Below are 57,671 nucleotides of genomic sequence, written 5' to 3' on the forward strand. Positions count from 1 at the left end.
CTCGATCCTGCCGCTCCTCGCGGACGACGCGGTACGGGCGTTCGCGGACGGCATGCTGCGCGCGCTGCGCGAACACGACGCGAAGGGCCGCGGCGACCTGGTCGCCTCCCTGCGCGCCTGGCTCTCGCGCCACGGCCAGTGGGACGCGGCGGCGGCGGACCTGGGCGTCCACCGCCACACGCTGCGCTACCGGATGCGCCGGGTGGAGGAGATCCTGGGCCGCTCGCTGGACGATCCGGACGTGCGGATGGAGCTGTGGCTGGCGCTGAAGACGACCGCGCCGGTGCGGCTGCCGCCGACGGGCTGAGGCGGGGCCCCTCGCTGGGCCCCCGGCGGCGCCCCGCCACCGCGCCGACGCGGCACCGGGGAACAAGCAGCCGCGCGGTGCCGGACGCCCGCGCGGGGCGGCGGGGCGGCGGGGCCGCCGAAGTCCCGTGACGCTACGAAATGGCGCACGACGCCACCTCACCGCTCCACCATGCACAAGCCGTTCCCCGCGGCTCCGCCCCTACCGTGGGAGCAGGCACCCAGCCATCACCACCCGCCTACTGGGAAGGGCCCGGACTCGCCATGACTTCCACCCACGCTTTCTGGCTCGCCGGCCGCCAGGCCACCGGCGAGGAGACGCTCGACGTGACGTCCCCCTGGGACGGCCGGGTCGTCGGTACGGTCTCCGTGCCGACCGAGCGGCAGGTCGAGGAGGCCGTCGCCGCCGCGCACTCCGTGCTCGACGAGTTCGCCGCGACCCCCGCGCACGTCCGCGCCGCCGCCCTCGACCACGTCTCGCGCCGGCTCGTCGAGCGCACCGAGGAGATCGCCCGGCTGATCTCCGCCGAGAACGGCAAGCCCCTCAAGTGGGCCCGGGGCGAGGTCGGCCGTGCCGTGTCCGTGTTCCGGTTCGCGGCCGAGGAGGCCCGCCGGTTCAACAGTGGGGACTCCCAGCGCCTCGACACCGACGCGGGCGGCACCGGCCGGCTCGCGTTCACCCGGCGCTTCCCCCGGGGCGTCGTCCTCGGGATCGCGCCGTTCAACTTCCCCCTCAACCTCTGCGCGCACAAGATCGCCCCGGCCATCGCCGTCGGCGCCCCGATCATCCTCAAGCCCGCCCCGGCCACCCCGCTCTCCGGGCTCCTCCTCGGCGAGCTGCTGGCCGAGACCGAGCTGCCCGAGGGCGCCTGGTCCGTACTGCCGGTGCCGAACGACCGGATGCCCGCCCTCGTCCAGGACGAGCGGCTGCCCGTGATCTCCTTCACCGGTTCGGACAAGGTCGGCTTCGCGATCATGGACTCGGTGCCGCGCAAGCACTGCACGCTCGAACTCGGCGGGAACGGCGCCGCCGTCGTCCTCGCCGACTACGCGAGCGAGGAGGACCTGGACTGGGCGGCGAGCCGGATCGCCACCTTCTCGAACTACCAGGGCGGCCAGTCCTGCATCTCCGTCCAGCGCGTGATCGCCGACGCCTCACTGTACGAACGGCTCGTGCCCAAGATTGTCGCCGCCGTCGAGGCCCAGGTCACCGGGGACCCCGCCGACGACGCCACCGACGTGGGGCCGCTCGTCAGCGAGGACGCCGCCAAGCGCGTCGAGTCCTGGGTCGACGAGGCCGTACGGGAGGGCGCCCAGCTGCTCACCGGAGGGAAGCGCGACGGCGCGAGCTACGCGCCCACCGTGCTCGCCGACGTGCCCGACCACACCACGCTCGCCCGCGAGGAGGTCTTCGGGCCGGTCCTCACCCTGCGCCGGGTGGAGGGCGAGAGCGAGGCGTACCAGCGGGTCAACGACTCCAAGTACGGCCTGCAGGCCGGGGTCTTCACCCATGACCTCCAGACCGCCTTCCGGGCCCACCGCGCCCTGGAGGTCGGCGGGGTGATCGTCGGCGACGTCCCCTCGTACCGCGCCGACCAGATGCCGTACGGCGGTGCCAAGCAGTCCGGCGTCGGCCGCGAGGGCGTGCGCTTCGCGATGGACGACTACACCTACGAGCGGGTCATGGTGTTCACCGGCCTGGAGCTGTAGGACCACCGGCGCGCGGGCGGCCCCGGCCCCCGCGCGCCCGGGTGGACGACTGGTGGGGTGCGCCGGAATCGGGTAGATACGGACGAGTGGTACCAGTTGGCGCGTCCACCGTCCGGACCCCACTCCCCGGCGAGGTGAGTTCCCCATGTCCGCACCCTCCGTCCCCTCAGAAGCGTCCGTACCGCAGGAGCCGCACGGCACGCCCAAGGTCACCGAGCGGGAGGCGCGCCAGGTCGCCGAGGCCGCCCGGGAACAGCGCTGGAGCAGGCCGAGCTTCGCCAAGGAGCTGTTCCTCGGCCGGTTCCGGCTCGACCTGATCCACCCCCACCCGCTGCCCGCGCCCGACGACGTCAGGCGGGGCGAGGAGTTCCTGGCGAAGCTGCGCGCCTTCTGCGAGACGGAGATCGACGGGGCGTTGATCGAGCGCGAGGCGCGGATCCCCGACGAGGTGGTGCGCGGCCTGAAGGAGTTGGGCGCGCTCGGCATGAAGATCGACCCCGGCCACGGCGGTCTCGGTCTCACCCAGGTGTACTACAACCGGGCGCTGGCCCTGGTCGGCTCCGCCAGCCCGGCGGTCGGGGCGCTGCTCTCCGCGCATCAGTCCATCGGCGTACCGCAGCCGCTCAAGCTCTTCGGCACCCGGGAGCAGAAGGACGCGTTCCTGCCGCGCCTGGCCCGTACCGACATCTCGGCGTTCCTGCTCACCGAGCCGGACGTGGGCTCCGACCCGGCCCGGCTGGCGACCACGGCCGTGCGGGACGGGGACGCGTACGTGCTCGACGGCGTGAAGCTCTGGACGACCAACGGGGTCGTCGCCGATCTGCTGGTGGTCATGGCGCGGGTGCCCGCCTACCAGGCCGACACGCAGGGGGAAGGCCGGGGCGGGATCACCGCGTTCGTCGTCGAGGCCGACTCCCCGGGCATCACGGTCGAGAACCGCAACGCGTTCATGGGCCTGCGCGGCCTGGAGAACGGTGTGACCCGGTTCCACCGGGTGCGGGTCCCGGTGGCGAACCGCATCGGCCCCGAGGGCGCCGGTCTCAAGATCGCCCTCACCACCCTCAACACGGGCCGGCTCTCGCTGCCCGCCATGTGCGTGGGCGCGGGCAAGTGGTGCCTGAAGACCGCACGCGAGTGGTCCGCGGCCCGTGAGCAGTGGGGCAAACCGGTCGCCCGGCACGAGGCGGTCGGCGCGAAGATCTCCTTCATCGCGGCGACGACGTTCGCGCTGGAGGCGGTCGTGGAACTGGCGTCCCAGATGGCGGACGAGGATCGCACCGACATCCGGATCGAGGCGGCCCTGGCCAAGCTGTACGGCTCGGAGATGGGCTGGCTGATGGCCGACGAACTGGTCCAGATCCGGGGCGGACGCGGTTTCGAGACGGCGGATTCGCTGGCGGCCCGCGGCGAACGCGCCGTGCCGGCCGAGCAGATGCTCCGCGACATGCGCATCAACCGCATCTTCGAGGGCTCCACGGAGATCATGCACCTGCTGATCGCCCGCGAGGCCGTCGACGCCCACCTCGCCGTGGCGGGGGACATCATCGACCCTGAGGCGTCCCCGCGGGACAAGGCGAAGGCCGGCGCGCGGGCCGGCGCGTTCTACGCCCGCTGGCTGCCGAAACTGGTCGCGGGCCCGGGCCAACTGCCGGGCGCGTACGGCGCCTTCCACCACCCGGGCCACCCGGACCTGTCGGCGCGGCTGCGCTACGTCGAGCGGACGTCGCGCAGGCTGGCCCGGTCCACCTTCTACGCCATGTCGCGCTGGCAGGGGCGGATGGAGACCAAACAGGGCTTCCTGGGGCGCGTGGTGGACATCGGCGCGGAGCTGTTCGCCATGAGCGCCGCCTGTGTGCGCGCCGAACTGCTGCGCTCGCGCGGGGAACACGGCCGTGAGGCGTACCAGCTGGCCGACGCCTTCTGCCGGCAGGCGCGGATCCGGGTGGAGGAGCTGTTCGACCGGCTGTGGTCCAACACGGACGAGCTGGACCGCAGGGTCGTCGGCGGGGTCCTGACGGGCCGGTACGCCTGGCTGGAGGAGGGCATCGCCGACCCGAGCGGCGAGGGCCCCTGGATCGCGGACGCCACCCCGGGCCCGTCGCGGCGGGAGAACGTGCACCGCCCGATCCGGTGACGACGGAGGCCTGGCGGAGCGCGGCGGGCGGTCACCCGCCGCGCTCCGCACGGCTCAGCTGAACGGGCGGCTCAGCTGAACGGGTCGAGCGTGATGAACGCCGCCTGCGGGTTGCCGTCGGTCACCAGCGACTCGTGGTTGCCGACGTCGTCGAAGGCGAAGGCGTACGCCTTGCCGTCGGCCATCTGGGCGTGGATGGCACGCGCGTAGTGGTTGGTGACCGCGTCCTTGTAGAAGTTCGCGTTGTCGGCGTCCGGCTGGTTGGGGTTGGACAGGAGCGTGGAACGGTTGTAGCCGGCGCACAGGGTGCGGGAGATCGGCCCGCGCACGGCGTCGTTGGGCGCGTCCAGCAGCTTGTGGCAGCCGAAGACCGAGTCGGCGTCGGGCTTCTGGAACGAGGTGACGACCGCGCCCGCGCCGTTGGTGAAGTTCATGACGTTGCCGGAGACGCGGCCGAAGTACTTGGTGTTCGGCTGGTCCTTGAACGGCGTCACCGTCAGCGTCGAGGACGCGTACTTGGTCCAGACCCGGTTGATGTAGTCGTTCATCACGGACGCGGGCAGCACCCCGGTCCCCACGGCGTGACCGGGCGAGAGCGCGCGCAGGATCGTGCCGTCGGAGCGGGTCTGGATCAGGTTGGCCCAGCCGCCGGACTGCGACTTGAGCGCGTTGTAGAACGCGTTGTAGCCGCCGGGCTTGAGGTGGCCGGTGTTCTTCGTGGTGCCGTTCGCGAGCTTGACGCCGACCGCGTACGGCGCGGAGACCATGTCCACCTGCGTGCTGTTGATCCACAGCCCGCCGTCGTTGAGCGTGTACTCGGTCCAGTTGAACAGGATGTTCCGGTTCGGGTCGCTCGGGTTCTGCACGGCGGGCTGCACCAGGCCGCCGGTGGTGAGCCGGAAGTCGAGCTTCTGTCCGTACGAGAAGTACACCCGGCCCGAGAACTTCGGCAGGCGGATGGTGAGGGACTGCCCGTTGGCGGGCCCGGCGATCGACGCGTCGGGCGCGGGCGTGGGCGGATTGCCGCCGGCGGGCCAGGGGTGGAACGTGCCGTTCGCGTCGGCCCAGCCCTGTCTTCCCGTCGCGAGATCGGTGCCGAGGTTGTAGAGGTAGACGCGATCGTTGCGGCCGGACTTGTTGGTGATCGTGATCGGGATGGTCGCGGGCACGGCGGCGGTGTTCCCGGCCTCCGGCGCGGCCTTGCCGGGCGCCGCGGTGGCGGGTCCGGCGGCCACGAGGCCGGTGGTGAGGAGCGCGGCGGCGGTCAGTGAGACCAGCGGTTTGCGTATGGGGGGCACGGCTCTGCCTCCTGGGTGTGGGGGTTCTGAGAGCGCTCTCAGAATCAGGCCGCGAGAAGGATGTGTCAACGAACTGTGCGGTTGTGCACACCTTGTGACGGCGCGTCGGGCAGGTGCCGCCGAGCACGGGTGGAGGGACGCCACCCCGGTGCTCGACAACCCGCCGCTGTCTCGACGGGGCGCCTCCGCCCGTGCCGCGTGACGTGCCTCGCCGTCCGGGGCGCGGCTCCACGGCGCGGACGGCCCGTTGGGCGCCGGCCCCGCTCCGGGTGGATGACCTGGGACTCTCGAGGCCGTCGTGACGGCGGTCAGCGGCCCCGCACGCCGCGGCGCGCAGCGCACAGGCGTACGCCCGGGGCCACGCATTCCGCCGCGGTGCGACGCGCACCACACCGTGCGGCGACGCGCACCACGATCCGCGAGACGACGCGCACCACGCCGAGCACCGCCCCACACCCCCACACACCGCCCCGCGCACCACACCCCGCGCACTCCGCGGCGCGCACCGCGCCCGGACACCGGCCGCGCTCTCCGCCCGGGCCGCGTGTCCGGGGCCCTCGCGGATGAGGCGAGAATGGGGGCATGAGCGACAGCCCATCCCCTCTCGCCGATCCGCACACCACCTTCGACCCGGTCGAAGGCCACCGGGACGTCGTCGTCCTCGGCTCCACCGGCTCCATCGGCACGCAGGCCATCGACCTGGTCCTGCGCAACCCCGACCGCTTCCGCGTCACCGCGCTGTCCGCCGCCGGCGGCCGGGTCGACCTGCTCGCCGAGCAGGCCCGGCGGCTGCGGGTGCGCACCGTCGCGGTCGCGCGCGAGGACGCCGTCCCCGCGCTCCGGGAGGCGCTCGGGGAGCGGTACGGGACGGGCGAACCGCTCCCCGAGATCCTCGCCGGACCCGACGCGGCCACGGACCTCGCGGCCTCCGACTGCCACACCGTGCTCAACGGCATCACCGGTTCCATCGGCCTCGCCCCGACCCTCGCCGCGCTCACGGCCGGCCGCACGCTGGCGCTCGCCAACAAGGAGTCGCTGATCGTCGGCGGCCCGCTGGTCACGGCGGTGGCCCGGCCCGGCCAGATCATCCCCGTCGACTCCGAGCACGCCGCCCTCTTCCAGGCGCTGGCCTCCGGGACCCGGGCCGATGTCCGCAAGCTGGTGGTGACGGCCTCGGGCGGTCCCTTCCGCGGCCGTACGAGGGCCGAACTGGCGCACGTCACCCCCCAGGACGCCCTCGCCCACCCCACCTGGGCCATGGGCCCGGTGATCACGGTCAATTCCGCGACCCTGGTCAACAAGGGCCTCGAGGTGATCGAGGCACATCTTCTTTACGACATTCCCTTCGACCGGATTGAGGTGGTCGTCCACCCCCAGTCGTATGTTCACTCGATGGTGGAATTCAGCGACGGCTCGACCCTGGCCCAGGCGACCCCGCCCGACATGCGCGGGCCGATCGCCATCGGTCTGGGCTGGCCCCAGCGGGTACCCGACGCCGCTCCGGCGTTCGACTGGAGCAAGGCGTCGAGCTGGGAGTTCTTCCCGCTCGACACCGAGGCGTTCCCCGCCGTGGGTCTCGCCCGCAGGGTGGGCGAACTCGGCGGTACGGCCCCCGCGGTGTTCAACGCCGCGAACGAGGAGTGCGTCGACGCGTTCCTGGCGGGCCGGCTGCCGTTCAACGGCATCATGGATACGGTCACCGAGGTCGTGGAGGAACACGGCGGGGCGCACGGCCACCCCCGCGAAGGGACCTCGCTCACGGTGGCGGACGTCCTCGAGGCAGAGACCTGGGCCCGGGCCCGGGCCCGGGAGAAGGCGGCGACATTGGCAGCGACATCGGGCGAACAGCAGCCGGCGGAGGCTCGCGCATGACGATTCTGTTGACGGTCCTCGGCATCCTGGTGTTCATGGCCGGACTGCTCTTCTCCATCGGCCTGCACGAACTCGGCCATCTCTCCACGGCCAAGATGTTCGGGATCCGGGTGCCGCAGTACATGGTGGGCTTCGGACCCACCATCTTCTCCCGGCGCAAGGGGGAGACGGAGTACGGGATCAAGGCCATTCCGTTCGGCGGCTACATCCGCATGATCGGCATGTTCCCGCCGGGCCCCGACGGCCGGATCGAGGCGCGTTCCACCTCGCCGTGGCGCGGGATGATAGAGGACGCGCGTGCCGCGTCCTTCGAGGAGCTGCAACCGGGCGACGAGAAGCGCCTGTTCTACACGCGCAAGCCCTGGAAGCGCGTGATCGTGATGTTCGCGGGTCCGTTCATGAACCTCGTCCTCGCCGCCGTGATCTTCATCGGCGTGGCGATGAGCTTCGGCTTCCAGACCCAGACCACCGAAGTGGCCGGTGTGCAGAAGTGCGTGATCGCGCAGAGCGAGAAGCGCGACACCTGCGCCAAGGGCGACCCGGTCTCGCCCGCCCAGGCGGCCGGGCTCAAGGAGGGCGACAAGATCGTCGCCTTCAACGGCGAGCACGTCGAGGACTGGGCCACGCTCTCCGACCTGATCCGCCGGACGATCGGCCCCGCCAGCATCACCGTCGAGCGCGACGGTACGGAGCGGGTGCTGCACGCCACGCTCGCCAAGAACATGGTGGCGAAGAAGGACTCCGACGGAGAGGTGGTCCCGGACCAGTACGTGCCGGCCGGCTACCTCGGCTTCGCCGCCTCCACGGAGATCATCCCGCTGTCCTTCGGCCAGTCCGTCGAGCGGATGGGCACGATGATGGAGGACGGCGTCCACTCGATCATCGCCCTGCCGTCCAAGATCCCCGACCTGTGGAGCGCCGCCTTCGGGGACGGCCCGCGCAAGGACGACTCGCCGGTCGGCGTGGTCGGCGCGGCACGGATCGGCGGCGAGGTGATGACGCTGGACATCCCGGCCCAGAACCAGATCGCGATGATGCTGTTCCTGCTGGCCGGATTCAACCTCTCCCTCTTCCTCTTCAACATGCTGCCGCTGCTGCCGCTGGACGGCGGCCACATGGCGGGCGCGCTCTGGGAGTCCCTGCGGCGTTCGCTGGCACGCCTGTTCAGGCGGCCCGACCCCGGCCCGTTCGACGTCGCCAAGCTGATGCCGGTCGCGTATGTCGTCGCCGGCATCTTCATCTGCTTCACGCTGCTCGTCCTGGTCGCCGACGTCTTCAATCCCGTCAAGATCAGCTGACCGGGGAGCACGGCGCGGGCCCGGCGTCCGGGTCGGTTTCCCACCCCTCCGCGCGGCCGGACACGAGGTGTGTCCGGCCGCGTGTTTTCGCGGTGGACCGGGGCCGGGATGTGCTCCGCGGACGGGCGGTGGCGTAATCTCGGGTGACGGAGCCCGCCGATCTCGGGACCTTGATCCACAGCTTGGGGTTGCACAGCAGATGACTGCTATTTCTCTCGGAATGCCGTCCGTTCCGACGAAGCTCGCCGACCGAAGGGTCAGCCGTCAGATCCAGGTCGGGAACGTGGCCGTCGGCGGGGACGCGCCCATCTCGGTGCAGTCGATGACGACGACCCGGACCTCCGACATCGGCGCGACGCTCCAGCAGATCGCCGAGCTGACCGCCTCCGGCTGCCAGATCGTCCGGGTGGCGTGCCCCACCCAGGACGACGCCGACGCACTCGCGACCATCGCCCGCAAGTCGCAGATCCCCGTCATCGCGGACATCCATTTCCAGCCGAAGTACGTGTTCGCGGCGATCGACGCGGGCTGCGCGGCGGTCCGGGTCAACCCGGGGAACATCAAGCAGTTCGACGACAAGGTCAAGGAGATCGCGAAGGCCGCCGGCGAGACGCGCACCCCGATCCGTATCGGTGTGAACGCCGGCTCGCTCGACGCCCGGCTGCTGGCGAAGTACGGCAAGGCCACGCCCGAGGCGCTCGTGGAGTCGGCGCTGTGGGAGGCGTCGCTCTTCGAGGAGCACGGCTTCCGGGACATCAAGATCTCCGTGAAGCACAACGACCCGGTCGTCATGGTCAACGCCTACCGGCAGCTGGCCGCGCAGTGCGACTACCCGCTGCACCTCGGCGTCACGGAGGCCGGCCCCGCCTTCCAGGGCACGATCAAGTCCGCGGTCGCCTTCGGCGCGCTGCTCAGCGAGGGCATCGGGGACACCATCCGCGTCTCGCTGTCGGCGCCGCCCGCCGAGGAGGTCAAGGTCGGCATCCAGATCCTGGAGTCGCTGAACCTGAAGCCGCGCCGCCTGGAGATCGTCTCCTGCCCCTCCTGCGGGCGCGCCCAGGTCGACGTCTACAAGCTGGCCGACGAGGTCACGGCGGGCCTCGAGGGCATGGAGGTCCCGCTGCGCGTGGCCGTCATGGGCTGCGTCGTGAACGGGCCGGGCGAGGCCCGGGAGGCCGACCTCGGCGTCGCGTCCGGCAACGGCAAGGGGCAGATCTTCGTCAAGGGCGAAGTGATCAAGACCGTACCCGAGTCGAAGATCGTGGAGACGCTCATCGACGAGGCCATGAAGATCGCCGAGCAGATGGAGAAGGACGGCGTCGCCTCGGGCGAGCCGCAGATCTCGGTCAGCTGAACCGGACAGGACCCGGGGGCCGGCCGGACCGGCTCCCGCACCGCGGCGTCCCGCGGCCGTGAACCGGGTACACGGGTCATCGGCAGCGGGACTCCGCCGGGTGCGGCGGGGGCCCAACACGCCAGGTACAGTGCGGAGAATCAGCAGACCGTATGGTGAGGCCCCTCGTGTTGACGCAGACCACCACTCGGGTCCTCGAACCCGGCGATCTCGGCGCCGCGCTCGCCGTACTGGAGAGCGAGCCCGTCGCCAACGCCTTCGTGACCTCCCGTGTCCAGGTCGCCGGGCTCGACCCCTGGCGCCTCGGCGGCGAGATGTGGGGCTGGTACGACGGCGGGCGGCTGCGCTCGCTGTGCTACTCCGGCGCCAACCTCGTCCCCATCTGCGCCACCCCCGACGCCGTGCGCGGCTTCGCCGAACGGGCCCGCAGGGCGGGCCGCCGCTGTTCCTCGATCGTCGGCCCGGCCGAAGCCACCGCGTATCTGTGGCGTCTGCTGGAACCGAGTTGGGGCCCCGCCCGCGAGGTCCGCGCCCATCAGCCGCTGATGGTCACCGAACAGGCCCCCGCCACCGTGCGGCCCGATCCCTACGTCCGCAGGATCCGCAAGGACGAGATGGACGTGATCATGCCCGCCTGTGTGGCCATGTTCACCGAGGAGGTCGGCGTCTCGCCGCTCGCCGGTGACGGGGGACTGCTCTACCAGGCGCGCGTCGCCGAACTCGTCGGATCCGGGCGGTCGTTCGCCCGCATCGAGGACGGACGGGTGCTGTTCAAGGCCGAGATCGGCGCGGCCACCTCGCACGCGTGCCAGATCCAGGGCGTCTGGGTCCACCCCGAGTACCGCGGTCACGGACTGTCGGCACCGGGCATGGCGGCGGTCATACGCTACGCGCTGGCCGATGTCGCGCCGGTGGTCAGCCTGTACGTGAACGACTACAACACCCCGGCCAGGGCCGCCTACCGGCGCGTCGGCTTCCGTGAAGTGGGCGCCTTCATGAGCGTGCTGTTCTGAAAGTAGGGTTCGGCCCATGCCGATCATCCCCGGGGCCGCCCCCCGGACCCCCGACGTCCAGGTAGGGCCGGTCAATCTCGCCGCACGGGTGAACGAGGCACTCGCCGTGCAGGCCCTCGCGTTCGGGCTCGGCGAGGACGAGATCGAGGTACGGCGCCACATCGTCCTCCGACACACCATGTACCCGGGCTGCCGCGCCCTCGCCGCGACCACCGGCACGGGGCGCCTGGTCGGATTCGTCTACGGAATGCCCAACGAACGGTCCCACTGGTGGTCCACGGTCGTCGAACCGTATCTGCGCGCCACCGGCACCGACGGCTGGCTCGACGACTCCTTCGCGATCACCGAACTGCACGTCCACCCCGAATTCCAGGCCCGGGGCATCGGCCGTGCCCTGATCACCGCCCTCACGGACGGCGCCGCACAGCCCCGGTCCATCCTGTCCGCGATCGACACGGAGAGCCCGGCCCGCCGGCTCTACCGCTCACTCGGGTACGTGGACCTCGCCCGCCAGGTCCACTTCCCGAGCGCGCCCCGGCCGTACGCGGTGATGGGCGCCCCGCTGCCGCTGCGCCGGGCCGAGTGAGACGGGGCGGGGGCGACCGGGTCCGGAGCGTTACTGATTTCCGCCTGCCGCCATGCCCCGGCTAACCTCCAGGGCATCAGCCGAGAGAACGCAGGAGAGCACCCCATGTCCCAGGTCCAGCGCATGTCCCGTTTGATGGCCAAGACATTGCGCGACAACCCGGCGGACGCCGAGACGCTCAGCCACCAGCTGCTCGTCCGCGCCGGATACGTCCGCCGCACGTCAGCGGGCATCTGGAGCTGGCTGCCGCTGGGCAAGAAGGTGCTCGACAACATCTCGCGCGTCGTACGCGAGGAGATGGACGCGATCGGCGCGCAGGAGGTGCTGCTCCCCGCGCTGCTGCCCCGGGAGCCGTACGACGCGAGCGGGCGCTGGGACGAGTACGGCGACCTGCTGTTCCGCCTGAAGGACCGCAAGGGCGCGGACTACCTCCTGGGCCCGACCCACGAGGAGATCTTCACCCAGGTCGTCAAGGACCAGTGCACGTCCTACAAGGACCTGCCGGTCATGCTCTACCAGATCCAGACGAAGTACCGCGACGAGGCCCGGCCGCGTTCGGGCGTGCTGCGCGGGCGCGAGTTCCAGATGAAGGACTCGTACTCCTTCGACACCACGGACGAGGGCCTCGCCGAGTCGTACGCGCTGCACCGCGAGGCGTACCGCAAGATCTTCGCCCGGCTCGGCCTCGACTACCGCATCGTGTCGGCGGTGTCCGGCGCGATGGGCGGCTCGGCGTCCGAGGAGTTCCTGGCCCCCGCCGCCGCCGGCGAGGACACGTTCGTGGACTGCCCGAACTGCGACTACGCGGCCAACACCGAGGCCGTCACCTTCGCCGCGCCGGCCCCCGGGACCACCGAGCACGGCCCCGTCGAGGAGCTGGACACCCCCGACACCCCGACCATCGAGACGCTCGCCGAGCACCTCGGCGTGCCGGCCTCCGCGACCCTGAAGAACCTCCTCGTCAAGGTCGACGGCGAGATCGTCGCGGTCGGCGTGCCCGGCGACCGCGAGGTGGACCTGGGCAAGCTCGGCGAGCACCTGGCGCCCGCGGTGGTCGAGCTGGTCTCGGCGGAGGACTTCGAGGACCGGCCCGACCTGGTCCGCGGCTACGTCGGTCCGCAGGGCCTGAAGATCCGCTACATCGCCGACCCGCGGGTCGCGCCCGGCACCGCCTGGATCACCGGCGCGAACAAGCCCGACACCCACGCGCGCGATGTCGTGTGCGGGCGGGACTTCGAGGTGGACGACTACCTCGACGTCGTCGTGGTCGAGGAGGGCGACCCCTGCCCGGTGTGCGGTACGGGCCTCAAGCTCGACCGCGCGATCGAGATCGGCCACATCTTCCAGCTCGGCCGCAAGTACGCGGACACCTTCCAGCTGGACGTCCTCGGTCAGCAGGGCAAGCCGGTGCGGGTGACCATGGGCTCGTACGGCATCGGCGTCTCGCGCGCAGTGGCGGCGCTGGCCGAGCAGACGGCGGACGAGCAGGGCCTGTGCTGGCCCCAGGAGATCGCCCCGGCGGACGTCCACGTGGTGGCGGCGGGCAAGGCCCTCCAGACCGAGCTGGCCCTGGAGATCTCGGACCAGCTCGCCGCGGCGGGTCTGCGGGTGCTGGTGGACGAGCGGCAGGGTGTCTCGCCGGGTGTGAAGTTCACCGACGCGGAACTGATCGGTGTGCCGCACATCGTCGTGGCGGGGCGGCGCGCGGGCGAGGGCGTGGTGGAGCTGAAGGACCGGCGGACGGGGGAGCGGGAGGAACTGCCGGTGGCGGAGGCGGTGTCGCGTCTGACGGCGCGGTAGCCGCCGGGTCCGCTGGCGCGGTGCGGGTGCGGGGGGCGGTGCCGTCCGGCGGTGGGTGGTGCGGGGGCCGGGGCCTCCGGAGGTACATGTCCGGACGGCATGATTTACGACGCGCATGAGGCGGACGTGTGATGCCGGGCGGTCGTCGCGCGTCACACATCACGCTTTAGTGTCCGGACACGCACCTCCTGCGACCCCGGCCCCCTCCCGCCGGTGGTCACCTGCGGGCCGCCGGGTGGTTTCGGTCTGGCCGGTGGGACGCGAGCCCCGGAACGGCCTCCGGCGACAACCCGCACACGACCACCGGCCCCCACCGGCCACGCACCCCGCAGGGTCAGAGCCAGCTCGCGAACTCCAGCAGCACCTCGCCCGCCTGCCGCCGCCCCGCCCGCAGCGCGCGCATCGCCGACTCCACCGAGCGGTACCGCGTCCAGCCCCGTACTCGCTCGGCGTCCAGGTCAAGGGAGTCCGCCAGCCTGGTGATCCGGCGGCGGGCCGAGGAGGGGCCCGAGGCGGCGGCGACCAGGTCCTCCGCGCGGTCGCGGGCCAGGCGGGCGAGGTCGTAGGCGCGTTCGCCGACCAGCGGGTCGGGGCCGACGGCCAGCCACGGGGCGCGGTCGCCCGCCAGGACCTTGCCCTGGCGGAACGCGCCGTGCAGCAGCAGCGTCTCCGTCGCGGTGGCGCACAGTTCCTCGCGCGTCTCCAGCGCCGCCGGGACCAGCTGGGCCACCGACTCGTCCGCCGCCGCGGCGGCCCGCAGCTCCGCCGCCTGCCGCGCCGTCCGGTCGGCCACCGTCTCGAAGCGGTGGCCCTCCGGCGGCTCCACCCACAGCCGCCGCGCCGTCCCCGCCGCCTCCAGCAGCGCCTTCGCCTCGGGCAGGGAGCGCAGCGACAGCTCCGGGTGCAGCCGCTCCAGCAGGAGCGCGTCGTCCGCGGTGCCGGCGGGGTCGAGCAGTTCCTCCGCGCCCCAGCCCTTCCAGTGCGCCAGCGCCGCGCGCTGGAGTTCGGGCGCCGCGAACGGCGGGGCGATCTTGAGCGTCGCGGGGCTGCCGTCGGGCCTGCGGACGAGCACCATCAGACTGCTCATGCCGCCCGGCGCCACCACCCGCTCGACCTCCAGCCCGCGCCGGGCCGCCGCCTGGCCGGCCAGCGTCGGCAGCCGCCCGATCCACTCGGCCACGGCGCCGTCCCCGTACCTCTCGCCGAGGGTGCGCGCCAGTCGCTGGGGCGGTTCGAAACCCATACGCGCGGTGATCCCTTTCCAAGATGGTTCGGCGAGCCCTCGGGGCGGGCTCACGCACGCTCGGCGAGCCCAGGAAAGGCTACGCCGGTGCCGCGCCAGCGCGCCGCGCGGACCGCCGCGTCCCGGAGCGCGCCCGCCGCCTCCCGGCGCAGCGCCCCCCGCGAGGCCCGCACGAGGTCGGCGTAGACGGCCGCGATCCGGTCCTCCAGCACGGTGGCCAGCCGCACGGCCGAGGCCGAGTCGGGCACCGCGAACGGCAGGGCGTACGCGGCCTCGGCCGCGCGAGGCTTCCCGCCGAGGTCGCGGACCGTGCGCGCCAGCGCGTCACGGCGCGCACGGTGCGCGTCATGGGCGGCCGCGGCCTCCGCGCGGCGCGCGGCGTCGATCCGGCCGCCGACGACCCCGTATCCGTACACCGCCGCGTGCTCCGCGGCGAGCGCGGCCGTGGCCGCCTGGAGGGCACCGGTGCTCAACTGCCGAATCCTTCCGTCAGCAGGTACGCGTGGGCGGCGCCGGCGGCCGCCACGGAGGCCAGCAGCCGGGCCAGTTCGGGCGGCGCGTCCACGAGCGCCGCCGTGTGCCGGTCCGCCGTGCCGCGCTCGGCCGCGGCCAGGGCCCGCAGCGCCCGCCCGGGGTCCGCGGCGACGGCGGCGGTGCCGGCGCTCGCCGAGGGGGACGGGGCCGTCGAGTGCGGCGGCGTCAGCGCGGTCACCTGCCGGGCCACCGCCGTCCGCAGGGGCGTGAGCCGGGCGCGCTCGCCGGGGTGCCGGGCCAGCACCGCGTCGTACTGACGCAGCAGCTCCCGACTGGTGTTCGCGGAACGTCGGCGCAGTGCCTCCTCGGCCCGCGCGGCCTCGGCCGTTCCGTCCCGTCCCGATGTGTCGGCGGAGGAGCAGGCGGTCAACAGGCCCGCGCCCAGGGCGATGAGCGCCCCTCGGCGGGTCGCCGCCCCGCGTGATGTCCCCCGTGCCGGCCCCGTGCGCCCCACGCGTCTCTCCTCAGGGACTAGAGATGATCATCATAGGGAGCGTACCCGCGGTCACTCGAAGGTGGACGGCAACACCCCTGGGAACCGGATACCCTTTGATCTGACACACGACGATCCCACAACAGCACACGCGGCCGAGGAGTCACCCGGATGAGCACCACCCAGAGCGAAAGGCTGCGCGGACTGCTGGAACCGCTCGTCAGCGCGAAGGACCTGGATCTGGAGGAGATCGAGGTGTCCCGGGCGGGCAGGCGACGTGTGCTGAGAGTCGTGGTCGATTCGGACGAGGGCGTGGACCTCGACGCGTGTGCCGAGCTGAGCCGCACCATCTCCGACACGCTCGACGCGTCGGACGCGATGGGCGAGGACGAGTACCAGCTCGAAGTGACCTCCCCCGGCGCCGAGCGCCCGCTGACCGAGCGCCGCCACTACCTGCGCGCCACCGGCCGGCTGGCCCGGTTCCACCTGCACGAGGGCGGCGAGCTCGTGGCGCGGATCCTGGACGTGGACGACGCGGGTCTCGATCTCGAAGTGCCGGGCGTGAAGGGCCGCAAGCCCACCGCCCGCCGGGTGGAGTTCGGGCAGATCGCCAAGGCGCGGGTCGAGGTCGAGTTCAGCCGCAAGGACAAGAAGGAAGAGGAGGCGTAGCCGTGGACATCGACGTGAAGCTCCTGAAGGGGCTGGCACAAGAGAAGGAGATCCCCTTCGATCTGCTGGTCGAGGCGATCGAATCGGCCCTCCTCATCGCCTACCACCGGACCGAGGGCAGCTACCGCCGGGCCCGGGTCGTGCTCAGCCGCGACACCGGCCACGTCACGGTCTGGGCCACGGAGGACCCGGCGGACCTGGAGGAGGGCCAGGAGCCCAAGGAGTTCGACGACACGCCGTCGGACTTCGGCCGGATCGCGGCCACCACCGCGCGCCAGGTCATCCAGCAGCGGCTGCGGGACGCCGAGAACGACGTCACCTTCGGGGAGTACGCGCGCCGCGAGGGCGATGTGGTGGCCGGACTGGTGCAGCAGGGCAAGGACCCCAAGAACGTCCTGGTGAAGCTGGACGACAAGCTGGAAGCCATCCTTCCGGTGCAGGAGCAGGTGCCGGGTGAGGAGTACACGCACGGCCTGCGGCTGCGGACGTACGTGGTCCGCGTCGCCAAGGGCGTGCGGGGCCCGTCGGTGACCCTGTCCCGTACGCACCCCAACCTCGTGAAGAAGCTCTTCGCGCTGGAGGTCCCCGAGATCGCGGACGGTTCCGTCGAGATCGCGGCGATCGCCCGCGAGGCCGGCCACCGCACCAAGATCGCCGTGCGGTCCACCCGCTCCGGGCTCAACGCCAAGGGCGCCTGCATCGGCCCGATGGGCGGGCGTGTGCGCAATGTCATGGCCGAGCTGCTCGGCGAGAAGATCGACATCGTGGACTGGTCCGACGACCCGGCCGAGATGGTGGCGAACGCGCTGTCGCCGGCCCGGGTCAGCAAGGTCGAGGTGGTGGACCTCGCGGCCCGTTCCGCGCGGGTGACCGTGCCGGACTACCAGCTCTCGCTGGCCATCGGCAAGGAGGGCCAGAACGCCCGACTCGCCGCCCGGCTCACCGGCTGGCGCATCGACATCCGCCCGGACACGGAGCGCACGGACGACGACGGCGAGCGCTCCGGAGCGCGCTCCGGCGGCGACCCGGCGTGATCTTCTGATACGGAGCGTGTTCGGCCTCTACCCCACAGGAGCGGGGCCGGTGCGGGGAGGTAGACTTGATTGCGTCTGGCCGGACGAGCGACCGTGCCTGCCCTGAGCGAACCTGCGTGGGCTGCCGGAAGCGAGCGGCCAAGAACGATCTGCTGCGCATCGTGGTGATCGAAGAGCACTGTGTTCCCGATCAACGCGGTACGCTGCCCGGCCGGGGTGCTTATCTGCACCCCGCCTTGATCTGTCTCGATCTGGCGGTCCGCCGCCGGGCGTTCCCACGGGCCTTCCGGGTCCAGGGACCGCTCGACAGCGCGGAGGTACGCCGGGCCGTCGAGGAGGTCTCGGAGCGGGCCGCACCGTGAGAAGCGGGCACTGCAAGAAGAAGTACGGCACGGGACCCCGTGCGGTTCAGGTACCTCGCGAGTTGGAAGTAGGTCGAGATTGCGATGAGCACTCGATGAGTACGCGATGAGTACGCCCATGAAGTAGCGACGGTCCGGCGGTAACCGGACCTCAAAGGAGCGAAGTGGCTAAGGTCCGGGTATACGAACTCGCCAAGGAGTTCGGTGTGGAGAGCAAGGTCGTCATGGCCAAGCTCCAGGAACTCGGTGAATTCGTCCGTTCGGCGTCGTCGACGATCGAGGCGCCGGTCGTACGCAAACTTACTGACGCTTTGCAGGGGCCCGGCGGCAACGCCGGCCGGCCCGCTGCCAAGCCAGGGGCGCCCCGCAAGGCCGCCCCCAAGCCCGCCGCGCCCTCCCCGGCGCAGGTGGCGCGTCCCGCAGCCCCCAAGCCCGGTGTCCCGGCCCCCAAGCCGCCGGCCGCCGAGGCCCCGAAGAGCACCCCTTCCGCCGGTGCGCCCGCCCCCGGTCCGCGGCCGGGTCCGCGCCCCGGTCCGGCGGCGCCCAAGCCGGCTCCGGCCGCGCCCGCGGCCCCCGAGTTCACCGCGCCCCCGTCGGCCCCGGCCGGCCCCCGGCCCGGTGCCACCCCCGGCCCGCGCCCGTCCGCCCGTCCGGGCGACCCGCGCCAGGGCGGCGGCCAGGGCGACACCCGTCAGGGCGGTGGTCACGGTGACCAGCGTCAGGGCGGCCGTTCCGGCGGTGCGCGTCCCGGCCAGGCCCCGCGTCCCGGCGCCCGTCCCGCGGGCCCGCGTCCGGGCAACAACCCCTTCACCTCCGGCGGTTCCACCGGCATGGCGCGCCCGCAGGCGCCCCGTCCCGGCGGCGCGCCGCGGCCGGGCGGCCCCGGTGCTCCCGGCGGGCCGCGCCCGCAGGGCTCCGGCCAGGCCGGCGGCGGCCCCCGTCCGCAGGGCGGCGCCGGCGCGCAGTCCGGCCGGCCCAGCCCCGGCAACATGCCGCGCCCGCAGGCGCCCCGCCCGGCGGGTCCCGGTGGCAACCGGCCCAACCCGGGCATGATGCCGCAGCGTCCCGCGGCGGGCCCCCGTCCCGGTGGCGGCCCCGGCGGCCGTGGTCCCGGTGGCGCCGGCCGGCCCGGTGGCGGCGGCGGTCGTCCCGGTGGCGGCGGCGGTTTCGCCGGTCGTCCCGGTGGCGGTGGCGGCGGTGGCTTCGCCGGTCGTCCGGGTGGCGGCGGCGGTGCCCCGGGCCGTCCCGGCGGCGGTGGCTTCGGCGGCGGCGGTGGCCGTCCCGGCTTCGGCGGCCGTCCGGGTGGTCCCGGTGGCCGTGGTGGCACGCAGGGCGCGTTCGGCCGTCCCGGCGGGCCCGCCCGCCGTGGCCGCAAGTCGAAGCGGCAGCGCCGTCAGGAGTACGAGGCCATGCAGGCCCCGTCGGTCGGCGGTGTGATGCTGCCCCGCGGCAACGGGCAGAGCGTCCGGCTGTCGCGCGGTGCCTCGCTCACCGACTTCGCGGAGAAGATCAACGCCAACCCGGCGTCGCTCGTCGCCGTGATGATGAACCTCGGTGAGATGGTCACCGCCACGCAGTCGGTCTCGGACGAGACGCTCGAGCTGCTGGCCACCGAGATGAACTACGTGCTGGAGATCGTCAGCCCGGAGGAGGAGGACCGCGAGCTTCTCGAGTCCTTCGACATCGAGTTCGGCAACGACGAGGGCGGCGAGGAGAACCTCGTCGCGCGTCCGCCGGTCGTGACCGTCATGGGTCACGTCGACCACGGCAAGACCCGGCTGCTGGACGCGATCCGCAAGACGAACGTCATCGCGGGCGAGGCCGGCGGCATCACCCAGCACATCGGTGCCTACCAGGTCGCCACCGAGGTCAACGGCGAAGACCGCAAGATCACCTTCATCGACACCCCGGGTCACGAGGCGTTCACCGCCATGCGTGCCCGTGGTGCCAAGTCCACCGACATCGCGATCCTGGTGGTCGCGGCCAACGACGGTGTCATGCCGCAGACGGTCGAGGCGCTCAACCACGCCAAGGCAGCGGACGTGCCGATCGTGGTCGCCGTCAACAAGATCGACGTCGAGGGCGCGGACCCGACGAAGGTGCGCGGTCAGCTGACCGAGTACGGCCTGGTGGCCGAGGAGTACGGCGGCGACACGATGTTCGTCGACATCTCCGCCAAGCAGGGCCTGCACATCGACAGCCTGCTGGAGGCCGTGGTCCTCACCGCGGACGCCTCGCTCGACCTGCGGGCCAACCCGGAGCAGGACGCGCAGGGCATCGCGATCGAGGCCCACCTCGACCGGGGCCGCGGCGCCGTCGCCACCGTGCTCGTCCAGCGCGGCACGCTCCGCGTCGGTGACACGATGGTCGCCGGTGACGCGTACGGCCGGGTCCGGGCGATGCTCGACGACAACGGCAACAACGTCGAGGAAGCCTCCCCGGCGACGCCCGTCCTGGTGCTCGGCCTCACCAACGTCCCCGGTGCCGGTGACAACTTCCTGGTGGTCGACGAGGACCGGACGGCCCGGCAGATCGCCGAGAAGCGCGCCGCCCGCGAGCGGAACGCGGCGTTCGCCCGCCGGGGCCGCAGGTTCTCCCTGGAGAACCTGGACGAGGCCCTCAAGGCCGGCCTGGTGCAGGAACTCAACCTCATCATCAAGGGCGACGCGTCCGGTTCGGTCGAGGCCCTGGAGTCCTCGCTGCTCCAGCTCGACGTCGGCGAAGAGGTGGACATCCGTGTCCTGCACCGCGGTGTGGGTGCGGTCACCGAGTCGGACATCGACCTGGCCATGGGCTCCGACGCCATCGTGATCGGCTTCAACGTGCGCGCCGCCGGGCGTGCCGCGCAGATGGCCGAGCGCGAGGGCGTGGACGTCCGCTACTACTCGGTCATCTACCAGGCGATCGAGGAGATCGAGTCGGCCCTCAAGGGCATGCTCAAGCCGGAGTACGAAGAGGTCGAGCTCGGTACGGCGGAGATCCGCGAGGTCTTCCGCTCGTCCAAGCTGGGCAACATCGCGGGTGTGCTCATCCGCTCCGGCGAGGTCAGGCGGAACACGAAGGCCCGGCTCGTCCGCGACGGCAAGGTCATCGCGGAGGACCTCACGATCCAGGGTCTGCGCCGCTTCAAGGACGACGTCACCGAGATTCGCGAAGGTTTCGAGGGCGGTATCAACCTCGGCAACTACAACGACATCAAGATCGACGACGTCATCGCGACGTACGAGATGCGCGAGAAGCCGCGCGGCTGACGCGCGGCGGTCCCGCCCGGTGGGTCTTCCGAGGATCGAACCTCGGAAGACCCACCGGGCGGACCGACGGTCCGGGGCCGGTCGACGGACGTGAATTTCCGTCGATCGGCCCCGGCCGTTGCGTGTACGGTTCCCTGTGTTCCTGCCAACGCCGGCAGGTCTCGAACCCGTACCGGCGGGACATCCGGACAGTCATGTATGTGGGGACCCTGTCCTTCGATCTGCTCCTCGGCGACGTACGGTCGTTGAAGGAGAAACGCTCCGTCGTCCGGCCGATCGTCGCCGAGCTCCAGCGCAAGTACGCGGTGAGCGCGGCCGAGACCGGCGACCAGGAGCTCTACCGCAGGGCCGAGATCGGCCTGGCGGTGGTCTCCGGTGACTGGGCGCATCTCCGGGACGTTCTGGACCGGTGCGAGCGGATGGTCGCCGGCCGGCCCGAGGTGGAACTGCTGTCCGTACGGCGCAGACTCCACGGCGACGACGACTGACCGTCGTGAGCGCGCGCGGGCGGCCGTCCGGGGCCCCGGGGCTCCGAGGACACCGCGCCGTCCCGCGCGAGAGAAGCATCCACCCACAAGACAAGAAACCCAGAAGGAAGAGTGACGGACCGGTGACCGACAACGCGCGGGCCCGCAAGCTGGCCGATCGCATCCAGGTCGTGGTCGCGGAGACCCTGGACCGGCGTATCAAGGATCCGCGACTGGGCTTCGTGACCATCACGGACGCCCGCGTCACCGGAGACCTGCGGGAGGCCACGGTCTTCTACACGGTCTACGGTGACGACGAGGAGCGCGCCGCCTCCGCGGCGGCCCTGGAGAGCGCCAAGGGTGTACTCCGCTCCGAGGTGGGCCGGCAGACCGGGGTGCGGTTCACGCCGACGCTGGCGTTCGTCCCCGACGCCCTCCCGGACAACGCCCGGACGATCGAGGACCTGCTCGACCAGGCTCGCGCCAAGGACGCGCAGGTGCGGCAGGAGTCGACCGGCAAGACGTACGCGGCCGGGGCCGACCCGTACCGCAAGGACGCCGACGACGCCTCCGACGACGAGAACACCCATCGCCACGACGACACGGACGGCACCGCCTCGGCATGACGGATCAGCACCGGACGCCCGACGGGCTTGTCATCGTGGACAAGCCGTCGGGCTTCACTTCGCACGACGTGGTCGCCAAGATGCGCGGGATCGCACGGACCCGGCGCGTCGGCCACGCGGGCACCCTCGACCCCATGGCGACGGGCGTGCTCGTCCTGGGCGTGGAGCGCGCCACCAAGCTCCTCGGCCATCTCGCGCTGACGGAGAAGGAGTACCTCGGCACGATCAGGCTCGGACAGAACACCGTCACCGACGACGCCGAGGGGGAGATCACCTCCGCCACCGACGCCTCGGGGGCGGGCCGCGAGGCGATCGAGGCGGGGATCGCGGACCTGACCGGCGACCTCATGCAGGTGCCGTCCAAGGTCAGCGCCATCAAGATCGACGGCAAACGGTCCTACGCCCGGGTGCGCGGCGGCGAGGAGTTCGACATCCCGGCCCGGCCGGTGACCGTTTCCTCGTTCCGGCTGTACGACGTCCGGGAGGCGGTGGCCGAGGACGGTACGCCGGTGAAGGACCTGGTCGTCTCCGTCGTCTGCTCCTCCGGCACGTACATCCGCGCCCTCGCCCGCGACCTGGGCGCCGGGCTCGGGGTCGGCGGACACCTGACGGCCCTGCGCAGGACCCGGGTGGGCCCGTACGCGCTGGACGCGGCACGGACGCTCGACCAGATCCAGCAGGAGCTGACGGTGATGCCGGTCGCCGAGGCCGCGGCGGCGGCGTTCACCCGCTGGGACGTGGACGACAGGCGCGCCCGGCTGCTGCTCAACGGTGTGCGGCTGGACATGCCGGCCCTCGGGAAGGGGCCGGTGGCCGTCTTCGGCCCGGGCGGCCGCCTCCTGGCGCTGGTCGAGGAGCAGCGCGGCAAGGCCAAGAGTCTCGCGGTCTTCGGGTAGCGCGCCCGCGCGACGGGCCCGGGGCCGGCCGGCCGGCCCCGGTGGCCGATGCGGGGCGGATGCCACGGACATGGCAGTCTTAGAGCTGCGTCATCGGCGATGACGGACAGGGTTTCGGGCAGAGTTTCGGGCGAGGAGCGGTCACAGTGCAGCGCTGGCGTGGCTTGGAGGACATCCCCCAGGACTGGGGGCGCAGCGTCGTCACCATCGGCTCCTACGACGGGGTGCACCGCGGACACCAGCTGATCATCGGCCGGACCGTGGAGCGGGCGCGGGAGCTGGGCGTGCCCTCCGTCGTGGTGACGTTCGACCCGCACCCCAGCGAGGTCGTGCGCCCCGGCAGCCACCCGCCGCTGCTCGCCCCGCACCACCGGCGCGCCGAGCTGATGGGCGAGCTCGGCGTGGACGCGCTCCTGATCCTGCCGTTCACGCTCGAGTTCTCCAGGCTCTCGCCCGCGGACTTCATCGTGAAGGTCCTGGTCGACAAGTTGCACGCCCGCGCCGTGATCGAGGGCCCGAACTTCCGCTTCGGCCACAAGGCCGCCGGTGACGTCACGGTCCTGGCCGACCTGGGCGTCACGTACGACTACGAGGTCGAGGTCGTGGACCTGTACGTGACCGGCGAGGCGGGCGGTGGCGCCCCCTTCTCGTCCACCCTGACCCGCCGCCTGGTCGCCGAGGGCGATGTCGCGGGCGCGGCGGAGATCCTGGGCCGGCCGCACCGCGTCGAGGGCGTGGTGGTGCGCGGCGCGCAGCGCGGGCGCGAGCTGGGCTTCCCCACGGCCAACGTGGAGACGCTGCCGCACACCGCGATCCCGGCGGACGGGGTGTACGCGGGCTGGCTCACCGCCGCGGGCGAGCGGATGCCGGCGGCGATCTCGGTCGGTACGAACCCGCAGTTCGACGGCACGGAGCGGACCGTGGAGGCCTACGCGATCGACCGGGTGGGGCTGGACCTGTACGGCCTGCACGTGATGGTCGACTTCCTGGTGTACGTGCGCGGGCAGCGCACGTTCGAGTCCATCGAGGCGCTGCTCGAGGCGATCGGGGACGACGTGAAGCGCTCGCGGGCGCTGACCGAGGAGTACGACGCGTAGACCGGGCGCGGAGCGCTCCGGAGGGCGTGCGGACGCGTGTGACGGCCGGACGGGCGCGATTTCGGTCCGGTTAATTCGCGATTGCCGGCGTTCAATCTCTTGCGGGCCTCGACGTATCCACTGTATACACGGCGTATGAATCGAGTCGATCGAGGAGTCCACGGTGTGCCGTCGGCCGGCGCCAAAGGCGCGGACGCGCTCACCCGTGAGCTGCGCAGCCTCATTGTCAGCGGAGTTTATCCGCCGGGTCACCGGCTGATTCAGGATGAACTCGCCGACCGGTTCGGCGTGAGCCGCATTCCGCTCAGGGAGGCCATGCGCACGCTGAGCAGCGAGGGGCTGCTGACCACGAAGCCGGGCAGCGGTACGTTCGTGACACTGCTGGACCTGGACGAGATCGACGAGATCTACAATCTCCGTCGGCTGATCGAGCCGAGTTTCGCCGAGCATGTCACCGAGCGGATCTCCCGCCGGGACATCAGCCGGTTCGAGGCGATGGTCGGTGAAATGGACCGGGTCGGTGAAGTCGGCGCGGATTCCTGGTCGCGGACCAATCTCGCTTTTCACCTCGACATGTACCGGCTTTCCCGGCTGCCGCTGCGCTACGAAATCATCGCGCAGATGTACCACCGGCTGGAGCCGTACTCCCGCTTCTACGTGCACGGCACATCGGCCTACGAACGCGTCCAGCACGAACACGCCGCCATGGTGCGGGCGTTGGCCGAGGGGGACGCGGAGGAGCTGGCCCGCCAGATCGTCGCGCACATCGACGGCGGCCAGCAGGGACTGCACGGCGCGTGGGAGAAGAGCAGCGCCGCCCTGCACGCCTACTGGGCGGAGTCGGCGCGGTGACGGGCGCGGCGGGTGTGGCGGATACGGCGGAAGCGGCGGGGACGACGAGGACGACGGGGACGGCTGATATGGCGGGCATAGCGATCAACTCGGACGTCGGCGAGGGATTCGGGGCCTGGGGCCCGGCGGACGAGGGACCGCTTCTCGACCAGGTGACGGCCGCGAACGTCGCCTGCGGCTTCCACGCCGGTGACCCCGACATCCTGCGGCGCACCTGCGCGGCGAGCGCGGCCAGGGGCGTGGCGATCGGCGCTCAGGTCTCCTACCGGGACCTCGCGGGCTTCGGCCGGCGCTTCGTCGACGTGCCCGCCCCCACCCTGATCAACGAACTCCTCTACCAGATGGGCGCGTTGGACGTCTTCGCCCGTCTCGCGGGGAGCCGGATCAGCTATGTGAAGGCCCATGGCGCCCTCTACAACGTGGCGGCGCGCCATGGTGGACACGCGGCCGCGATCGTCGAGGCGGTGTCCCTGTTCGACCGGCGCCTGCCCCTGCTCTGCCAGCCGCGCACGGAGGTCTGGACCCGGGCGGTCGAGGCGGGACTGCGCCCGCTGGCCGAGGGGTTCGTGGACCGCGGCTACACCGACGAGGGCCTGCTGGTGCCGAGGTCCGAGCCGGGTGCGCTGATCACCGACCCGGACGAGGCGGCCCGGCGCGCGGTGCTGATGGCGCGGACGGGGACGGTGGTCTCGGTGTCCGGCCGGACGGTGGACATCGCGCCGCAGGGCGGAGCGCTGGCGGCGCTGTGCGTGCACAGCGACACCCCGGGCGCGGTCGCCATCGCCGCCGCCGTACGGGCAGGGCTGGCCGCCGCCGGGATCGAGAGCCGTACGCCCGCCGATGTGGCGTCCCCGGTCGCCGTCGAGAGCACGGCGAGTGCGGCGAGTGCGGGGAGCACGGTCGGCGCGAGTGGCGCGGGTGCCGTGGGTGGCACGGAGGCCGGGCGATGAGCGTGACGGTGAGCGAACCGGTGCTGCGCCGGGCGGGCGACCGCGGCTGGCTGATCGAGTGCGCCGGGCGGCGCCCGGCGCGGGTGGCCACCGCGATCAGGGAACGGCCCTGGGCCCGGGAGCTTCGGGAGATCGTGCCGGCGGCCGGGACCGTCCTGGTCGTGGCGGACGGACGGGGCGGCATGGAGCCGCTGGCCACCCGGCTGCGCGCGCTGCTGGCCGAACTGGACGAACTCGACGCGGCCGGGCGTTCCGGCGCGACGGGTACCGAGGGGGAGGGGCCGGACGCCCCGAACCGTACGGTCGTGATCCCCGTCCGCTACGACGGGCCCGATCTGCCGGCCGTGGCCGAGCGCACCGGAGTGTCCCCGGAAGAGGTCGCCCGGCTGCACGCGAGCGGCGAACACGCGGTCGCCTTCTTCGGTTTCGCGCCCGGATTCGCCTACCTGGACGGCGTACCGGAGCCGCTGCGGCTGCCCCGGCTGCCCAGCCCCCGGGCGCGGGTGCCGGCCGGGGTGGTGGCCATCGCCGGGAACCAGACCGTCGTCTACCCCGGCGGGACCCCCGGCGGCTGGCACCAGATAGGCACCACCACGATCCGGCTGTGGGACGTGACCGCCGACCCGCCCAACCGGCTGGCGGTGGGGGACCGGGTCGTCTTCCAGGCGGTGACGCCATGACGGGCGCCGCGGACTCCGGCGCCCGGCGGACCACGACGGCGGGGGCCACGACGGCGGCCTCGGCTCCGGCCGTACCCGCAGTGCCCGCGGCCCGTACGGACCGCGAGGCTCCCGCCCGTACGGACCGCGAGGCTCCCGCCCGTACGGACCGCGAGGCTCCCGCCTGTTCGGACGGTACGGCCGGTGCGGCAGCCGCCGGTACGGCCCGTACCGCGCCCCGGTCCGCCGCCGTGCTGTCCGTGGTCGCACCGGGCGTCGCGACCAGCGTCCAGGACCTGGGCCGGCCGGGCCTCGCCCACCTCGGCGTGCCGGCCTCGGGCCCCACCGACCGGCGCAGCTTCACCCTCGCCAACCGGCTCGTCGGCAACCCCGAGAACACCCCCGCCCTGGAGGTGACGATCGGCGGGCTCGCCGTCACGCTGTCCGAGGACCGGTACGTATCGGTCACCGGCGCGCCCGCCCCCGTCACCGTGGACGGGGTGCCCGTCGACCGTCCGGCGCTCGTGCGGCTGCCCGCGGGGTGCCTGCTGGAGATCGGGCGGCCCTGGGCCGGCTGCCGCAGTTACCTCGCCGTGTCCGGCGGCATCGAGGTGGACCGGGTCCTCGGCTCGGCCTCCCGTGACTGGCTCACTGGACTGGGGCCCGAGCCGGTCCGCGCCGGGACGGGCTTGCGCGTCGGAGCCGCCCGCCCGGTCCCCGCGGTGCCGCTGGAGCTGGCGTTCAGCGTCGTACCGGCCGGTGGCGCGCTGACCGCGCGGTTCCGCTGGGGGCCGCGGCACGACCTGTTCGGTGCCGCCGACCGGCGCCGTCTGACCTCGACGGCCTGGCGGCTGTCCGGGCAGTGCGACCGGGTCGGCGCCCGGCTCACCGGGCCCGCGCTGGCGATCGGCTCGGTCGATCTCGCCAGTGAGGGCATGGTGCGCGGCGCCATCCAGGTGCCGCCGTCCGGCGAGCCGATCATCTTCCTGTCCGACCACCCGGTCACGGGTGGCTATCCCGTCATCGGCGTTCTCACGGACGCCGACACCGACCTCGTCGGCCAGGCCAAGCCCGGGGACGAGCTAAGGCTCGCGCCCACGGGATGAACGGGCCGGTGAACCCACCGGTCGAACCGCATGGAACCGGTCACAACCCCTTGAGGAGATACTCGCCATGACCGCACAGCCCACCGCCCTCCCGCCCTTCCACCTGGCCATCCCGGTCGACGACATCGCCAAGGCCCGGGAGTTCTACGGCAAGGTCCTCGGCTTCTCCGAGGGCCGCTCGGACACCAAGTGGATCGACTGGAACTTCGGCGGCCACCAGGTCGTCACCCACCAGGTCGGTGACGGCCCGTCGGACACGCCGCGCGACGGCATCGCCGGCACCAACCCCGTCGACGGCCACCAGGTGCCGGTGCCCCACTTCGGACTGGTCCTGCCGGTACCGGAGTTCAAGGAACTCGCCGAGCGGCTCACGGCCGTGGGCACCGAGTTCGTGATCGAGCCGTACGTCCGCTTCCAGGGGGAGCCGGGCGAGCAGTGGACGATGTTCTTCCTGGACCCGGCGGGCAACGCGCTGGAGTTCAAGGCGTTCGCCGACATCAGCAGGCTCTTCGCCGTCTGAATCCCGGCCGAGCCGACAACGATGACGGTCATCCATGGGAGGACTGGTCCCGCGGATGACCGTCGTACGGCCCCCGATGCGATACCCGCACGCGTCTGCCATCACATCCCGCCACAGGACATGCCAGACCGGAGGACTTCATGACGAGCGTACCAACGACCGTGCCGCCACCGGCGGCCACCGCGTCGGACCGGGCCACGGCCCCGCACGGCCCCCGCAGAGCGGCGCTCGCCGCGGCGGCCGGAACCGCGATCGAGTACTACGAGTTCGGCGTTTATGGCTATCTGGCCGTCGTGCTCGGCCCCCACTTCTTCCCCGGCGACGACCCCACCGCCGCCCTGCTGTCCACCCTCGCGGTGTTCGGCAGCGCCTTCCTGATGCGTCCGCTCGGCGGCATCGTCCTCGGCAGGCTGGGGGACCGCGTCGGCCGCAAGCCGGTGCTGGTCCTCACGGTCGTGGGCATGGGCACGGCCACCATGACCGTCGGGCTGCTGCCCACCGCCGCCTCCGTCGGCGTCGCCGCACCGCTCGCGCTGCTGCTGGTCCGGCTGGCGCAGGGGTTCTTCGCCGGCGGCGAGGTGACCGGCGCGGCCACCTATCTGGCCGAGGCCGCGCCACGCGGCAGGCGCGGTTTCTTCGGCTCCTTCACCCCGGTCGGGGTGGCCATCGGCGGCGGCACCGCCGCACTGGTCGCGGGCATCGTCTCGACCGTACTGAGCGAGGCCCAACTGGAGGCGTACGGCTGGCGGATCCCGTTCCTGCTCTCGCTGCCACTGGTCGTCGTGGCGCTGATCGCCCGCAAACACCTGGAGGACTCCGAGGCGTTCCTGGCCACGAAGGAGAATCGCGCCACGGCCAAGGCCCCGTTGTCCGAGGTGCTGACGCGGCACCGCGCGCCGCTGATCAAGGTGACCCTGCTGGCCACCGGTTCCAACTGCGGCTACTGGGTCGGCCTGATCTTCATGAACATCTACCTGACCACCGACCTCGGCTACGCCAAGGACTCCACGTTCTGGATCATGGGCGGGATCGGGCTGTTCGTGGCCTGTCTGATGCCCGTCTTCGGCGCGCTGTCCGACCGGTGGGGGCGCAAGAAGGTCATCACCCTCGGCTTCGCCGGATACGGGGTCCTGGTCGTCCCGGCCATGCTGGTCATGGGTCTCGGCAGCTTCCCGCTCGCGGTCGTCGCGATGGTCGTGCTCGCCCTGCCGATGCCCATCGTGCAGTCGGTCACGTACCCGACGTACGCCGAACTCTTCCCGACCCGCGTGCGCTACACCGGACTGTCCTTCAGCTTCAACATCGGCACGATCCTCGGCGGCGGACTCAGCCCCTACCTGGCCACCTGGCTGATCTCCCGCACGGGCAATCTGCTCGCCCCCGGATTCCTGCTGATGGCGGCCGTGGTGATGGCCCTGCTGACGCTGCTCACCGTCAAGGAGACCGGCCGAGAGGAGCTGGCGTGACCGACACGGTACGGACGGACGAGGACACGGTACGGGCGGACGGCGGCACAGCACGGGCCGACGGCGGCACGGTACGCACAGGGCGGGGAGAGACCGTGCCCGCCACGCCCGGAGAGCTGCGGCGCCTGGTGGCGAGCGGCGCGTGGACCGGGCCCACGGCCGGCATCCTGGACGGCTACCAGCAGGCCAACCTGGTCGTCGTCCCGTACGACCTGGCCTTCGACTTCCTGCTCTACTGCACCCGCAACCCCGCGCCCTGCCCCGTCATCGCCGTCACCGAGCCCGGCGACCCCGTGGTGCGCCTCGGCGGGACGGAGGCCGATCTCAGGACCGCCCTGCCCCGCTACCGCGTGTGGCGCCGGGGACGGCTGGTCGAGGAGCCGCACGACATCACGGAGCACTGGCGCGACGACGCCGTCGGCTTCCTGCTGGGGTGCAGCCACACCTTCGAGGGGCCGCTGCGCCGGGCCGGGGTGCCCGTACGGTACGCGGCGGACTCGTCGGCGCCCGCCGTCTACGTCACCGATGTGGCGACCCGCCCCGCCGGGCGTCTCTCAGGACCGCTGGTGGTCAGCGGGCGGGCGATCCCCGCCGGGCTTGTCGCGCGGGCCGTCGAGGTCACCGCCCGCTACCCGACCGGGCACGGCGCCCCCGTGCACATCGGCGATCCGGCGGCGATCGGCATCGCGGACCTGGCGCGGCCGGACTTCGGGCCGCCGCCGGTGGTCGAGGAGGGGGACACCATGGTGTTCTGGGCCTGCGGGGTGACACCTCAGCTGGTGCTCCCGGCGGCGGCCGCCGACTACACGATCACCCACTTCCCCGGCCACATGTTCGTGTTCGACCACACCGTGGACCTCGCCGACGCCGTCTGAACCCGGGAGTCCGGGCCCGGGGCGCGGCACCCGTACGCGTCCGGCACCCGTACGCGTCCGGCCGTCCGGCGTCCGGCGTCCGGCGTCCGGCCGTCCGGCCCGTCCTCGGTCCCGTGGCCCTGTACGGCCCGTACAGGGCCGGTGTTGTTCCCGGCCTGTCGTCGGAGTGGGCGGCTCGTCAGCTCTCCACGCGCGCCGCCGCCCAGTGGCAGGCCACCTGCGGGGCCGCCCCGCCCGTCAGGACCGGCGGGTCGGCCGTACGGCAGCGGTGCGCCACCCCCGCCCTCTCCGCGTCGCCCGAGGCCAGCACCTGGCACCGGGCGTGGAAGCGGCAGCCGCCCGGGATCCGGGCCGGGTCCGGCGGCTCGCCCGTCAGCACCACCGGCGGCGCCCCGGACTCCGGCAGGACGGACAACAGGGCCTGGGTGTAAGGGTGCCGGGGCGCGGTCAGGACCTCCTCGACCGGGCCCGTCTCCACGATCCTGCCCAGGTACATGACCGCCACCCGGTCCGCGATGTTCCAGGCCAGGCCCAGGTCGTGCGTCACCACCAGCGCGGACAGGCCCAGTTCGGCCCGCAGCGACAGCAGCAGCGCCAGGATCTCGCCGCGTACGGAGGCGTCCAGGGAGGCCACCGGCTCGTCCGCGACGATCAGTTCGGGTTCCAGGACGAGCGCCCCCGCGATCACGACGCGCTGCCGCTGGCCGCCCGAGAGTTCGTGCGGATAGCGCAGGAAGAACCGCTCGGGCGGCCGGAGCCCGGTCCGGGACAGCGCCGCGGCGACGGCCGCCCGCTCGTCGCCCGCGTACCCGTGGACGCGCAGGCCCTCCGCGACCGCGTCGTACACCGTGTGCCGCGGATTGAGCGAGCCGCTCGGGTCCTGGAGGACCAGCTGCACGCGCTTGCGGTACGCCTTGAGGGCGCGTGAGCCGTACGTCAGGGGCCGCCCGGCGAACCGCACCGCGCCGGCCGTGGGCTCCACCAGCCCGAGCAGCGCCCGGGCCAGGGTGGACTTGCCGCAGCCGGACTCGCCGACCAGGGCCACGATCTCGCCGGCACCGATGTCGAGGTCCACCCCGTCGACCGCCCGCGCGGCCGGGGCGCCGCGCCGGCCGGGGAACGTGACGCGCAGTTCGGCGGCCGAGAGCAGCGGAGCCGTCGTGGCGGGAGCGGACGGCCCGGGGGCGGTGGTGGTCATGGCTGACTCCTGAGACTGCCGGGGCTGCTGTAACTGCCGGGACTGCCAAGGCTGTTGTGACCGCAGAGGGGCGACCGTACGGTGGCGGCGCCGGCTTCGGTCCCGGCCCCGGTCCTGGTCCCGGCCCCGGTCGTGGTGGGCGTCATGACCGCGGCTCCGCCGACGGCTGCGCCGGCACGGCCGTGCCCACCCGCACACAGGCCGCCCGGTGGCCCGGCGCCGCCTCGCGCAGTTCCTGGTCCTCGTGGGCGCACCCCTCCAGCGCGACCGGGCAGCGCGGGTGGAACGTACAGCCCGACGGCAGCGCCGACGGGTCGGGCGGGTCGCCGGGCAGCCCGCGCGGGGCCCGCCGCGAGGCCGGGTCCCCGATGCGCGGGAAGGCGGCGGACAGCGCCCGGCCGTACGGATGCTCCGCCGCCCCGTACACCGCGCGCGCCGGGCCCTCCTCGACGATCCGGCCCGCGTACATCACGGCCAGCCGGTCACAGGTGTCCGCGAGCACCGCCAGGTCATGACTGATCATCAGCAGACTGATGCCCTGGTCCGCGACCAGCCGCTCGATCAGCCGCAGGATCTGCGCCTGGATCATCACGTCCAGCGCGGTCGTCGGCTCGTCCGCGACGATCAGCCGGGGATCGCACGCGAGGGCCATCGCGATCATCACGCGCTGCCGCTGGCCGCCGGAGAGTTCATGCGGATACGCGTCCGCGCGGGCGGCCGGCAGCCCGACCTGCTCCAACAACTCGGCCACGCGCGTCCGCGCGGCGGCCGGGGTGGTGGCGCGTCGGTGCAGCAGCAGCGGTTCGGCGATCTGGTCCCCGATCCGGTGCACCGCGTTCAGCGAGTGCATCGCCCCCTGGAAGACGATCGAGGCGCCCGCCCACCGCACGGCCCGCAGCCGCCCCCACCGCATGGTGAGGACGTCCTCGCCGTCGAGCAGGATCTCGCCCGTCAGCCGCGCGGTGGCGGGCAGCAGCCGCAGCAGGGCCAGCGCCAGCGTGGACTTCCCGCAGCCGGACTCCCCGGCGATGCCCAGCTTGCTGCCGGAGCCGACGGACAGGCTGACGCCCCGGACGGCGGGCACGGCGTCGGCGCCGGTCCCGTACGTCACGCGCAGGTCCCTGATCTCCAGCAGGCCGGAACCGGCCGCGTCGGCCGACGGGACACCCCCGGCCGACGGGACGGCTCCGGTGGTCGGGTCACCTCCGGTCCTCGGGCCACCTCCGGTCAACGGGACACCCCCAGCTTCGGGTTGAGCACGGTCTCGATCGCCCGGCCGCACAGGGTGAACGCGAGCGCGACGAACGCGATCGCCAGACCGGGCGGTGCCAGGTACCACCAGTGCCCGGACGACACGGCGCCCGCCTCCCGCGCGTCCTGGAGCATGCCGCCCCAGGACACGACGGTCGGGTCGCCGAGGCCGAGGAAGGCCAGCGTGGCCTCCGTCAGGATCGCGGTGGAGATGCCGAGGGTCGTCTGTGCCAGCACGAGAGGCAGCACATTGGGCAGCACATGGCGGGTCATGACATGGCCGTGCCCGCCGCCGAGCGCCCGCGCCCGCTCGATGTACGGGCGGGACTCGACGGCGATGGTCTGCGCGCGCACGAGGCGTGCGGTCGTCGGCCAGCTGGTGACGCCGATCGCCAGGATCACCGTCCACACCGACCGGGACATCACCGTGGCCAGCACGATCGCCAGGACCAGCGTCGGCATCACCAGGAACCAGTCGGTGATCCGCATGACGACCGTGGCGAACCAGCCGCCGTAGTGTCCGGCCAGGATCCCGGCCAGGGCGCCGATGGCCACCGACAGCGCCGCCGCCAGCAGCCCCACCGCCAGGGAGATCCGGGCGCCCCAGACCAGCAGGCCCAGCAACGGGCGTCCGAACTGGTCGGTGCCGAGCGGGAATTCGGCGCTGGGCGCCTGGAGTGCCGTGCCCGGGGCATCGGTCACGCTCTGTACGTCCGCTCCGACGAGCAGGGGTGCGCCGAGGGCCAGGAGCGCGACGAGCGCCAGCCCCGCCAGACCGAAGAGCCCGGCGCGCTGCTCGCGGTACCGCCGCCAGAAGCGCGCGGCGGAGGCCCGCCTGCGGGCCCGGGCGAGTGACGCCGCGCTCGCACCCGCGGACCCGGGCGGCACGGGAGCCGACGGCGGTTGCGCGGAGGTCATCGGCCCACCCGGGGGTCGAGCAGCGGATAGAGCAGGTCGGCGATCAGATTCATCACGATCATGGCTCCGGCGAAGACGAGGAACAGCCCTTGGACGAGCGGCAGATCGGGCACGCTCAGCGCCTGGTAGAACAGCCCGCCCAGGCCCGGCCAGGAGAAGACCGTCTCCACGAGGATCGAGCCGGCCGCCACGTGCCCCAGGTTGATGAAGACCATCGTGACCGTGGGCAGCAGGGCGTTGGGCACCGCGTGCCGGCGCCGTACGACCGCGTCCCGCAGCCCCTTCGCCCGCGCCGTCGTGAGGTAGTCGCCGCCCATCTCGTCCAGCAGCGAGGACCGCATGACGAGCAGGGTCTGCGCGTACCCCACCGCGACCAGGGTGAGCACGGGCAGCACCATGTGGTGCGCCACGTCGAGGACCTGGCCGGCACCCGTGGCGTCCCCGGACTGCATCCCGCCGGTGGGGAACATGCCGGGGACGGGTCCGATGCCCACGGCGAAGACGATGATCAGCAGCAGCCCCAGCCAGAAGGACGGCACGGACCACAGCGTCAGTGCCACTCCCGTGCCGATCCGGTCGCCGAGCCCGCCCCGGTGCCAGGCGGAGCGGGTGCCGAGCCAGAGGCCGAGGGCCGAGTAGATCACCACGGCGACGCCGGTCAGCAACAGGGTCGCGGGCACCTTCTGGGCGATCAGTTCACCGACCGGCGCGTGGAACTGGTAGGACGTGCCCAGGTCACCGGTCAGCGCCTTGCCGCAGTAGTCCGTGAACTGCTGCCACAGGGGCAGGTCGAGCCCGAACTGTTGGCGCATCGTGGCCAGTTGCTCGGGCGATGTCGGTCTGCCGTGTGTCATGGCCCGGACGGGGTCGCCGGGGATGATCCGGAACAGGAAGAAGCTGGTGACCAGCACGGCGAACAGCGAGATCACCGCGCCCCCCAGCTTGCCCGCCACATACGCCGCGTAGGCGGCCGCCGGGCCCGTGCGGGCGCCGGCGCCGGTCGGCCCGGTCCGCGCCGGGCCGCCGGCGGCGTCGGCCACCACTCCTGGAGTGCTCGCGGTGCTCATCGGTCATTCACGGTCTTCCGCGGTGGAACGGCGCCGCATCGCGACGAGTAGCCCCGCCGCGGCGGCGGCCACCACGACCGCCCCGATCCCGATGACCACACCGGTGGAGGAGGAGCTGTCGGAGCCGCCGTCGCCGTCGGCCGGTACCGCGGACCACCAGCTCCAGTAGCCGTCCTGGCCCCAGAGGTTGCCCGCGGCCTCCGGCATCGTCGTGATCGACTTGATCTGGTCGGTACGGTACGCCTCGACCGCGTTCGGGTACGCCATGACGTTCATGTACCCGGTGTCGTACAGCCGCGACTCCATCCGTTTGACGAGGTCCGCCCGCGCGGCCGGGTCGTACTCCGCCGCCTGTCGCACGTAGAGCCGGTCGTACTCCTTGTCGCAGATGAAGTTGTCGGTGGCGCCGGTGTCCTTGGGCGTGGCGGGCAGTGCGTCGCACGTGTGAATGGAGAGGACGAAGTCCGGATCCGGGTTGACGGACCAGCCGTCGAAGGCGAGGTCGTACTCCCCCGCGAGCCAGGGATCCGAGACGTTGTCGAGGCACTCGACCTTCAGCCCGATGCCCAGCTCGCCCCACCACTCCTGGAGGTACTTGCCGACGGCCTTGTCGTTCGGGTCGGTGGCGTGGCACAGGATCCGCAGGGAGAGCGGTCTGCCGTTCTTGTCGAGCCGCCGGCCGCCGCCGTCCTTCCGGTAGCCGGCCCGGTCGAGCGTGCGGGCCGCGGCGGCCGGGTCGTACGCGATCCGCTGCCCGTCCGACGGCTGCCAGAAGTACGTCTCGAAGCGCGGCGGGATGTACCCCTGGCCCTCGACCGCGTGGCCCTGGAACACCTTGTCGATGATCGTCTCACGGTCCACGGCCTGGAAGAGCGCCTTGCGGACGGCGGGGTCGCGCAGCGCCGGATGGCCGTCGCCGAACGTCCTGCCGTCCCTGGACCGGGCGCCGGGATTGGTGGCGAGGGCGTAAAAGCGGCGGCCGGGCGCGTCGTTGACCTTGATGTCGTCGGCGTTCTTCAGCGCGGCGGCCTGGGCCGGTGTGAGGTTGGGGACGAAGGACACCTCGCCCTTCTGGAGCGCGGCCACCGCCGCGTCGCCGTCCTTGTAGTACTTGAGGACCAGCTCGTCGAACTTGGGCGCCCCGCGCCAGAAGTCCTTGTTCGGCTTCAGCTTGACGTACTGGTCGACCTTGAAGTCGGTGATGACGAACGGACCGTTGCCCACGACGGGGAACGTCTTGTCGTTGTTGAACTTCGAGAAGTCGCCGACCTTCTCCCAGATGTGCTTGGGCACGATCGGCACGTCCAGGGCGGCCATCGTGGCCTGCGGCTTCTTCAGCTCGACGACCAGCGTCCGGGGATCGGGCGCGGTGACCTTCTTGAAGTTGGCGGTGAAGTTGCCGTTGGCGGTGGCCGCGTTCTCGTCGGTCATCATCTTGTTGAAGGTCCACGCGGCGTCCTCGGCGGTCGCCTGCTTCCCGTCGGACCACTTCGAGTCGTCGCGGATCGTGAAGGTCCAGGTCAGCTTGTCCTCAGAGGGCTTCCAGGCGGTGGCGAACCCCGGAATCGCGTGCGCGTCCCCGGGGTCGTAGTTCGTCAGGTACTCGTAGGTGAGCCGGAGGAGGCTGGTGCTGACCAGCCGCTGCGCCAGGAACGGGCTGAGCGAGTCCATGCTCTGGCTGACCGCGACGGTGAGCACCTTCCCGCCGTCGTCGGCCCGGGCCGACGCGGGCGCGGGAAGCAGCGGGTCCAGGGGGAGCACACTCCCGGCGACGAGCGCGGTGGACGCGGCACCCGAGGCCAGGAGGAGCCGGAGGTGCGAACGGCGCCGTGCCGGCCGCCGTGGGGCGGGCGACGGCGAGGCGCCGTGCGGTGAGGTGTACTGCGGCGGGGCGGGCTGCTGCGGAGGGCGCGGGGAGGAGCTTTCGACCATGGACGGTGACCTCGTGTTATCACTCGCGCGGAGAAGCCGGGTTGATACTGATTCGCCATCTTGTGAAGCGAAGGTTTATCAGCGTGTGTCAGGCCACGTCAACGGCTCCTGAAACCCCGTGTGGTCTGCGGTAATACGCCAAGGGGCCGCACCGTGAGGACGGTGCGGCCCCTTATTGGTCCAGACCTCTGATGCCCTACTGCTGAGGCGCTGGCGGCGGCCCCGGAGGCTGCTGCCGAGGCCATCCGGGCGGCGTGGTCCCGCTCTGCGCGTCGCCCTGTTCGGCGGGCTGCTGGTGCGGTGGCTGCCGGCCGTACGGACCCGGCGGGCCGGCCTGGCCCGGCTGGCCGCCGGGCTGGGACTGCGGCTGACCGGCCGGGCTCGCCGGGGACTGTGCCTGCGACGGCGACGACTGCTGCCACCCCTGCTGCTGGGGCGGGTACGGGTACGGAGGCTGCTGGTGCTGCGGCGGATAGGGCTGGGGCGGCTGTGCCTGCTGGGGCGGTTGCGGCTGCGGGTGCTGCGGGTGCTGCTGGGGAGCGTACGGCCGGCCCTGCGCGGGCGGACCGTACGGCGGCTGCCCGTGCGGCGGCTGGCCCTGTGCCGGCCCCGGGAACGGCCCGCCCTGCTGCGGATGCTGCCCCGGACCCGGCATCGGCGGAGCCAGGTGCGGCGGCGGCTGGCCGTCGGACGTCCACAGCCCTTGTGCCTGCTGCGCCCTGGCGAAGTCCTCGGCCACCAGGGCCGAGAGGTTGAAGTACGCCTCGCGGGTCTTGGGCCGCATCATGTCGAGGTCCACCTCGGCGCCGGCCGCGAGGTGTTCGTCGAACGGGACGACGACGACCCCCCGGCAACGCGTCTCGAAGTGCTGGACGATGTCGTCCACCTTGATCATCTTCCCGGTCTCCCGGACCCCGGAGATGACCGTGAGGGACCGCTGCACCAGATCGGCGTAGCCGTGCGCGGAGAGCCAGTCCAGCGTGGTCGACGCGCTGCTCGCACCGTCCACGGACGGCGTCGAGATGATGATCAGCTGATCGGCGAGGTCCAGGACCCCGCGCATCGCGCTGTAGAGCAGGCCGGTTCCCGAGTCCGTGAGGATGATCGGGTACTGCTTGCCCAGGATGTCGATCGCACGCCGGTAGTCGTCGTCGTTGAACGTGGTCGAGACGGCCGGGTCCACGTCGTTGGCGATGATCTCCAGACCGGAGGGCGCCTGCGAGGTGAACCGCCGGATGTCCATGTAGCTGTGCAGGTACGGGATCGCCTGGACCAGGTCCCGGATGGTCGCCCCGGTCTCGCGCCGCACACGGCGGCCGAGCGTACCGGCGTCCGGGTTGGCGTCGATCGCCAGGATCTTGTCCTGCCGCTCGGTGGCCAGGGTGGAGCCCAGCGCGGTGGTCGTCGTGGTCTTGCCGACGCCGCCCTTGAGACTGATGACCGCGATCCGGTAACAGGAGAGCACCGGCGTTCGGATCAGATCGAGCTTGCGCCGGCGCTCGGCCTCCGCCGCCTTGCCGCCGATCTTGAACCGCGAACCGGCCGGATTCCGGCTGCTCTTGGCCTTCTGCTTGTTGTTGCGCAGCAGCCGGTCGGACGACAGCTCGACGGCGGCCGTGTACCCCAGCGGCGCGCCCGGCACGGAACGCTCGCGCTGGTCGTGCGAGACGGCGGAGGGCCAGGCGGCGCCGGTACGGGGATCGACGGGCCCGCCCTGCCCGGGCTGCGGGACCTGCCCGGGCACCTGCCCCGGGCCTTGGCCCTGCTGGGCGGGGGCCTGGGGCGGCAGCCCGCCGTACGGCCCGTGCTGGGGCGGGACCTGCGGCGTCCCGGGTCCGGGCTGCGGCACCTGCGGGGGCAGCGGTCCGGTGCCCTGCGCGCCGGGCTGCGGGCCGTGCGGACCCTGCTGGTGCGGGAAGCCGTATCCGCCCTGCTCGGCGGGGGGCTGCGAGCCCGGCCCGCCTTGCTGGGGAAAGCCGTATCCGCCGTGCGCGGCGGGGGGCAGGCCGGGGCCGCCTTGCTGGGGGAAGCCGTATCCGCCGTGTGCGGCGGGCGGCTGCTGGTCGGGCCCGCTCTGCTGGGGGAAGCCGTATCCGCCCTGCGCCGCCGAGGGCTGCTGCCCCGGCTGTCCCTGCTGGTGGGGGAAGCCGTACCCGGGGGGCGGACCGGCCTGGGGGCCCGGCGCCGGGACGGCGGGGCCCGGCTGGCCGGGCCGCGACTGCTGAGGGAATCCGTAACCGGCGTGCGGCGGCTGATGGGCCGACGCCTCCGGTGTCTGCGGTGTTTGTGGGGTCTGTGGAGTCTGCGGTGTCTGTGGGCTCGCCTGCTCCGGTGCCTGGGGGGTCTGTGCGTCCTGCGGGCTCGGCCGGTCCTGTGGCTGCTGCGCCGCCGGGGGCTGGGCCCGGTCCTCCTCTCGCGGAGCGTCCTGTTCGGCGCCGCCGGCCTGTACGGGCCACTGCGGCGCGGGGGCGGGGGCGGCCGGCTGGTAGGCGGGCGGCAGCGGGGGCAGCCCCGGCACCGGGGCCGCGGGCGGCTGCGCGGACCAGGGCTGCGCGGGGCCGGGGGCCGGAGTGGTGTCCCGCGCGTCCGTGGGAACGGCCGCGTCGGCGGGAGCGGGCGCGTCGGCGGGCACGGCGGGCATGGCGTCCGCCGGTGCCCCGCCCTCGGAGGCCTCCGGCTCCGGGGCGGCCGGCTTCTCCCGCCGGTCCGGGACCGCGTCCGCGTCCGCGGGCGCGGAGAGCGGGAAGTCCGTCGGCTCGGCGGCGTCGGCGGTCTCCGTGGCGCCACCGTCCGAGGTGGGCGCGGTGCCGGTGCCCTCCTCCGCCTCGACCAACTCGGCCGCCTCGGACGCGCTGGACGACTCGGATGCGTCTGCCGCATCGGACGGGATGTCAGAAACCGGGGCCGGTGTGCCGCCTCCCGCGGGGTCCGGTGTGGAGGCCGCCGTCGTGGCCGTCTCGCCGGCCTTCGTACCGTCGGCCGCGTCCGGGGCGTCGCCGGCGGTGTCCCCGGAGGCGCTCCCGGCCTCGGGTGGCGTCGGACCGGCGGCGGCCGGGGCCGGGGGCGTGCCCTCGGTGCCGGCCGGACGGCCGGCGCCGGAAGCGCCGGGTCCGGTCACCTCGGCGGGCTCTGCCGGCCCGGTCGCCTCGGCGGCCTCGCTGCGCGCGGCCGTCTCCTGCTCCGCCCGCTGCTTCTCGGCCGCGGCCTCGCGCTCCGCGAACTCCCGCTTGAGCGCGGCGGGGGAGAAGCGCATGGTGGCCCCGCTCTCCACGTCGCCGCCGCCGAACGGCTGAGCCGCTGACGAGGATGGGTCCGATGGATCGGCGACGGGGGCAGGCGGCCCGGGCGGCACGGGGCCGGGCGCGGCCGGTCCCGGTGCGGCCGGGGGGGTCGGCGCCGCCGTCGAGGCGTCCGCCGGGGCCCGGCCCGACGGCGGTGTGTCCGCGGCCGGGGCGGGCGGCGGGGGCGCGGGCGCCCAGTTCGGTTCGAAGCCACTGCCCAAGGGAAGGCCCGGCACGGCGACGGGCGCGCCGTTCGGCGGGGGCGGCGACGGCGCGTACGCCGACGCCCCCGGCGCGCCGCCGGACGTGTCCCCCGGCGCGTTCTGCGTGTACCAGGCCGGCGGGGTGTAGTCGATGGTGAACTCACCCGTCATCTCGGGCTGCTCCGCGTCGGACTGATCCTCCGCGGGCGGCCGGTTCCAGCCGCCGCGGATCTCGTCCCGATCGCCGGTCACTTTGCCTCCTGGTGTGGTCGAGCACCCTTGTGCCGTGGTGGGTTGGAGCGACCGGATCTGTGCGTCCGGTTCGCCCGGCTCTTCCCGTTACGACGCGGTCGGCCCGCCCGAAGGTTCTGTGCTGCCGCGCCCACACACCACCCTAATCGCCAACGGCGCCGGGACGGCAGGCCGGGCGGGCCGCGAACGGGCGAGCCGTACGGTCATGTCCCGGGGTCCGTGACACCGGTGTGTGCCGGTGTGTGCAGGGCCCCACCCGCAGGGACCTGGCCGGACGGCGTGTTCCCCCTCGCCGGTCGCGTGGCCCGGGTTGGGCACGCGGAACCGGTGCGTGTCCGCCCCCGAGCGGATCCGGCCGCCGCGCGTCCGGCTGCCGTCGCCGCGGCCGGCACCGGCCCACGGCCCGGCACCAGCCCCGCCCGGCGAAGGACCCCTCAGTCCATCCGGCGCGCGCTGCCCAGCAGGCCGGTCTCGGCGTCCGTCGCCTGCGTCATCACGAACTGCCGGTCGCGCGCCGTGCACCAGAGCGTCACACCGTCGGCCAGGGTGGACAGCGCCTCCGTCTCGGCCCGGGGAAGCCGCATCACCCGGCCGATCTGCGCCGCCTCGTCCGGCGACACCCGCTGGACACCGACCAGCCCCGACTTCTCCATCAGCCGCGGCGCCACCGGGGAGAGATACGGAAGCAGGGTCAGCACCGCCTGCCAGGGCGCCGACACCACACGCCCGCGCGGGGGACGCATTCCGCAGTCCCGCACCACGACCACCGGGCTGCCGGCCGAGGCGCCCTGTGGCGGCACCCGCCCCACGTCGTGCAGGGTGACACACGGCTGACCGCCGCCCGCCGCCTGCGCCAGCGCCGTCCACGCGTGCGCCCGGCCGGTCTCGACGGCGATCCGGGCCCCGGTCGCGGCGGCGCGCAGCGTCAGCACCTGTGCCGTCCACAACCCGCCGATCAGCGTGATGTCGTACGCGGTGGGCCGGTTGAGGCCCAGCACAGCGGGGCGGTTGTGCGCGTCCACGCCGATCACCATGCCGTCGTCACCGACCGGCAGGGCCAGCGCCTGGAGGTCGTCCACGGACAGGGCGTGGCGTTCCCGGCGCGGCCCGAGCAGGCCGAAGCCGATCCGCGGCCTGCCGCCGCTGCCGAGCGGAACCGCGCTCCTGGACGACACCGGCGCGGGCGCCGGAGCGGACGAGGGGACGGGCCGGCCCGCGGACACCGCGGCCGACGGCGGCGCGGCGGATCCGGGCGGTACGGACGAGGCCGGTGGTACGGACGAGGCGGGCACGGACATCAGCGGGTCCCCCCGAGCGGCAGAGTGGCGAGCATCGCGGGCACCTGCTCGCGGTCCAGTCGTACGAGTCCGGTCTTCACGCCGCGGGCGGCGCGCTCGAGTTCGTGGCGGGCCGTCACCAACTCGCTGTCGCTGCGCCCCGTGATGCGTACGTGGCCGGTGACCGTGACGCCCTGTCGCTCACCGCGTCCCAGCGTCAGGCTGAAGGTCGTCGCCAGCGCCGGTATCGAGGTCAGCAGCGCGATCAGCTGCGGCATCGAGGCCCCGCCGGCGCCGAGCTGCGGCCAGCGGCCCACCCAGTACGTCGTGTGCCTGCGGTCGTCGCAGCGCCAGGTGCGCGAGGTCTCCTTCGTGCGCCGGTGCAAGGTCTCCGCCCGGCCCGCCTGGGCTATGGCCATCGGGTTGGCGCAGGTGGAGGTCGCGATCGCCGCCGTCAGCTCCTGCTCGGTGAGCACCGTCGTACGGAACCCGGCACCGGTCAGCCGGCTCGCCAGCTGGTCCGCCGCGCGCACCAGGCACTTCTGAGCGCCCGTCAGCCCGTCGCCGCGCGCGGCGACGGCCTCCGGACAGAGTTCGGGGTCCAGTTTGAGCGCGATCCAGGTGATCCGCACGGCCGGGGAGCCGGTCTGCGCCTGGAGCGGCGCGTAGTTGCGCGCGGCCACCGACTGCTCCGGCAGGTGCGGGGCCGGCGCGGGCTGGGTGTGCTGCACGATCTGCGCCGACTCCAGCCGGATGCCGTCCACGTCGAGCGCGTCCCGGACGAGCGCCACCGGCAGCGGACGCTCGGCGCGGTCGGCCCGCAGCGCGGTGGCGTCCGCCTCGACCTGGAGCACCGCCGTCAGGAACGTACCGTCCCCGATCATCCCGACCGGGCGCCGGTCGCGGTCGCTGTACGAGTACGTGCGCAGCGCCGGATCGCACTCCACCGCGGGCGCCAGTCCCGGTTCCGTACCGGGCGGGATCGTCAGCGAGGCGGCCCGGCGCGTGCGCGCCCGCAGGGCGGCGACGGTCGAGAGCCACTCGGGGAGCGACCGCCGGTGCCTGCGCACCAGCGCCAGCAGCACCAGCAGCACCGCGATCACCCCGGCCGGCACCAGCAGCAGCGCGTCGATCACCCACGCCGTCAGCAGCAGGGCCGCCGCGACCTCGATGAGTACGAGCTGTTGCATGCGGAACGGGCCGAAATGGCCTGGGCGCGCGCTGAGTCCGGGTGTCGCGGAGGCCGGGGAGGCGGTGGACGGCGGCGTGGCCGCCGCGGGCCGCGTCCGGCGCCGCGTCTGCGTCGCGGATGCCATGTTGGAGAACCCCCGTTTTGTCCCTGTCGCCCTGGCCGGGCAGGGCATTGGCAAAGCGGCATCACCCTACCCGCCCCACACGCGGGCGCGGTCTCCAGGCATAGTAGGGGGCCGGTCCGACAGTCAGGCAGGACCCGGGGGACACACTGACAGCGCCGCGACCGGCACGGTTTGCCGGGAGGGGCACTGGCCTGCCCCCGGGGGAAGACCGCGCCTTTTTCACCGATGGGGACTCATGGCATCACGGCGGGACGAGCTCAACGCGTACACCTTCGCGAAGAAGCGCATGGTGGCATCATTCCTCCAACCTTCGCCCACCGGCACGGAGGAGGGCGCGCCCAGACCGCTGCGCGCGGTCGTGCCGGGTCTGATCCTCGGCGCGGTGATCCTGGCCGGTTTCGGCGCGTGGGGCATGTTCAAGCCCACCGCGCCCAAGGACTGGGCCAGGCCCGAGACCAATGTGATCGTCGCCAAGGACTCGACGACCCGGTACGTCGTGCTCAACACGGGCACGGGCAAGGACAAGGAGACGCTGCTCCACCCGGTCCTCAACCTCGCCTCTGCCAGGCTGCTGCTCAGCCCCCAGCAGGGCAAGGTCATCCAGGTCCCCGACAAGATCCTGGACGCGGGCAAGCCGGCCCGCGGCCCGATCCTCGGCATCCCTTACGCTCCCGACCGGCTGCCCGGCGACAAGGACGCCGGCAAGGCCAAGCGCTGGGCCGTGTGCGAGCAGCCCGGCGGCGGGCGCGGCGCGAGCGTGCAGAAGGCCGCCTTCGTGCTCGCCGACCGCGACTCCTCCCGGACCGAGGGCAAGAACAGGCTGACCGGCGGCCAGGTGCTCTACGTCCAGGGCCAGAAGGGCAGCACGCGCTACCTGGTCGACGCCTCCGGTACGAAGTACCAACTGCCCGGCGAGCCGGGCGACGCCCTGTCCCTCGCGGTCGTCGGCACGAAGCCCCCGCAGCAGGTCACCGACGACTGGCTGGCGACCCTGCACACGGGCAGCCCGGTCGAGTTCCCCGGGATTCCCGGTGAGGTCACCGCCGACGCGGGGGTCGGCGGTGGACTCACTCCCGAACAGGACCGGGTCGGCATGGTCCTGCTGGCGCAGACCGGTTCGGGCCCGCAGCACTACGTCGTCCTGCCCGGCAGGATCGAGCCGGTGTCCGCCTTCACCGCCTGGCTGCTGATCAGTTCGCCGCAGACGGACGCCCTGAACATGGTCGGCGGCGCCTCGAACGTCGACCTCTCGTCGTTCTCACCCTCCGCCGACGCCTTCGACGAGAAGTACGACTGGCCCGAGGAGAAGGCCGTCCAGGTCAACGCGACCGAGGGCGAGGGCGCCCGCGACACGGTGTGCAGCGTGCTGCGCAAGGTCGACGACAACGGCCGTACGACGCTGTCCACCTGGGCCGGCACGTCCTACCCCGCGGACATCACCGCCGGTGGCACCAGCACCTACGTCACCCCGGGCTCCGGACTGCTCTACACCCAGGTCCAGGGCAACCAGACCCGTCCCGACGGATCGCTCTTCCTGGTCACCGACACCGGACTGCGCTACGCGGTCCAGGCGAACGGCGACAGCGACGCGGAACGGTCCGAGATCGGCACCGGCGACCAGGAGAAGCAGCAGGACGGCCGCCCGGAGCCCAGCCAGGCGCAGATCCGGCTCGGCTACGAGAAGGTCACGCCCGTACTGGTACCGATCGCCTGGTCGGAGTTCCTGTCCAAGGGACCGCGGCTCGACACCAACGGCGCCCGCCAGCCCCAGGGTTCTTGAGGAGGGCGGGAGCGTGAAGACGTCGATTCCCACGATCCGCGCGCCCCGTACGGCCCGTACGGACTCCCGCGCGCCCCGTACGACCCGTACGGGAGTGGCCGCACGGCTGGCCGGGGCGACGGCCCTGGTCTGTGTCACGGTGCTGTCCCCGGCCGCGTACGCCCAGGGGCGCCACGACCGGCCGGGCCCCACCGGCCCCGCCTCCCCGGCCCTGAACGGCAGCGGCGAGTGCACCTTCCCCATGAAGAAGCAGATCGAGGGCACCCCCTGGGCCCTCCAGCGGGTGCTGCTGGACGAACTGTGGCAGGACACCAAGGGCAAGGGGGTGCGCGTCGCCGTCATCGACACCGGTGTCGACAACGCCAACCCACAGCTCAAGTCGGCCGTCGACACATCCGCCGGGACCGAGATCCTGACCAAGAAGATGGAGAAGGGCAAGCCCGCCGACGGCACGGACGACAAGGTGGGCCACGGCACCAAGGTCGCCGGGCTGATCGCCGCGCGGCCCGTCAAGGGCACCGGCTTCGTGGGGATCGCCCCCGAGGCGACCATCATCCCGATCCGTCAGAACGACCAGAACAACAGTGGTAATGACAAGACGATGGCACAGGGCATCGATCACGCGATAGCCAAAAACGCCGACGTCATCAACATCTCCCAGGACACCACCAAACCGCTTGACGAACAGTCGGACCTCGGCCGGGCCGTCCGGCGCGCCCTCGACAAGGAGATCGTCGTCGTCGCCTCCGCCGGCAACGACGGCATGGACGGCAAGCTGAAGAACACCTACCCGGCGGCCTTCGACGGCGTCCTCGCCGTGGCCTCCTCCGACCGCAACAACGAGCGCGCGGTCTTCTCCCAGGCGGGCAGGTTCGTCGGGGTCGCGGCCCCGGGCGTGGACATCGTCTCGACCGTGCCCGGTTTCGGCCAGTGCTCCGACAGCGGCACCAGCTTCTCCGCCCCGTACGTCGCCGGTGTCGCCGCGCTGCTGCGCGCCAAACACCCCGACTGGAAGGCGCGCAACATCGTCGCCCAGATCGAGCAGACCGCCGAGCGCAGCATCAACGGCCATGACAGCTTCGTCGGCTGGGGAGTCGTCGACCCGGTCCGCGCGCTCACCGAGGACGACACGCCGCCCGAGTCACCGCGCCCCGACCCGGGCCCGCCGAAGGCTCCCGCACCCGAGCCCGCGCACCTGGCGATGTCCGAGACCCCCCAGGAGCGGACGGAGCGCTACGCCACCTACGCGCTGGGCATCGGCGCCGTGCTGGTCGCGGTCGTCGCGGGCACGGCCACGGTGGTCAGGGACACCCGGGCGAAAGCCGCCCGACGGGGCAGAAGCGAATCAAATATCCATGTCTGACTTTGCAGTTGGAACTGTCGTACCGACTGGTTAAAGTTACCGACGGGGCCACGGGAGTGGGCCCACACGGGGGCGGCATCCAGATGCTTCCCGTCCACTGCGCTCCTTCAAGGAGCGCGAGAGCGGCAAGACAGGAAGAAGGGGAAAGATGTCGAAAGACCTGAACGTAACCAGCGAGGAACAGATCGGCCTCGCCGGCAAGATCCAGAACTTCCATGACGAGCTGCAGTCTCGTATCACCTCCCTGAACGGGGTCGTGGACCGCATCCAGGCGGGCTGGCAGGGTGCGGCCAGCAAGGAGTACGACATCGTCCAGGACCGCCTCAACAAGCGGCTGAGGGACATGCGCGTGAAGCTGATCGAGCTCGAGGAGATCATGCGCATGAGTGCCGACGGCTTCACGCAGCAGGAGCAGGAGCGCATCCAGTCCTTCCGGCGGATGGACGACACCGCCGGTGGCCAGAGCGCCATCCTCGGCATGGCCTGAGCGGCCGTCCGCCACCTCCCGCCGAACACCCTTCTGAGGAGACCGACATGACGACTGCCGTCAATTACGACACCGTGACCCAGGCGGCCAGCGACACCCGGCTGACCGCCTCCCAGCTGAGCACCGAGCTCGGCACGCTGATGGGCCAGGTCAACCGGGTCGCCGAGAACTGGGACGGTGAGGCCAAGACCGCCTACCGCGAGGCCCAGGACGTGCTCACCCGGCAGATGGAGGGCATGAACCAGGACCTCCAGCGCATCGCGCAGCTCCTGGACGAGTCCGTCATCGGCTACCAGGACACCGACAAGGGCAACGCGGCCCGTTTCCGTATGAGCATGGGCTGATCCAGGCCCCGTACGGCGCTCCTGGGGCGCACCCACACCAAGGAAGGGGGTGTCCGCTTCGGCGGACACCCCCTTCTGCCGTCTTTCGCCCGGGCCGCCACGCGCGTCGCGCCGCGTGAACCGGGGGCCCTACTTGATGTCGAACTCGCCGTCCCGCGCGCCCAGGACGAACGCGTCCCACTCGGCCTTCGTGTACCGCAGGACCGTGTCATGGTCCAGTGACGACCGCATCGCGACGCCGCCGCCCGGCAAATAGGCGATCTCGACCCGCTCCTCGTCCGGCGTCGTGCCGGGCGCGCCCTGCCACTCCACCCCGCTGATGTCCAGCGCGTACAGCTCTTCCTTCTGCCGTTCCTTGTCGACTGCGTCGGCCATCGGTGCGTTCCCTCCCGGGCATTGCGTACGGGCTACGGTGGTCAGCCTACTGGCGCTCCCACCTGCCGGAAGGCGTGTCAGCGATAACGGATGAAGCGGAAGCCCGCCGCCCCGACGGACTGGAGATCCGTGACCGGATCGGCACTGCTGTCGACCAGTCCGCTGCCCTCTTCCGACCGGAAACCGGTCAGGAGCAGTCCCACACTCTCGCGTCCCCGCGCGTCCTTCCGGCGCACCCACACCAGCGCCCGGCCACCGACGGGCAGTTCGGCCAGCTCCGCCAGCACGCCGTCCCAGTCGGCGTGCTCCGCCACCGCCACCGGCTTGCCCAACTGCCGGAGGGTCGGTGTCAGCCAGGAGGCGGTGCCCGGACGCGGCGGGAGCGAGAGCGTGCCGTCGCCGGGCTCCGCACCGCCGTTCCACGCGTCGAGCCACGACCAGGGGGAGGAGTTGGGCAGGCAGAACGGCTCACCCCGGTCCTTGGGCACGACCACCGCCGCGTCCAGCATGGCCCGCGACCAGTCGCCGCCCCGGCGGTACTCCCCGCTCTCGCAGGCGAACAGCCAGCCCCGCGCCATCTCGTCGGACGCGTCCGGCTCCACCAGTTCCACCGGCTCGTCGTAGGTGCGCAGCAGCCACGCCTCCGCCTTCTCCACCGCCGTACGCAGGTCGCCCGCCGCCTGCCGTACGGGGTCGGGGGCCGGGGCGGGAACCCCGTCGGCCGGGCGCAGCCGTGCGAAGGTCAGGGTCCGCAGGCCCGCGACGTCCAGCCGCGCGAGCCCGCCCGTCATCCCGTCCAGGAGGACGACCCGGCCGTTGTCGTTGTGCGCGTACACCAGATGGCCGCTGACCTCCTCACCGGCCATCTCCCGCCGCACCCACACCACACCTCCGGTGCCGGGCCCGGGCTCCCGGGCCGCGACGATCACCTCGTCCCAGCTCGCGCACGAGATCTTCTCGGCGCCGGGGAAGTACCGCTTCAGCAGCAGCTCCCACCAGCCCGGCGCCTCGTGCGCGGGGGACCAGGGCAGCGGGCTCGCCGGAGCCCCGCCCATGGTCGCCGACACGGTCACCACGCATCCGCGCGCGTTCAGCCGCCGCGCCTGCGCGGCGGGCTCGCGCGCCACCGGCGCCCGGGCGAACGCGTTCAGATCGCCCCAGGGGTCGTCCGCGGCCGGATGGAACGGAGGCATGCCGTTCTTGGGCACGGCCACCGACGCGGCGAGCATGGGGGTCCGGGGATAGCCGGGCTGCGGCTTCGTGCGGCACGCGAAGAGCCAGGTGTGCGCGTCCTGGGCGACCGGACCGGGGGTGGCCAGCTCCACGAGGCCGTGGTAGGTGGCGTCGAGCCAGCGCTGTGCCTGCTGCTGAGGGTCGTACATCGTTCACCTGTTCCGTGCGGGGGGCCACTCGCCGCGCTCGACCATGTCCAGGTACCTGTCCAGGGGCAGCGGGGAGGGCGGGTAGTGGACGTCCGAGCCGTCCTTCGGTACGACCACGACACGCGTGAGCGGCCCCTTCCACGGATCACCGCTGTCGATGCTCTCCTGCGTGTCGAAGCGGACCACCCAGCACAGACGTCGCTCGTAACTCTCCTCCGGCAGCATCACGATCGTGTACTGCTGGTCGCCGAGCGATGCGGTGACGAAGGAGCGGGCCGCCACCAGGGCGTCGTTCTTGCTGATCATGACTGGGTCCTCGGAGTCCTATCCATAGGGTACGTAGCCGACATATTGGACACCCGAGGTCTCCAACGTCGCGAGCGAGCCGGTCTGACCGTCCAGGAACACCGTTCCATGCGGTGTCTGCACGGCGTTGAAGACATGTCCGGTGCCGTCGAGCCGGCGGATGGCGACGACACTCCGCGCGCCGTCCCCGCGGCCGTTCAGGTCGCGGATGATGTCGTCGTAGCTGACCCCCCGGACATGCGCCTCGGGCTTCACGCCCAGCTGCTCGTACGGCACGCCGCCGGCCTCTCCCTTGCGCGCCGCCGAGACCTCCACGCCGTCCAGCCTGCGGTCCAGAGTGACCACGTTGTTCGTGCAGTTGTGGGTGTAGCCGGGGTTCGGGTAGTTGTTCATCTCCCTGATCCACGGGTACTGGTCGTCCAGGAACTCCCGCGCCCGGTGCGAGGGCACGGAATCCGCGTGGATCGCCCTCTCCGTCACCTGCTCCGTCGGGCGCGCCAGGTCGCTCCAGTCCTTGGGCGCGTGCTTGGCCCCCTGCTCGGCCGCTTCCTCCGCGCCCTCCCGCGCCGCCTTCCTGACCCCCTGCTCCACCGCCTCCTCCGCGCCCTCCCTGGCCGCGACCCGCACGCCCGTGCGTACGCTCCCGAGCCCCTTCGTGCCGATCAGCTCGGGCAGCAGCCGGCCGAACCCCTCGCTCGGGTCGCCCTTGAAGCTGTCGATCAGCGCGCCCGGGATGCGCTCCGGGTGCGCCGCCGTCGAGACCAGCCCGGCCAGGGTCATGTTGACGTTCTGCGTGTACTCGGCCGGGTGCGTGAGGTTGTAGACGTCCAGCGGGTTGAGGCCCCGGGCGAAGTTGAGCAGGCCGGCCGTGCCCTTGACGACACCGCCCACCACATGGGTCGTCTCCACGGCCAGCGCGCCCATGCCGTCCACGTACGCGGACGCGGCCCGGCTGAGCGGAGGCGGCTCCTCGGGCGCGTGCGCCATCGCCGCGTCTATCGCGTTCCGCGCGGTCTCCGCGGCCTCGTCGCGCTGCCTGCGGGCCTCTGCCAGGAGGGCGTGCGCGTCCTCCCGGTCCTTCCTCCCCGGGTCGTGGAACGGCTCCGGCTTCGGTCCGGGGTCCCGGTCGGCCCTGATGTCCGCGTTGTACGCGTCGACCTTGCTGTTGTAGGCCTCGACGGCCCGCCGCGACGCCTGCTCGCCCTTCTTGTAGAGGTCGATCGCGTCCTGTGCCTGCCCCTGCGCCCAGGTGACCGTGGAGGCGTAGGCCGTCAGCGCCTTGCCCGCCGCCTCGCAGGCGTCGGCCGCGCGCAGCCACTTGGCGGGGTGCATCGCGAACTCGGCGCGGAAGGCGTTCGCCGCCTCGCCCTTCCAGTGCGCGGAGTCGAGCCTCCTCATGCCCTGCCCGACGTTGTCGAGCGCGGTGAAGAAATCGCTCATGTGGCCCGCGCTCTCGCGGATCCTGTCGGGCTTGCCGTGGACGAGCTCGTCGGCCTCCTCGGTCTCGCCGAGCTGCTGCTCCCCGACCGAGGCGCCGAGGCCGGAGGCCGTGTCGTCGCCCCAGTCCTCGACGGCGTCCGCCCAGTCGTCGGCACCGACGTACTCCAGCCCGTCGCCGATCCGGTCGGTCGTCCAGTCGACGCCCTCCCCGAGCGCCCTCTTCCCCGCGTCGAAGCCTTCTTCCAGCTTCCCCAGGCCCTTGTTGGCCAGCTCCTTGCCGCCGTCGATGAGGTCCCCGACACCCATCAGCCCCGGCCCTCCTGACCGGCGGCCCGCCGCTGCTCCTCGGGAGGCGGCCCGAGGGTGTCGCGCATCGCGTCGTCCACGTCGTCACGCAGACCGGCCGCGTCGATGATCTGGTTCGCCGGCGAGATGGAGGACGTACTGGCGTCCCAGGCGGCGCCCTTCCACGCCTGCTTGCTGTTCTCGTACGCCTCGTCGAACGACTCCCGGCTGTAATCCGCGTCGCGGACCTGGGTGTACGCGTTGTTCGACAGGACCTCGCCCCAGTCCTTCTCGAGGATCTCGTCCTCCGTCGCGTACGGATTGCCCATCGCGGAGTTCGTCAGGATCTTGAAGCTGCCCTGGAGGTACTGCTCCTGCTCGTGGAAGACACCCGCCGACAGGCCGACCTCCGCCGCGAACACATTGCCTTCCTGGACGAGCGAGCGCACCCCCCACTCCCAGCGCTCGCAGAAGTTCTTGAGCGTGGCCGTCAGCCCGTCGTGGCCGGTCTCCATCCCCGTCAGCGCGAGGTCGGAGAAGCCCCGGCCCATGGCGGCCTCACCGACCATGCCGAGCTCCTCGAGCTCGCCCAGCGTGCCGTTGATGCCCTGCGTGATCAGGCCGAGCGCTTCGCCGGACGCCGCGAGGTCCGGATCCCGCCCCGTCACAGCGCGCCCCCGCCGTACGCCCCGGTCGCGCCCGTACCGCCGTCCGGCGCCGCGTCCAGCGCCGCCGAGTCCGGCACGATGCCCCGGACCGGCGGGAAGGTCGCGCCGTCCGGCCCCGCGGCGTTCAGCGCCACCCCGCAGGGGAACGCCAGCGCCGGAACGACCTCGTCGAACAGCCGGGAGCCCAGCACCGTACGGTACGGCCACTGCCGCTCCGTCTCGCCCCTGGCCTCGGCGAACCGCGCCAGCGCCGCCTCGTCGGTGAACGCGCAGATCCAGTCGAGCCCGCCCAACGGCGCCGTCCACAGCCCGCCTTCGGCGTCCAGCGGCACCAGCACCGCCGTACTGCGGAAGTCGGCCAGCCGCTCCAGCACCGCCTCGCGGGCCTCCTGGACGGCGTCCGCGTCCGGACCCGGCTCCGGTGGTGCGGCCCCGGTGGCGCCGGGGGCGGTGCCCCGGGCCGTCCGCTCGGTGGCATCGGCGCGCAGCCGGCCCCACTCCTCGTTGAAACTCACGTGCTTCCCCCGTACTCGACGAACCGCCTCCACGGCGTGCGTGCGGTCCCGGTTCCCCGGGACCGCACGCCTCACCGGTCCGGCAGCCAGCCCACCTGCACCAGCGGCGCGCCCCGCTTGCGCGAGACGAAGGTGCCACGGCCCGGAGGCATCGGGCGGGCCCGGACACCACCCAGGATGTCGCCCTCACCGGGATCTCCGGACAGGAGCACACCTTGTGCGCCGAGTTCTTTCATCCTCTGCATGAACGGTTCATACATCGCACGCGAGGCGCCCGCCGCGCTGCGCGCCACGATGAAGCGGACGCCGACGTCCCGGGCGAACGGCAGGTGCTCCACCAGCGGCGCGAGCGGATTGCCCGAGTTGGTCGCGACCAGTTCGTAGTCGTCGATGAACACGAACAGCTGCGGCCCGTTCCACCAGCTGCGGTCGCGCAGCTGCTGGGGGGTGATGTCCGGCTTCGGGGCGCGCTTGGTCATCACCGTCCCGATGGCGTCCATGTGCATCTGCATGGCCGACGCCATCGGCGCGTACTCCAGCAGGTGCGAGGATGGTACGGCCTCCAGCATCGAGCGCCGGTAGTCGCCGACCACGATCCGCGCCTGGTCCGGGGTGTAGCGCTCGGAGATCTGCTTGGCGATGAGCCGCAGCAGGGCCGTCTTCCCCGACTCGCTCTCGCCGAAGACCATGAAGAACGGGTCGGTCTCGAAGTCGATGAAGACCGGCTCCAGGTTGGTCTCGTCGATACCGATCGCGATCCCGTGGCGCGGGTGTTCGAAGCCCTTCGGCAACTGCTCGGCCGGCAGCTTGCGCGGCAAAAGCCGTACGGTCGGGGCGGCCGGGCCCGTCCAGCTCTCCCGCACGGCCCGGACGAACGCCGCCGTGCCCTCGGAGAGATCACCGGCCCCGCTCACCGAGTCGATCCGCGGCAGACCGGCCATGAAGTGCAGCTTCTCCGGCACCTGGCCGCGGCCCGGCACCCCGGCCGGGACGTTCGCCGCGACCTTGCGGTCGAACTCGGAGTCCATGACGTCACCGAGCCGCAGTTCGAGCCGGCTGAGCATCTGGTCCTTGAGCGCGGCGCGCACCTCCATGTAGCGGGCGGCGGTGACGACGACGTGCACGCCGTAGCCGAGACCGCGCGCCGCGAGGTCGGAGATGACCGGCTCGAGCATGTCGTAGTCGTTCTTGAACTGGCCCCAGCCGTCGATGACGAGGAAGACGTCCCCCCACGCCTCGCCGGGCAGTTCACCGGCCGCGCGCTTGCGCCGATAGGTCGCGATGGAGTCGATGCTGTTCGCGCGGAAGAACTCCTCGCGCCGGTTGAGCACCCCCAGCACCTCCGCGACAGCGCGCCGCACCCGCTCCGGGTCCAGCCGGGACGCCACCCCGCCGACATGCGGCAGGTCGGCCAGCGAGACCAGCCCGCCACCGCCGAAGTCCAGTGCGTAGAACTGCACTTCGTGCGGGGTGTGGGTGAGCGCGAAGGACGAGATCAGCGTTCGCATCAGCGTCGACTTGCCGGACTGCGGACCGCCCACCACGAGCATATGGCCGGCCGCCGCCGAGAAGTCCCGGTACAGCACCTCGCGGCGCTGCTCGAAGGGCTTGTCGATGAGACCGAGCGGCACGGTCAGACCGCCCAGGCGGCTGTAATCGGCCGCGTGCAGGCCGCGCTCCGGGGTCGGCGCGATCCCGGGCAGCAACTGGTCCAGCGTCGGCGCCTGGTCCAGCGGCGGCAGCCACACCTGGTGCGCGGGCACGCCCTGGCCGTCGAGCCGGCGCACGATGACGTCCAGCACCGTGTCCGCCAGCGCGTCGTCCTCCGGCGCCGGCGCCGCGGCACTCGCCACCGGGTCCGGCGCCCGGTACACCACCGGCACCGGAACCGCCGTGAACAGCGCGGGCCGCCGCTCGATCGGTAGCTGCCCCACCGCCAGGTCGGGACCGCCGGTGCGGTACGTGCCCGAGACGTACGCCGCCTTGAACCGGGTCATCTCGTCCGTACCGAACTTGAGGTAGCCCGAGCCCGGCACCGACGGCAGGTGGTACGCGTCCGGCACGCCCAGCGCCGTGCGCGACTCCGCCGCGGAGAAGGTCCGCAGACCGATCCGGTACGACAGGTAGGTGTCCAGGCCGCGCAGCTTGCCCTCCTCCAGGCGCTGCGAGGCGAGCAGCAGATGCACGCCCAGCGACCGGCCGATCCGGCCGATCTGGATGAACATGTCGATGAAGTCGGGCTTGGCGGTGAGCAGCTCGGAGAACTCGTCGATGACGAGGACGAGCGAGGCCAGCGGCTCCAGCGGGGCGCCCGCGGCCCGCGCCTTCTCGTAGTCGTGGATGTTGGCGTAGTTGCCCGCCGAGCGCAGCAGCTCCTGCCGCCGCTGGAGCTCACCGCGGATCGCGTCCCCCATGCGGTCGACCAGCGTCAGGTCGTCCGCCAGGTTGGTGATGACCGCCGCCACGTGCGGCATCTGGGACATCCCCGCGAACGTCGCACCGCCCTTGAAGTCGGCGAGGACGAAGTTCAGCGTCTCCGAGGAGTGGGTGACCGCGAGCCCGAGCACCAGCGTGCGCAGCAGCTCCGACTTGCCGGAACCGGTCGCGCCGACACACAGCCCGTGCGGGCCCATGCCCTCCTGCGCGGCCTCCTTCAGGTCCAGCATCACCGGCTGGCCGTCCTCGCCGACCCCGATCGGCACCCGCAGCCGCTCGGCCGTCGACCGGGGCCGCCAGGTGCGGGCCACGTCGACCGACGCCGCGTCGCCCAGGTTCAGCAGATCCGTGAAGTCGAGGTTGGCGAGCAGCGGTTCGTCGTCGTCGCCCCCGCCCGTGCGCAGCGGGGCCAGCTGCCGCGCCAGCGCCTCGGCGGCCGGCAGCGAGATGCCGTCCGGCACGCCCTCGTACGCCAGACCGGCGCCGGACTCCAGCCACAGCCGGCCCGGCCGCACCACCACGGACAGACCGCCCCGCGGCTCGTCCAGCTCACCGCCCACGACCTCGACGATCGTGACGCCCTGAAGGCCCTCGGCCGCCGCGAACAGCGAGTCCGGCGGCACCATCCCGCCGTCCAGCACCACCACGATGTGCGGCTGGTCCAGCACCGGCTGGCTGTCCCGGCCGAACCGGGGCCGCCCGTCGAGCCTGCCGCGCAGCAACTGCTCCAGCTCCCCGAGGTCGTCCCCGAACAGCCGCTTCGTACCGGCTCCGTCGACCTGGCCCGGCACCTGCGTGTGCGGCAGCCACTTCGTCCAGTCCCAGCGCGCCACCGCGCCCGGCGCCGCCACCATGGCGAGCATCAGGTCCTCAGGGGAGTGCAGCGTCACGAGCTGGGAGACCATCGCCCGCGCCGCGGACCGCGCCGACTCCGGCTCACCGGAGACCGTCACGTGGTAGAAGGCGCGCATCGACACGGCCATCGGCAGCCCGTCCAGCGAGCCGTGCACCGCGAGGAACCGCTGCATCGCGCCCGCGCACAACGGTTCCAGCTCGTCCACCGGCGCGGTGTCGGGAGCGATCAGCGGGGTCGACAGCTGCTGGGCGCCGAGTCCGACCCGTACCTGCCCGAAGTCCTTGTCCCCGACGCGGCGTTCCCAGACCCGCGCCCCCTCCGCGACCAGCGACCACAGCTGCTCCGGCGCCGGGTGCAGGTACAACTGGGCGTCGCGCTGCGCGCGGGCCGTCCTGCGCACCGTACGCCGCGTCTGCGCCAGGTACTTGAGGTAGTCGCGGCGCACGTCCGCGATCTGTCCCTGCGTTCCGCGCCGGAACCGGACGATCTGCGCGACGACCATCGCCACCGTCGAGACGAGCATCAGCACGCCCATGATCCGCATGAACGGAGGCGCCTGCGGCGAGAAGAAGAAGACCACCGACGAGCCCATGCCGAGGACCGGCAGGATCTGCATCAGCATGCCCTCCTGCTGACCGCGCGGGAGCTCCGGAGGAGACTCCAGGGTCAGCTCGGCACTGGGCACTTCCGGCGGAAGGGACCGTGGTGGGCGTTTGACGACGATCTGGCTCACCGGAGCATCAATCCCTCAACTCGGACGGGGAATCCGTACCGGCGCCCCCGTGGCGACGGTCTCCCTCCGCGCGACGGCGATCCTACTTGCAGCCCGCACCGGAGGGTCCCGGTAGGGTGGCGCGCGCATCGTGCGCAACCGCGAATCCACATGAGCGGCATCGGATCGAACATCGTGCGCAACCGCGAACCAGGGGGTCAACAGACGTGAGTACGACCGCAGCGACGGGCTTCTGCCGCGTCACTGTCGTGGCGCCTGACAGCAGGATCGACGTCGCTCTGCCGGAGGACATCGCGGTCGCCGACGTGCACCCGGAGATCCTCCGGCTCACCGGCCAGACCCAGGCGCCCGGCACCCCCACCGGCTACCACCTGGTCCGCCGCGACGGCACCGTCCTCGACGGCTCCCGCACCCTCGCGGCCCAGCAGGTCCTGGACGGCGAGGTGCTCAGCCTGCGCCCGTTCGCCGAGTCGCTTCCCCCGGCCGTCTTCGACGACGTCTCCGACGCCGTCGCCTCCGCCGTCAAGCGCGACCGCCACTTGTGGAACGACGAACTGCTGCGCGGCGCCGGGCTCGTCGGCGGGGTGCTGCTGCTCGTGCTGATGGGCTTCGTCCTGTGGTTCGCCGACCCGGTCCGGCACGACATGCACAGCCTGCCCGGCATCATCGCGGGCGCCGCCGGCCTGCTGCTCACGGCCTTCGCCGGGGTACGGGCACGGGTCTACACGGACCGCGCCACCGCCGTCGCGCTCGGCCTCGGCGCGCTGCCGCTGCTGATGATCGGCGGGTCCGGGATCATCGGCCCTGGCGCGGGCGCCGGACCCGGCCGGCTCCAGTTCCTGCTGGGCTGCGTCACGGTCCTGGTCGCCTCCGTCGCGCTGGTCGCCCTCACCCCGAGCGGTGACGCGCCCTTCGTCGCCGCCACCTTCCTGGCCACCGTCGGCACGCTCGCCACGTTCGTGATGATCCTGACCGAGGCGTCGGCCACCGCCACCGCCGCCGTCTGCGCACCGGTCGCCATCGGGCTCGTCGCCTTCCTGCCCGGCCTGTCCGCACGCTTCGCGCGGCTGCCCATCGGCTACGCCTCCCCGCGCTCGGCCGCCGCCGGCGAGTTCGGCGACGACACCTACACCGACCCGAACGCCGCTCCCGAGGGCGAGCCCGTCGACGCCGACCGCATCGCCGCGCAGGCCCGCCGCGGCCACGAGATGCTGCTCGGCCTGGCCGCCGGCTGCTCGGCCGTCGTGGTGGCCGCCGCCGCGGTCCTCGGCTTCTCCGACAACGTCTGGGGACAGTTCCTCGCGCTGGCCGCCGGTCTGGCCATGCTGATGCGCGCCCGCCTCTTCCGCTACACCTCGCAGGTCACCTGTGTGCTGGTGGCCGGGATCGCCGCGATCGCCCTGCTGGTCCTCGGGCTCTCCCTGAACCCGCCGGTCGACCTCGTGAAGGACCTGCTGATCTACGGCGACCGCGGCGGCCTCGACATCCGTACGATCTGGCTCGCCGCGAGCGTCGCGGCCGGCGCCGCCCTGCTCACCGCCATCGGCCTGGTCATCCCGCGCAAGGGCCTGTCCCCCTTCTGGGGACGGCTCCTC

General features: G+C 72.6%; 48 protein-coding genes (2 of these 48 only partly in view). 29 read left to right on the plus strand and 19 right to left on the minus strand.

Annotated elements, in window-relative coordinates:
* The 3 genes from ACU6P3_RS25425 to ACU6P3_RS25435 all read left to right on the plus strand — a co-directional run.
* A protein-coding gene (locus ACU6P3_RS25425; protein ID WP_447194256.1) for a PucR family transcriptional regulator crosses the window boundary here: on the plus strand, positions 1-307 show its 3' end. 1,313 nt of this gene lie to the left of the window's left edge; the window shows 307 of its 1,620 coding nt (coding positions 1,314-1,620); its start codon lies off the left edge, out of view; its stop codon occupies positions 305-307.
* Between the two features lie 263 nt (positions 308-570).
* Complete coding sequence (locus tag ACU6P3_RS25430; RefSeq protein ID WP_447194257.1) at positions 571-2,016, plus strand: aldehyde dehydrogenase family protein; 1,446 nt, start codon at positions 571-573, stop codon at positions 2,014-2,016.
* Between the two features lie 145 nt (positions 2,017-2,161).
* Positions 2,162-4,150, plus strand: coding sequence for an acyl-CoA dehydrogenase family protein (locus ACU6P3_RS25435; RefSeq protein WP_447194258.1), 1,989 nt, complete (start codon positions 2,162-2,164; stop codon positions 4,148-4,150).
* Between the two features lie 71 nt (positions 4,151-4,221).
* Here the strand turns inward: ACU6P3_RS25435 and ACU6P3_RS25440 are convergent, their stop codons facing one another.
* Positions 4,222-5,448, minus strand: coding sequence for a glycoside hydrolase family 64 protein (locus tag ACU6P3_RS25440; protein WP_447194259.1), 1,227 nt, complete (start codon positions 5,446-5,448; stop codon positions 4,222-4,224).
* A 582-nt stretch (positions 5,449-6,030) separates the two neighbouring features.
* Between ACU6P3_RS25440 and dxr the strand changes: the two genes are divergently transcribed.
* The 6 genes from dxr to ACU6P3_RS25470 all read left to right on the plus strand — a co-directional run bounded on the left by dxr (position 6,031) and on the right by ACU6P3_RS25470 (position 13,371).
* Positions 6,031-7,320 carry a 1-deoxy-D-xylulose-5-phosphate reductoisomerase gene (dxr, locus tag ACU6P3_RS25445; RefSeq protein ID WP_447194260.1) on the plus strand — a complete coding sequence of 430 codons (1,290 nt, stop codon included), beginning with the start codon at positions 6,031-6,033 and terminating at the stop codon, positions 7,318-7,320.
* On the plus strand, positions 7,317-8,618 hold the full coding sequence (locus ACU6P3_RS25450; RefSeq protein ID WP_447194261.1) for a M50 family metallopeptidase: 1,302 nt from the start codon (positions 7,317-7,319) through the stop codon (positions 8,616-8,618). The genes dxr and ACU6P3_RS25450 overlap by 4 nt, the downstream gene beginning before the upstream one ends.
* Before the next feature lie 199 nt (positions 8,619-8,817).
* Complete coding sequence (gene ispG, locus ACU6P3_RS25455) at positions 8,818-9,972, plus strand: flavodoxin-dependent (E)-4-hydroxy-3-methylbut-2-enyl-diphosphate synthase (RefSeq protein WP_030753756.1); 1,155 nt, start codon at positions 8,818-8,820, stop codon at positions 9,970-9,972.
* A 170-nt stretch (positions 9,973-10,142) separates the two neighbouring features.
* Complete coding sequence (locus ACU6P3_RS25460; RefSeq protein WP_447198071.1) at positions 10,143-10,985, plus strand: GNAT family N-acetyltransferase; 843 nt, start codon at positions 10,143-10,145, stop codon at positions 10,983-10,985.
* 16 nt (positions 10,986-11,001) lie between these two features.
* On the plus strand, positions 11,002-11,571 hold the full coding sequence (locus ACU6P3_RS25465) for a GNAT family N-acetyltransferase (protein WP_447194262.1): 570 nt from the start codon (positions 11,002-11,004) through the stop codon (positions 11,569-11,571).
* 105 nt (positions 11,572-11,676) lie between these two features.
* Positions 11,677-13,371: a proline--tRNA ligase gene (locus ACU6P3_RS25470; RefSeq protein ID WP_447194263.1), complete on the plus strand. Its 1,695-nt coding sequence runs from the start codon at positions 11,677-11,679 to the stop codon at positions 13,369-13,371.
* Between the two features lie 334 nt (positions 13,372-13,705).
* Here ACU6P3_RS25470 and ACU6P3_RS25475 read toward each other — a convergent pair whose 3' ends face one another.
* From ACU6P3_RS25475 to ACU6P3_RS25485, 3 genes are read right to left on the minus strand one after another with little or no spacing between them, the layout of a single operon-like run.
* On the minus strand, positions 13,706-14,614 hold the full coding sequence (locus ACU6P3_RS25475; RefSeq protein ID WP_447194264.1) for an aminoglycoside phosphotransferase family protein: 909 nt from the start codon (positions 14,612-14,614) through the stop codon (positions 13,706-13,708).
* A 50-nt stretch (positions 14,615-14,664) separates the two neighbouring features.
* Entirely contained in the window at positions 14,665-15,087 is a 423-nt protein-coding gene (locus ACU6P3_RS25480) for a ferritin-like domain-containing protein (protein ID WP_447194265.1), read from the minus strand.
* A complete protein-coding gene (locus tag ACU6P3_RS25485; RefSeq protein ID WP_344271418.1) occupies positions 15,084-15,602 on the minus strand; it encodes a hypothetical protein in 519 nt (172 codons plus the stop codon). Before ACU6P3_RS25485 ends, ACU6P3_RS25480 begins: the two co-directional genes overlap by 4 nt.
* Before the next feature lie 150 nt (positions 15,603-15,752).
* Here ACU6P3_RS25485 and rimP point away from each other — a divergent pair, with 150 nt between their 5' ends.
* From rimP to ACU6P3_RS25560, 15 genes are all read left to right on the plus strand, one after another.
* Positions 15,753-16,250 carry a ribosome maturation factor RimP gene (gene rimP, locus ACU6P3_RS25490; RefSeq protein WP_030753775.1) on the plus strand — a complete coding sequence of 166 codons (498 nt, stop codon included), beginning with the start codon at positions 15,753-15,755 and terminating at the stop codon, positions 16,248-16,250.
* A gap of 2 nt (positions 16,251-16,252) precedes the next feature.
* Positions 16,253-17,284 carry a transcription termination factor NusA gene (nusA, locus tag ACU6P3_RS25495; RefSeq protein ID WP_051765803.1) on the plus strand — a complete coding sequence of 344 codons (1,032 nt, stop codon included), beginning with the start codon at positions 16,253-16,255 and terminating at the stop codon, positions 17,282-17,284.
* 116 nt (positions 17,285-17,400) lie between these two features.
* Positions 17,401-17,646 (plus strand): YlxR family protein, encoded by a 246-nt coding sequence (locus ACU6P3_RS25500; RefSeq protein WP_447194266.1) that lies wholly within the window; start codon positions 17,401-17,403, stop codon positions 17,644-17,646.
* Between the two features lie 164 nt (positions 17,647-17,810).
* Positions 17,811-20,897 carry a translation initiation factor IF-2 gene (gene infB / locus ACU6P3_RS25505; protein ID WP_447194267.1) on the plus strand — a complete coding sequence of 1,029 codons (3,087 nt, stop codon included), beginning with the start codon at positions 17,811-17,813 and terminating at the stop codon, positions 20,895-20,897.
* 194 nt (positions 20,898-21,091) lie between these two features.
* Positions 21,092-21,385: a DUF503 domain-containing protein gene (locus ACU6P3_RS25510; RefSeq protein ID WP_030753785.1), complete on the plus strand. Its 294-nt coding sequence runs from the start codon at positions 21,092-21,094 to the stop codon at positions 21,383-21,385.
* A gap of 122 nt (positions 21,386-21,507) precedes the next feature.
* Entirely contained in the window at positions 21,508-21,990 is a 483-nt protein-coding gene (gene rbfA, locus ACU6P3_RS25515; protein WP_344271434.1) for a 30S ribosome-binding factor RbfA, read from the plus strand.
* Entirely contained in the window at positions 21,987-22,886 is a 900-nt protein-coding gene (truB, locus tag ACU6P3_RS25520; protein ID WP_447194268.1) for a tRNA pseudouridine(55) synthase TruB, read from the plus strand. The genes rbfA and truB overlap by 4 nt, the downstream gene beginning before the upstream one ends.
* 146 nt (positions 22,887-23,032) lie before the next feature.
* Complete coding sequence (locus ACU6P3_RS25525; RefSeq protein WP_344271438.1) at positions 23,033-23,983, plus strand: bifunctional riboflavin kinase/FAD synthetase; 951 nt, start codon at positions 23,033-23,035, stop codon at positions 23,981-23,983.
* 165 nt (positions 23,984-24,148) lie between these two features.
* Positions 24,149-24,835, plus strand: coding sequence for a GntR family transcriptional regulator (locus ACU6P3_RS25530; protein WP_447194269.1), 687 nt, complete (start codon positions 24,149-24,151; stop codon positions 24,833-24,835).
* Positions 24,836-24,903: 68 nt separating this feature from the next.
* The gene (locus ACU6P3_RS25535) at positions 24,904-25,785 is read left to right on the plus strand and encodes a LamB/YcsF family protein (protein ID WP_447194270.1); all 882 of its coding nucleotides are present in this window, start codon (positions 24,904-24,906) and stop codon (positions 25,783-25,785) included.
* The gene (locus ACU6P3_RS25540; RefSeq protein WP_447194271.1) at positions 25,782-26,465 is read left to right on the plus strand and encodes a 5-oxoprolinase subunit B family protein; all 684 of its coding nucleotides are present in this window, start codon (positions 25,782-25,784) and stop codon (positions 26,463-26,465) included. Before ACU6P3_RS25535 ends, ACU6P3_RS25540 begins: the two co-directional genes overlap by 4 nt.
* On the plus strand, positions 26,462-27,550 hold the full coding sequence (locus tag ACU6P3_RS25545; protein WP_447194272.1) for a 5-oxoprolinase subunit C family protein: 1,089 nt from the start codon (positions 26,462-26,464) through the stop codon (positions 27,548-27,550). Before ACU6P3_RS25540 ends, ACU6P3_RS25545 begins: the two co-directional genes overlap by 4 nt.
* A 67-nt stretch (positions 27,551-27,617) precedes the next feature.
* On the plus strand, positions 27,618-28,070 hold the full coding sequence (locus ACU6P3_RS25550; RefSeq protein WP_344271453.1) for a VOC family protein: 453 nt from the start codon (positions 27,618-27,620) through the stop codon (positions 28,068-28,070).
* Positions 28,071-28,210: 140 nt separating this feature from the next.
* Positions 28,211-29,536 (plus strand): MFS transporter, encoded by a 1,326-nt coding sequence (locus ACU6P3_RS25555; RefSeq protein WP_447194273.1) that lies wholly within the window; start codon positions 28,211-28,213, stop codon positions 29,534-29,536.
* The gene (locus ACU6P3_RS25560) at positions 29,533-30,411 is read left to right on the plus strand and encodes a putative hydro-lyase (RefSeq protein ID WP_447194274.1); all 879 of its coding nucleotides are present in this window, start codon (positions 29,533-29,535) and stop codon (positions 30,409-30,411) included. The genes ACU6P3_RS25555 and ACU6P3_RS25560 overlap by 4 nt, the downstream gene beginning before the upstream one ends.
* Positions 30,412-30,589: 178 nt before the next feature.
* Here the strand turns inward: ACU6P3_RS25560 and ACU6P3_RS25565 are convergent, their stop codons facing one another.
* The 8 genes from ACU6P3_RS25565 to eccE form a co-directional block, all read right to left on the minus strand.
* Positions 30,590-31,609: an oligopeptide/dipeptide ABC transporter ATP-binding protein gene (locus tag ACU6P3_RS25565; RefSeq protein WP_447194275.1), complete on the minus strand. Its 1,020-nt coding sequence runs from the start codon at positions 31,607-31,609 to the stop codon at positions 30,590-30,592.
* Positions 31,610-31,751: 142 nt separating this feature from the next.
* Complete coding sequence (locus ACU6P3_RS25570; protein ID WP_447198072.1) at positions 31,752-32,744, minus strand: ABC transporter ATP-binding protein; 993 nt, start codon at positions 32,742-32,744, stop codon at positions 31,752-31,754.
* Between the two features lie 92 nt (positions 32,745-32,836).
* Positions 32,837-33,778, minus strand: coding sequence for an ABC transporter permease (locus ACU6P3_RS25575; RefSeq protein WP_447194276.1), 942 nt, complete (start codon positions 33,776-33,778; stop codon positions 32,837-32,839).
* Positions 33,775-34,845 carry an ABC transporter permease gene (locus tag ACU6P3_RS25580; RefSeq protein ID WP_447194277.1) on the minus strand — a complete coding sequence of 357 codons (1,071 nt, stop codon included), beginning with the start codon at positions 34,843-34,845 and terminating at the stop codon, positions 33,775-33,777. The genes ACU6P3_RS25575 and ACU6P3_RS25580 overlap by 4 nt, the downstream gene beginning before the upstream one ends.
* A 3-nt stretch (positions 34,846-34,848) precedes the next feature.
* Positions 34,849-36,777, minus strand: a complete 1,929-nt coding sequence (locus ACU6P3_RS25585) for an ABC transporter substrate-binding protein (RefSeq protein ID WP_447194278.1) — start codon at positions 36,775-36,777, stop codon at positions 34,849-34,851.
* A 196-nt stretch (positions 36,778-36,973) separates the two neighbouring features.
* The gene (locus tag ACU6P3_RS25590; protein ID WP_447194279.1) at positions 36,974-40,513 is read right to left on the minus strand and encodes an SCO5717 family growth-regulating ATPase; all 3,540 of its coding nucleotides are present in this window, start codon (positions 40,511-40,513) and stop codon (positions 36,974-36,976) included.
* Positions 40,514-40,947: 434 nt separating this feature from the next.
* On the minus strand, positions 40,948-41,811 hold the full coding sequence (locus ACU6P3_RS25595) for a hypothetical protein (protein ID WP_447194280.1): 864 nt from the start codon (positions 41,809-41,811) through the stop codon (positions 40,948-40,950).
* Positions 41,811-43,106, minus strand: a complete 1,296-nt coding sequence (gene eccE, locus ACU6P3_RS25600; protein WP_447194281.1) for a type VII secretion protein EccE — start codon at positions 43,104-43,106, stop codon at positions 41,811-41,813. The genes ACU6P3_RS25595 and eccE overlap by 1 nt, the downstream gene beginning before the upstream one ends.
* A 235-nt stretch (positions 43,107-43,341) precedes the next feature.
* On the opposite strand from eccE, the gene eccB reads away from it, so the two are divergent.
* From eccB to ACU6P3_RS25620, 4 genes are all read left to right on the plus strand, one after another.
* Positions 43,342-44,886 (plus strand): type VII secretion protein EccB, encoded by a 1,545-nt coding sequence (gene eccB / locus ACU6P3_RS25605; RefSeq protein ID WP_447194282.1) that lies wholly within the window; start codon positions 43,342-43,344, stop codon positions 44,884-44,886.
* A 13-nt stretch (positions 44,887-44,899) separates the two neighbouring features.
* A complete protein-coding gene (gene mycP, locus ACU6P3_RS25610) occupies positions 44,900-46,249 on the plus strand; it encodes a type VII secretion-associated serine protease mycosin (protein WP_447194283.1) in 1,350 nt (449 codons plus the stop codon).
* Between the two features lie 148 nt (positions 46,250-46,397).
* Positions 46,398-46,736 carry a WXG100 family type VII secretion target gene (locus tag ACU6P3_RS25615; protein WP_030753835.1) on the plus strand — a complete coding sequence of 113 codons (339 nt, stop codon included), beginning with the start codon at positions 46,398-46,400 and terminating at the stop codon, positions 46,734-46,736.
* 47 nt (positions 46,737-46,783) lie between these two features.
* Complete coding sequence (locus tag ACU6P3_RS25620) at positions 46,784-47,080, plus strand: WXG100 family type VII secretion target (protein WP_030753838.1); 297 nt, start codon at positions 46,784-46,786, stop codon at positions 47,078-47,080.
* 129 nt (positions 47,081-47,209) lie between these two features.
* Here the strand turns inward: ACU6P3_RS25620 and ACU6P3_RS25625 are convergent, their stop codons facing one another.
* The 7 genes from ACU6P3_RS25625 to eccCa form a co-directional block, all read right to left on the minus strand.
* Positions 47,210-47,455 carry a DUF397 domain-containing protein gene (locus ACU6P3_RS25625; RefSeq protein WP_030753841.1) on the minus strand — a complete coding sequence of 82 codons (246 nt, stop codon included), beginning with the start codon at positions 47,453-47,455 and terminating at the stop codon, positions 47,210-47,212.
* A gap of 77 nt (positions 47,456-47,532) precedes the next feature.
* Positions 47,533-48,837 carry a YrhB domain-containing protein gene (locus ACU6P3_RS25630; protein ID WP_447194284.1) on the minus strand — a complete coding sequence of 435 codons (1,305 nt, stop codon included), beginning with the start codon at positions 48,835-48,837 and terminating at the stop codon, positions 47,533-47,535.
* A 3-nt stretch (positions 48,838-48,840) separates the two neighbouring features.
* On the minus strand, positions 48,841-49,143 hold the full coding sequence (locus tag ACU6P3_RS25635) for a YrhB domain-containing protein (RefSeq protein ID WP_030753847.1): 303 nt from the start codon (positions 49,141-49,143) through the stop codon (positions 48,841-48,843).
* Between the two features lie 18 nt (positions 49,144-49,161).
* On the minus strand, positions 49,162-50,889 hold the full coding sequence (locus tag ACU6P3_RS25640) for a putative T7SS-secreted protein (protein WP_447194285.1): 1,728 nt from the start codon (positions 50,887-50,889) through the stop codon (positions 49,162-49,164).
* The gene (locus tag ACU6P3_RS25645; protein WP_447194286.1) at positions 50,889-51,536 is read right to left on the minus strand and encodes a hypothetical protein; all 648 of its coding nucleotides are present in this window, start codon (positions 51,534-51,536) and stop codon (positions 50,889-50,891) included. The genes ACU6P3_RS25640 and ACU6P3_RS25645 overlap by 1 nt, the downstream gene beginning before the upstream one ends.
* On the minus strand, positions 51,533-52,051 hold the full coding sequence (locus tag ACU6P3_RS25650; protein WP_447194287.1) for a hypothetical protein: 519 nt from the start codon (positions 52,049-52,051) through the stop codon (positions 51,533-51,535). Before ACU6P3_RS25650 ends, ACU6P3_RS25645 begins: the two co-directional genes overlap by 4 nt.
* Positions 52,052-52,122: 71 nt before the next feature.
* On the minus strand, positions 52,123-56,076 hold the full coding sequence (gene eccCa / locus ACU6P3_RS25655) for a type VII secretion protein EccCa (RefSeq protein WP_447194288.1): 3,954 nt from the start codon (positions 56,074-56,076) through the stop codon (positions 52,123-52,125).
* A 206-nt stretch (positions 56,077-56,282) separates the two neighbouring features.
* Between eccCa and eccD the strand changes: the two genes are divergently transcribed.
* Positions 56,283-57,671 carry the 5' portion of a type VII secretion integral membrane protein EccD gene (gene eccD, locus ACU6P3_RS25660; protein WP_447194289.1) on the plus strand. The gene runs 93 nt beyond the window's last position, so only the first 1,389 of its 1,482 coding nucleotides appear in the window; it begins with the start codon at positions 56,283-56,285; the stop codon falls past the right edge of the window.

The organism is Streptomyces hebeiensis (genome assembly GCF_052983195.1).

What these genes read in the sequence shown, in the direction of transcription:
- ACU6P3_RS25430 (WP_447194257.1), top strand. Translation starts at nt 571, where the DNA reads ATGACTTCCACCCACGCTTTCTGGCTCGCCGGCCGCCAGGCCACCGGC.
- ACU6P3_RS25435 (WP_447194258.1), top strand. Translation starts at nt 2,162, where the DNA reads ATGTCCGCACCCTCCGTCCCCTCAGAAGCGTCCGTACCGCAGGAGCCG.
- dxr (WP_447194260.1), top strand. Translation starts at nt 6,031, where the DNA reads ATGAGCGACAGCCCATCCCCTCTCGCCGATCCGCACACCACCTTCGAC.
- ACU6P3_RS25450 (WP_447194261.1), top strand. Translation starts at nt 7,317, where the DNA reads ATGACGATTCTGTTGACGGTCCTCGGCATCCTGGTGTTCATGGCCGGA.
- ispG (WP_030753756.1), top strand. Translation starts at nt 8,818, where the DNA reads ATGACTGCTATTTCTCTCGGAATGCCGTCCGTTCCGACGAAGCTCGCC.
- ACU6P3_RS25465 (WP_447194262.1), top strand. Translation starts at nt 11,002, where the DNA reads ATGCCGATCATCCCCGGGGCCGCCCCCCGGACCCCCGACGTCCAGGTA.
- ACU6P3_RS25470 (WP_447194263.1), top strand. Translation starts at nt 11,677, where the DNA reads ATGTCCCAGGTCCAGCGCATGTCCCGTTTGATGGCCAAGACATTGCGC.
- ACU6P3_RS25475 (WP_447194264.1), bottom strand. Translation starts at nt 14,614, where the DNA reads ATGGGTTTCGAACCGCCCCAGCGACTGGCGCGCACCCTCGGCGAGAGG.
- rimP (WP_030753775.1), top strand. Translation starts at nt 15,753, where the DNA reads ATGAGCACCACCCAGAGCGAAAGGCTGCGCGGACTGCTGGAACCGCTC.
- ACU6P3_RS25510 (WP_030753785.1), top strand. Translation starts at nt 21,092, where the DNA reads ATGTATGTGGGGACCCTGTCCTTCGATCTGCTCCTCGGCGACGTACGG.
- truB (WP_447194268.1), top strand. Translation starts at nt 21,987, where the DNA reads ATGACGGATCAGCACCGGACGCCCGACGGGCTTGTCATCGTGGACAAG.
- ACU6P3_RS25535 (WP_447194270.1), top strand. Translation starts at nt 24,904, where the DNA reads ATGGCGGGCATAGCGATCAACTCGGACGTCGGCGAGGGATTCGGGGCC.
- ACU6P3_RS25540 (WP_447194271.1), top strand. Translation starts at nt 25,782, where the DNA reads ATGAGCGTGACGGTGAGCGAACCGGTGCTGCGCCGGGCGGGCGACCGC.
- ACU6P3_RS25545 (WP_447194272.1), top strand. Translation starts at nt 26,462, where the DNA reads ATGACGGGCGCCGCGGACTCCGGCGCCCGGCGGACCACGACGGCGGGG.
- ACU6P3_RS25550 (WP_344271453.1), top strand. Translation starts at nt 27,618, where the DNA reads ATGACCGCACAGCCCACCGCCCTCCCGCCCTTCCACCTGGCCATCCCG.
- ACU6P3_RS25555 (WP_447194273.1), top strand. Translation starts at nt 28,211, where the DNA reads ATGACGAGCGTACCAACGACCGTGCCGCCACCGGCGGCCACCGCGTCG.
- ACU6P3_RS25565 (WP_447194275.1), bottom strand. Translation starts at nt 31,609, where the DNA reads ATGACCACCACCGCCCCCGGGCCGTCCGCTCCCGCCACGACGGCTCCG.
- ACU6P3_RS25575 (WP_447194276.1), bottom strand. Translation starts at nt 33,778, where the DNA reads ATGACCTCCGCGCAACCGCCGTCGGCTCCCGTGCCGCCCGGGTCCGCG.
- ACU6P3_RS25580 (WP_447194277.1), bottom strand. Translation starts at nt 34,845, where the DNA reads ATGAGCACCGCGAGCACTCCAGGAGTGGTGGCCGACGCCGCCGGCGGC.
- ACU6P3_RS25585 (WP_447194278.1), bottom strand. Translation starts at nt 36,777, where the DNA reads ATGGTCGAAAGCTCCTCCCCGCGCCCTCCGCAGCAGCCCGCCCCGCCG.
- ACU6P3_RS25595 (WP_447194280.1), bottom strand. Translation starts at nt 41,811, where the DNA reads ATGTCCGTGCCCGCCTCGTCCGTACCACCGGCCTCGTCCGTACCGCCC.
- eccE (WP_447194281.1), bottom strand. Translation starts at nt 43,106, where the DNA reads ATGGCATCCGCGACGCAGACGCGGCGCCGGACGCGGCCCGCGGCGGCC.
- eccB (WP_447194282.1), top strand. Translation starts at nt 43,342, where the DNA reads ATGGCATCACGGCGGGACGAGCTCAACGCGTACACCTTCGCGAAGAAG.
- ACU6P3_RS25615 (WP_030753835.1), top strand. Translation starts at nt 46,398, where the DNA reads ATGTCGAAAGACCTGAACGTAACCAGCGAGGAACAGATCGGCCTCGCC.
- ACU6P3_RS25620 (WP_030753838.1), top strand. Translation starts at nt 46,784, where the DNA reads ATGACGACTGCCGTCAATTACGACACCGTGACCCAGGCGGCCAGCGAC.
- ACU6P3_RS25625 (WP_030753841.1), bottom strand. Translation starts at nt 47,455, where the DNA reads ATGGCCGACGCAGTCGACAAGGAACGGCAGAAGGAAGAGCTGTACGCG.
- ACU6P3_RS25630 (WP_447194284.1), bottom strand. Translation starts at nt 48,837, where the DNA reads ATGTACGACCCTCAGCAGCAGGCACAGCGCTGGCTCGACGCCACCTAC.
- ACU6P3_RS25635 (WP_030753847.1), bottom strand. Translation starts at nt 49,143, where the DNA reads ATGATCAGCAAGAACGACGCCCTGGTGGCGGCCCGCTCCTTCGTCACC.
- ACU6P3_RS25640 (WP_447194285.1), bottom strand. Translation starts at nt 50,889, where the DNA reads ATGGGTGTCGGGGACCTCATCGACGGCGGCAAGGAGCTGGCCAACAAG.